Genomic DNA, 57,671 nt, shown 5'->3' on the forward strand with positions numbered 1-57,671 from the left:
ATTTCCTGGCCAATCATAGTTACAAAAAAGCGCTTTAACTTCATCAGAAAAGCCAATGAAATGCTTAGCGTTACTATCGCTTTTCTGTTTTAAGATATACTCAGCCAACAGTAATATATCATTTCCGCGCTCTCTTAAAGGCGGTAGCTTTACGGGGATAACATTTAAACGATAATATAAATCTTCTCTAAAGCGCCCTTCCGCAACCTCTATTATTGGGTTTCTGTTTGTTGCACATACTAAGCGAACATCGCTGTGTAATACTTCACTACTACCAACCTTGTTAAATATGCCTGTCTGTAAAAAGCGTAATAACTTAGCTTGTAAGTTAAGCTCCATTTCACATAACTCATCCAAAAATAACGTTCCACCGTTAGCTACCTCAACAGCGCCTTTTCGATCGCTTAGCGCACCACTAAATGCCCCTTTAACATGACCAAAAAATTCTGATTCAAATAACTCTGCAGGGATCGCAGCACAATTTATAGCGATAAATGGTCCTTTATTTCGGGGACTCGCATCATGAAGGGTCTGCGCACAAACTTCTTTACCTGTTCCACTTTCACCTGTAATAAATACACATGCTTTGCTTCTCGCGGCGCTATCTAGCAACCTAAAGACAGTTTTCATTGAGAGAGATTCACCAACAAAATCTTGGTTTTTATCGCTGCTTTCAACCAAGGGTTGCACTTTGATTTGCTCTTTAGGGGTGAACGCACTTTCAACTGAACTAATAAGTCGTTGACTTGTGAAGGGTTTTTCTAAAAAATCAAAGCCACCTAAACGCATAGCTTCCACAGCAATATCAATAGAGCTATTTGAGGTGATCATGACTACATTGGCTGGATTTTTTTGTTTATTTACAAATTGTAAAACTTCTAGCCCACTTATATCAGGCAAGCATACATCTTGTACTATAACCGCAGGCATTTTTTCTTTAATACCAACCAAAGCAGAATAGCCATCAGCGAAATGCTTACATTCGAAACCTGCTTGCTCAAGCTGACTTGCGTACAAAGCACCACTTGCAATGCTATCCTCAACGATGTAAACGAGGCCTTTATTTATCGTATCTGACACGGCTTTCTCCTAGATAGCTATACTATTACTCATTATTTGATATGCATCCCGGGTTTTATCCAAGTTATGCTTAATAACAAGTGCTGCGTGCAAGTTTTCTTCTGTAGTTGGTGGTGGTGAATCGTGTAACTGTGTTGCCAATGCAGCCAGAGGAGCAGCTCCATATAAAGCAGCCGAGTTTTTTAAAACATGCATCACTTCTTTAATTTTTATAATATCTTCACGAGTAATTGCCGTATCTAATTGGTTCGCCATAGTAACTAATTCATCGATAAATAAGTTTATCAGTCGAGCTAAAACGTTTATTCCAACATCCTTTTCAAGTTGGGTTAATACATTTAGTTCGGTAATACTTTTATCGATAAACTGCTCTGATATAGGCATAGATAACCTTTGTGTAAGTTAAAGCTTCGTACACTAATAACATGTAGGGGTTGTAGTTTAAGAGTAATTTGTTTTTTGCATTTTGCAAATCAAAATGAATATAAACAGTTAAAGAGCCCAGGTATCAATACTTTTGGTTAATGTTTGTGGCTTATCGAGCAAATATCCTTGAGCGATATCACAACCAAGTTGCTCTAATATTTGTAATTGCTCATTCTCTTCAATTCCTTCTGCTACGGTTTGTAAACCCAATCGCTGAGCCATTGCAATTATTGCGCTGCATAGCGTAAAGTCTTCATTATTAGTTGAAATCCCACTAACAAAACTGCGATCAATTTTTAATCCGTCAATATTAAATTGACGAAGCAAACCTAAAGACGCGTACCCGGTGCCAAAATCATCTATCCACACTTTTACGCCTTCTTTATGGAAGTTTTCAAATGCTTTAGCTATTTTTTCAGGGCTATGGATTAGCGCTGTTTCCGTTAATTCAACTTTGATAGCCTGTGGTGGTATTTGATACTTTTCAAGCAAGTACATTACTTTTGAAAAAACATCACCATCTAAAATTTGTACCGGTGAAATATTCAAAGAAACAGAAATGTCTGTCATACCAAAATGTCGCATATGTTTTAAATCGGATAAGCATTGCTCAAAAATCCAGTCACCTAATTCTAAAATCATTCCCGATTGCTCTACATGAGGTATAAACTCATCAGGGCCTACAACTCCAAAACGCGGTGATTGGCATCTTACTAATGACTCAAAGCCGACTAACTTTCCAGTCCCTAACGATACAAGCGGTTGATAAACCATTTTAAAATAATTATTTTGCATTGCATCAGTCATGATTCTTTCTAACTCATGCCATCTTGCGAGGTTAACTGGACTTTCTGATTCTAGGTATTTAAATGCATTCATGATCTGCTCCGATTTTCATCCTTAGTGACTTGTATAGTTAAGAGCAAGTTACAGACCACTTTTCAAAAATAAAACATAAAGTAAAACACAATCAATTCAATTGGTTACATTTTTTAGTTTAGTCTTCAAATTTTTTACTGTTATTTGCATTTTGCAATTCAGTTTGCAATGCAACTAAATTGATAGATGAGCGTTTATTTAAGCCTAACAAGTAAGAAGGTGGAAGTTGGTTATAATTGACTAAGAATTGGAGTTAATCATTGAAGGTATGTACAAGAGAAGATTCAATAAAATAGGCTAGGTTACATACAATCTAAATTTAAAAACATATAGCTAATTTTATAAGTAGGAACGAAAAATTGAAAATGACAGTAAGAAATATAAAAAAACGCAGGCAACAATAAATTGTTACCTGCGCAAAAGTCTCTAGTTTGAAAGAGTGTCGTTATTTTCGTTTTTGGATGCTGTTACATTTTGTGCGTAATTTATATTTTGCGAATCAAATGTATTACTCATAGACTGTGCATTTTCAACATCAGCTTGTGTAAAAGTAATAGGCTGTATATCCGCTAACGGCTCTAAAGAAGCGCTGCCACGTAAAACTGTTATACCGATAACTAAAGTAGCAACAAGCAAAATGGACAAAACCATAATTTCAGGTGTAAGTACCCAGTTGTTACCTTTAGGTTGTTGTTTAGCTTTTGTGTTTGTTTGCATATTGCACCCCTTAAAATTTAACTAATTCATCTCGGTTTGATATCTAACTTGTTGCGAAAGCCATGCCAACCAAACAATAATTTATAAAAAAATAAAATAACCAATAAAATTAATCCTTTAAAATAAATTAATAAGCCATACCCAGAACTTAAAAGCAGTTCGGAACATCTTATTTTTATTTTGAATTGCAATTTGCGAATCAAATTGAAAAACCTAAAAAGAAATCATTAAATACTAATAAAAAATTACAAACTACGCTCAAAATACTAGTTTAACGTCTCTATTTATCAAGTTTTATACTACAAAACCTACTTTTTATATTAAGGCCTGTTGATCTTTGCGAATTAAAACTTGTTTAAACTAGAGGCGGATTAATCGCGACGTGAGGTTTGTAACCTAGTGGGCTCGATAACTACTCCTGCGTTATTCTACGGGCTTACATCCATGTAATAATAAGTAAAACCGAGCAAAGCTTCCGCATCCTGCTCACGCCCCTTATCTACATCCATGTAAGCAACAAGGAGTAAGTAGCCCCTAGGAAGAACCCTTTGGGCAACGCCTGTTTGGCATTAATACTACGTTATCGCACATTTATGGGGAGTACTGCATAGGCTCTGCCTTGCCTAAATACCAAACAGACTGCTGTAAATTCAACCCTAAAAGTTCAACAGACCCTAGCTTTCGATTGCTCAACCCAGCTTTTCCCACACTTGCGCTAAACGAGTTAGCTTTAAATCTTTAGGTTCAACAACGTGCTCTGGTGCATATGTATCAAGTAATAGATAAAGCGTTTCACTTACTATTGGTTTAGCTAAATAATCATCCATCCCCGCTTCTATAAATCGCTCTTTATCACCATGAATCGCATTAGCTGTGAGTGCTATTATAGGAGTTTCTATACCTAATTCCCTGATTGCTTTAGTTGCTGAAATTCCATCAAGTATTGGCATTTGTATGTCCATAAAAATAATATCAATTTTATCGTTTTTCGCCTTAGTTATTGCCTCTTGCCCATCGCTAGCAATGTGTACCCGGCAACCTTTTTGTTCTAAAAACTCCCTTATTACTATTTGATTATTAGTATTATCTTCAGCAACCAGTACATTGACCCCATTCAACTGAGTTAACCCCGAAGGGCTTTCTAAGGCATCTTTTTGTTCACGATTAGTAAATATAATATCTAAATGAAATAACTGCTCTTCCAATAAACTAATTGCTCGCGGTACATGGGAAACTTTAAAAGGGCCATTTAACCTAAGCTCTTTGTCGTTAATATTTTGCGGTAATAAGCTTTCACCTTGTAAATCTATGAGGAGTAAACACGGTGAATTAAGTGAGTTGTATGTGTTTATACGCTCACGTGTTTGGGTTAATATTTGTGGGTTAGTTAATACGATTGCATCTGGGAAGTTATTGTATTCGGGTATTTTGGGACATATTTCATAGTGTTCAAAAGCAATAGAGTACCGTGTGAGCGTGTGCTCCAGCGCTATTTTTAGGACTTGGTTACTACCTACAATCCATACTTTTGGTTTTTTACTTCGTGCTGCAAACCCTTCTCTTAATATTGAATCGGTTGTGTCTATTTGTAATGGATAATTGACGATAAACTCACTCCCTTTATTGAGCTCAGAACTAACTGAAATATCTCCTCCTACTACATCACAGATTTGCTTACATATCGCAAGCCCCAAGCCACTGCCGCCATGTTTTCGAGTAATTGAATTATCGGATTGAATAAAAGGCATAAACATACTTTCAATTTTATTTTTTGCAATCCCCATTCCGGTGTCTTTCACAGATAAATGAAGATTTAAATTATTACCTTTGATGTGAGTGCACCTAACAGTGACCGTTATTACGCCATGCTGAGTAAACTTAATCGCATTGGCTAATAAATTTATAACTATTTGCCTTACACGTGCATGATCACCAATTACTTGAGCGGGGACATCAGGATAAAAATCAAAAATAACCTCAAGCCTTTTTTGCAAAGCGCTTTGGGTAATGATATCGATCGCTTCTTCGATACACGTATCAATACTAAATGGCTGATTATCGAGTGTTATGGCTTGTGCTTCAAAACGCGAATACGTTAATACATCGTCCAATACACTCAGTAGTGCATCAGAGCTTGTTTTAATCATTTGTGTATAACGCATTTGCTCAGAAGTTAAACCGGTATGATGCAAAATATCTGCAGAGCCAATCACAGCATTTAATGGCGTGCGAATTTCATGACTAATATTTGCCATAAATCGGCTTTTTGACTCAGCTAATGTTTCTGCCTGATGTTTAGCTTCAAGTAATATTTGTTCGCTTTCTATACGTTCCTGTATATCAACAAGTGTTGCAGCAATAGATGATAAATCACTTTCATAGCCACCCACAATTGGAGTGAGAGTAATTTCAACCCAATTATTTATACCTTGTGCGTTAATTAAACGTATATCAAAGCGACGTATATCACGCTTACCTTGGTTATAATCAAGCAAAGTACTACTAATTTTTTCTACATCTTCTTTTGCTATAAACTTAATTATAGGCAAGCCAAGGCTCTCATTTACATTGCTTTGCAGGACCCGTTGCCATGCTTGATTTATAAATAGTAAATTGCCAAATGTATCAAGGCGTAAAACAATATCAGGAATATTATCTACGACAGAGTGGTAGTTATATTCTATCTCTGCCATTGCTTGTTCAGCTTTAACTCGTTGCGTAATATTCGTTTCTATAGCGATAAAATGCTTTACTTGGCCTTCATGATCTCGCACCGGGTTTGCATCAATAGCAACCCAATAAACGTTACCATTTTTATCGTAATTTATAGTTTCAACTTGAAAAGGAAGCCCATTTCTTACAGCGTGAGACATAACCTTACGGCTTTTTTCACATGTCTTTGGCCCTTGTAACAATTGGCCTGGGCTAGTGCCTACAACCTCATCACAGGTGAAACCTGTAAGTACTTCAAAACTTTTGTTAACCCACTCAATTACACCAAATTTATCTGTAATAATTACTAAGTTATTTGTATGGCTCGCTACGAGCGATAAACGTTTTACATATTTTTGTTGTTGGGTTAGCAAAAATTGAGAATCTTTATGGCGTTGTATGTCATAGAACGAGCCTATAAAACCGCTTTTCTCATCATAAACTAATCTCAGCTCAAACCAGTTCATGAGTCCAAGACTATTTTTTATTTGTATTTCTACACTGGGAGCCTGCTTGCCTTCAAGCAGACAACAACTGTATGCGACAAAATGCATAATATCTTCACAATTCATTAGTTTAGTAATGTTAGAGCCAATTAATGAATCGTTTGAATAACCTAGTTTCTTCTCCCAAGCTTCATTAATATAAGTGAAATTTAAATGCTTATCGCACTCAAAAATACACTCATCTAAAATAGCTAATAACTTTGCCTGACGTCGATTACTATTGGACAGTTTTTCAACCAGCGCATACTGGATTTGCACTTGTAGTTCATCATTTTTATCCATGCCCTCTCCAATGCTTTATAAAAGTATCACTCTCACAAACACTTGCATAAAGGGGGAAAACCTCTTCACAGTAAAATGTTTGTTCAAAAGGAGTGCGGCTCGATGTGCAGTCGCTTAAAATGGCAACATTAAAACCCAGCTCAACAGCGGTGCGTGCAGTTGAATCAATACAGATAGAAGTCACAGTACCCGCTAAGATTATATTGGTTACGCCATGTTTTTTTAATTTGCTGGCCAAAGCAGTATGTGTAAAAGCATTTAAACCTCTTTTTCCAGGTACAACTTCTATAATATTATTAAAGGGGTCTAGCTGCTCTATTGTTTGAGCGCCATAGGAGCCAGCTTTAAATGCACCTACATCGGCAATTACTTTTAATATACCAATCGGGTTTTTTAGCTCACTGTAATTTTGCGTAAAATGAATAGGTGTATTAACAACTAAAGCAAAATGCTTTGCACAAGAAGTTAATAAAGAGACTGTATTTTCTACAACACCAGTAATTCTTGATGATTCCTCAACCACGTCATATAAAATACCTTTTGGGGAAAAATAGTCATTTTGAAATCCAATTAAAACAAGTGCTGTTGTAGATAAATCATCCATAGCCCTCTCCTTATTAATCAATTTAAGATGCTATCTGCCAAGGTTTAATAAACTTCTCAAGTACTGCTTTTGTCACTGGTTTTTGTAAATAGTGAGTTATTCCTTTTTCAAATAACCCAGCTATTTCATCATCCCCTGTTAGCCCTGTTAAAATAACTTTAGGTGTGTTGTTGTTAGGAGTGTTTTCCCTAACTAATTGCTGCGCAACATCACTACCAAACATTCCTGGCATGCGCTCATCTAAAAGCAGTAAGTCAAATGATTCATTCTGGGCGAGGGTCAAAGCGCTAGCACCATTTTCTGCACATGTTACTAAACAGCCCAGCATTTCAAGCATTACCTTTGTAGCAATTTGGCTCGGTAAGCTGTCATCCGCAACCAATACCGACAAACGTGTTTGCGTGTGAAATGTTGTTAAAATAGTAATTAAATCAGTATCAAAAAATGGCCAACCCAATATTTTTTTAGATAATTTTTGAGCTTGACTTAACTCATTAATGTCGTTAATTGTGCACAACTTTATGTGTGTATTTAAACTGTCACTATTCAACCTATCTATTAACGCGTTACCACTAAGGTGGCGTAAATCTTCTAGCTGTACCGACTCTCTAAAGTTACTATTAAATAATTTAAAATTTAAACCAAAACGGTTATGAGTATTAGCCGACATTTTTAAGCAGCTTTTAAGTAGCGCCTCACAATCAGTTAAAACGTCTACATTCTGGGTAATATCAAGCGCTAAACTAACTGATTCTTTTGTCGCTAAAAGTCCGTGGAAGTCGAATATATTTACTTGTTCAGAATCATCAATTTGGTAATGAAAACTAATCCCTTGGATATTTGCTTCAAGCGTAAGTAAAAAGCTCTCTTTTGTAGAAGCCAGCGCCGGTATAAGAAACTCTTCGCATTGCGCAATCATATGCTCAATCGGAATTTGCAAACAGACGTAGTTACATTGCAGCTTATTGATTAAGGTAATAGAGAAATTTCGATTTTGGGTTTCACAATATTTACTTATTATCCCTTGGATAATTTCTAAAACGTGACTATTAATATTCATAAAGTACTCTTGTTAACCCAATGTATGGCTCTATATCATCAAGTTGTGTGCCACAAATTAATTTTTGTAAACACACTTGCATTCATAGACTTAAGTATTAGACAGGCGCGCTTTAGTTCCTGATTCGCATTTTGCAAATCATATTGCTATGCATAATATGATTTATGATTTTATTAGAATGGTGCAATCGATTTTTTTCGCTTTAAATAATTTTTCAATCATTTAAACTGATATTAATCAAATTGAGGAGAAAACTATGCTAACTGTAATTTTTGGCCGTGAAGGCTGCCCATTTTGTGTTCGTGCGAAAGATGTGGCTGAGCAACTATCAAATGAACGTGATGACTTTAAATTTCGTTACATCGATATAATTAAGGAAGGTATAAGTAAAGCCGATCTTGAAAAGTCAGCGGGTAAGCCTTGCCCAACAGTTCCACAAATTTTTGTAGATCAAACACACGTTGGTGGGTTTACCGAATTTGAAGCTTACGCAAAAGAAAACCTAGGCTTGTATAAGTAAGCTTTGTATTAAATTTGTTAACCAGTTTAATAAAGCTCAAATTAGACTGGTTAAATTTCGACCAACATCAAACACATACAAATTAGTTTCAATTTATACAAGCATTTGCCTCGCGAATCCTATATAATGCGCGCCTCTTTAAATTCGTTGAGGCGTATTAATGTCAGAACCAGTCACGTTTGAATCTCTAAATCTTTCTCCTGCAATTTTGAAGGCAGTTGAAGAGTTGGGTTACAAGACACCATCTGAAATCCAAGCTCAATGTATACCGTTATTGCTAGAAAGAAAGGACGTACTGGGACTAGCTCAAACGGGTACAGGTAAAACCGCAGCATTTGCACTGCCATTACTAAATAATATTGACCCGTCTGTGAAACAGCCACAGATCCTTGTACTCACACCAACACGTGAGCTTGCGATCCAAGTTGCTGAGGCATTCGAACAATATGCTAAACATGTTCGTGGTATTGAAGTATTGGCACTATATGGTGGCCAAAGCTACAGTATCCAATTAAGCGCACTTCGTCGTGGCGCTCAGGTTATTGTTGCAACTCCAGGTCGTTTAATCGATCACATTAACCGTGGCACTATCAAGTTTGATGCTTTACAAGCACTTGTACTTGATGAAGCCGATGAAATGTTACGTATGGGCTTTATCGATGATGTAGAAAGCATCATGGAAAAAACACCGCGCGAAAAGCAAACATGTCTTTTCTCTGCGACTATGCCTAAGCAAATTCAAAACATCAGTAGCAAATATATGAACAATCCTGAACAGGTTCATATTTCTGCGCGTAACTCTACAGTATCATCTGTTGAGCAAGTGTTTTGGAATGCAAGCGTACATAAAAATAAAGCGATTGTTCGCTTCTTAGAAGCTGAACAGTATGAAGGTGCTATTGTTTTCGTACGTACGCGTAACGATACAGTACAACTTGCTGAGTTATTAGAGCGCGAAGGTTTCTCTGCAGCTCCACTTAATGGTGACATGAACCAGCAAGCACGTGAACGCACTGTAGAACGCTTAAAAAGCGGCATGCTAAATGTTGTTATCGCAACAGACGTTGCTGCTCGTGGTCTAGATGTTGACCGCTTAAGCTTAGTTATCAACTACGATATCCCACAAGATTCTGAAGCCTACGTTCACCGTATTGGCCGTACAGGTCGTGCTGGTCGTACCGGTAAAGCAATTTTATTCGTAAAACATAACGAACGTTATTTACTTAAAAATATCATTCGTCATACGAAGTCTGAAATTGCACAAGTTGAATTACCAACTGCAAAAATCGTTGAAGAAAAACGTATCGAAGCGTTACAAGCAAAATTAACTATTGCGCTTGAAAACAAAGACATCACGTTCTTCAATGAAGTAGCTACTAACATGGCTGAAAAGCTTGAACTTCCTCTTGAAAGCTTAGCGGGTGCGTTACTGTGTTTAGCACAGCAACAGTCTCCAATTAAAGTTGAAGAAGTTAAGATTCAACCTCGTGAACGTAACGAGCGTAACGACCGTAACCCACGTAATGACCGCAACGATCGCGGTGACCGTGGACGTCGTAACGAGCGTGGCGGCGAACGTGGTGGTGAGCGCGCTGAGCGTAAACCTCGCGAACGTAACAGCCGTGATGCAGGTCCTATGGATACTTACCGTATCGAAGTAGGTCGTGAACATGGTGTTCAGGTTAAAAATATTGTTGGCGCTATCGCTAACGAAGCTGACATCTCAAGCAAGTTTATTGGTGATATTCGTTTACACGACAATCACAGTACGGTTCAATTACCGCAAAACATGCCTAAAGATGTACTTGATCATTTCCAAAAAGTGTTTATTTGTAAACGTCCTATGGGCTTAACAATTACACAAGATCAAGGTCCTGCTGAACCACGCGGCGAGCGCTCTGAGCGCCCAGCTGGTGACAAAAAACGCAGCTTTAACAAAGATGACAGCGCACGCGGTGATAAGCGTACCGGTCCTCGTAAAGAACGTCGCCCAGTGAGCTTCACAGCTAAATAAGCAACGACTCTTTAATAAAAAAACCTTGCCACGAAAGTGACAAGGTTTTTTTGTTTTTAAGCTGTTGCTACAATGAAAAAAGATAAACTTTCGCGTCAATTCAATAGCAGCTAGGGATAGTTTTTTTAGCCTGAGTTCGGGTTACTTAATGCCTATAAATACATTTCTCTGATTTTAAAATAACAAAAATTCTGTAAACTAGACAAAAGCTATAATTCACGGACGAATTAAAAATTGAAAAAGATTTACGACAGCTTGCTCTTTGTAGCAATAGTACTCCCGATTTTATTATGCATCACTATACCTATTTTAATGGACTTTACAGATCCACCATTCATCTCAAATGAACTATACGACGTTGTTTTCTTTATAACCCTCCCTATTATCTGTTGTGCACTATTTATCTATTTAAATATACTTATATTCAATAAATATAAACGCTGCAGTAAATATAGAGAATCACTCAAATACAATTTCTCAGATACTAAAATGAAATTAGCATCCATTTTCATGTACCCATTATCCCCTTTATTAATCTATGGAATACTCTATATTTTTATCTCTGATCTTATTAAATTATGGGCTTACTACACGCAGGGCGACTATTGGTATAAAGAATACATCCTGACCGATGTACAAGAGTGTGGCACTGAGTATGAAGATAGTTGTACTCGTTTATACTTCAAAGACCCTAAAACGAATAAGATTCATGATTTTAGGTGGTATGACGATAAGTCTACAATAATGAACAAAAAAAATGATTATGTGTATATTGTTGGAGAGGCCAGCTTATTTGGCTATATAGTGAGAGATTTAGAAAGGTAACTTAGACTTACTTTTACATTACAGGACTTTTATTTAAAAACCTCACTCAAGTGAGTGAGGTTCATAAAGGTTTAGGTTAAGGTAATGCTGGATAAATGTAGCTTGCATCTAAACCTAAAGGAATACCAAGTGCCCAATAACCTAATAAAAAGATACTCCAGCCAATCATAAAGGCGATTGAGTACGGTAGCATAATAGCAATTAAAGTACCTATACCTGTGCCTTTGACATACTTTTGACAGTACACCACTACTAATGGGAAGTATGGCATTAACGGTGTAATAATATTAGAACTTGAGTCACCTACACGATAAGCGGCTTGAGTTAAGTCTGGCGAAATGCCAAGTTGCATTAACATCGGTACAAAAATAGGGCCAAGTAACGCCCATTTTGCTGAACTTGAACCTACAAACAAGTTAACAAAGCCTGTTAAAAAGATAATGCCCACAACCGTTACTGCACTTGGCAATTCCATTGCCTTTAATAACTGCGCACCTTCGATTGCGAGTAATGCACCTAAATTTGATTTACTAAATGCAGCAATAAATAGCGAACAGAAAAACGCCATGACGATATAATATGCCATGCCACTCATCGCTTTACTCATAGCATCAATCATGTCTTTTGAAGTTTTAAAGGTACCTACCGTAAAACCATATACAGTGCCTGGAATCCAAAAAAGTAAAAATATTAGTGGGACAATTGATTGCATTAAAGGAGAGCTGAAATTAGTAAGGGATCCGTCACTACTGCGCATTGCAGAATCGTCTGGAGCAGATACAAATGCTAATAACGCAAGTCCTGCAATCATTACTGTACTGGCTATATAAAAAGCACGTTTTTCATCACTACGTGCATCTTCAAATACAGGTAAATCCTCTTTAGCGCCATCAACCGCGGTTTTTTGCAAACGTGGTTCAATAATTTTATCGGTAATGTACCAGCCTAATGCCACAATAAATAAGCTAGATGCTGAAGCAAATGCCCAGTTATTTAACGGGTTAATTGTCATTGCAGGATTAATTATTTGCGCCGCACTTTGGGTAAAACTTTGTAGCAATGGGTCGATACCCGATGGAATAAAGTTAGCCCCAAAACCACCACTGACTCCTGCAAATGCAGCTGCAATACCCGCAAGCGGATGGCGTCCTGCGGCGTAAAAAATCACACCAGCTAATGGAATGACTAATACATAACCTGCGTCAGTAGCGGTATGGCTCACAATGGCCACTAAAATGATTGAAGGCGTTAATAGCTTTTTAGGAGTGACTTTAAGCATTAACTTAAGGCCGGTATTAATAAAGCCCGAATGCTCTGCAACGCCCACACCTAACATAGCCACTAAAACGACACCTAAGGGAGCGAAGCCAGTAAAGGTTTTTACCATAGAGGATAAAAAGGTAGCGAGCGAATCACTTGCCAGCATATTATTAATGATAATCGCTTCACCGGTACGTGGGTCTATTGCATCAAAACTCACGCCTGAAAACCACCACGACAAAAACCAAATTAATAACATTGCAAATAGAAATATTACGGCTGGATCAGGAAGCTTATTTCCTACTCGCTCAACAAAATTTAAAAAACGCGCTACAACCCCTGAAGGTAAAGCGTCTTGATTATTATTCATTCTTATTGTTCCTAAAATTTATTTTAGTAACAATATCGCATAAAAACAAAACAGTAAATTAACATAAAAATCTACTTTTAAAGTTTCGGGCACAAAAAAACACGATAGTGATAAACAAATCGTGTTTTTATATTGTGCTAAAAAAGGTGTTAAACGAGTGCTTTAACTTCTTCCCATAGGCGAGCAACTAATGTTTTATCTTCTTCATTAAGCTCACCGTTGCGATATGCTTTAACTAAGCTTTGCTCTACAGTTTCGTTTAGCTCATCTATACTGATTGTCAGCTTTTCTACTTCGGCATAACCAACTGCAAGATCAAAATGACCTCGTAAATAGCCGCCTGCAAATAACTCATCGTCAGTTGCTTTTATTACTAAATCATCGAAGTACTGCTGGGCTGCATCGATATAGTTCACTAAACTCATTTATTAATCTCCTGGTTTTGCAAAGCACCTGTATTTTCAATGTTGTGGTGCCCTACTGCATACATAATATGGTCGTTAAATCCGGTGGTTACTTTAATATAACCGGTTAATTCATCATCTAATTCGCCATCGCCTGTATCACAAATAAGGGGACGACCATTAAGCGCTTGTAGTTTTGTTTTTGTTGCTACTACAATAATATTTTCTTTGCCAATTGCACGTATAAGCGCAGGGCTCAATTGCTGGTTACCACGGCCAAATATATGCCCTTGCCCGCCAATGAGCGTAATAACTAACTTAGTACTTTGCTCATGAGTAAGCTCAAGTAGTTGCTTAGCCGTTAAATCTTGAGCAACTAAGGTTTGATCTTTTATTAAGTCAACACCAAGTAACGTATTCTCAAGCCCCATTTCTTCCATTATGGCTTCAACAGTTGAGCCGCTACCCATTATATAAAATGTGTCTTCATCCATTTGCGATACAACATGCGCTGCAATGTCGGCAAGTACGAGTTCGTCGGTTTCTTTACCGCCATTTTTAACCGCTTGCATATAACGTACTTCGCTAGGTGTTTGCATTTCGCCGTAGCGTTTGGCCTTTACTGTGCCTTGTCTGAAAGCATCTTCATCTATATCCATTACATCTGCATCGGCTAAGGTAACTAACTCACCCTTAACCAGCATTTCGACTACGCGCCCTGCAGCCTTTGGCGTAATAGCGTAAACACCAGAATGAATTTTACAACCTGCGGGAATACCAAGTACGGGAATAGTATCTTCGATTGCATGGCAAATATTACGCGCTGTACCGTCACCTCCAGCAAATAAAACTAAATCAACACCAAAGTCTTTAAGTACTTTTGCTGCTTGTTCTGTGTCATCTGGGGTTGTTATTACAGCAGAGTTGTATACAACCTCTACCTTAAAGCCCAAAGCTTTTGCTGTTTGCTCACCCATGTTACCGTTAACGGTGTAAATGGTTAAACGTTCTTTATAAGGCAATAGCACTTCAAGCGCTGCTTTTGTGCGGCTATTTGCTTTGGGTTCTGCACCTAATTCGATTGCTTTAGCGGCTGTGTGCGCGCCATCACTACCTTTTAAAGCAACTGTGCCGCCTAAACCCGCTACTGGGTTTACAATTAAACCTAATTTAAACGCCATTACAAAGCTCCTTTGGATGTTGCCAATTAAATTGCTGCGCTGTTAATGGCCACGGTGTATTGTAAAAATCACAGAGTGCTCTTAAAAGTGACTCTGTACGGGAGTTAAAACCATTTTCGATTAGCGATAATACCCGTGCATGTACTCGCTGCTGAAAATCAAACCGACACGTTTGCTCACCGTTTAAATTATCCACCGACACATTAAAATTAAACCCTGCTGCAGTGCTTAATAACCACTCAATAGCTTGGGGCTTTACTTCTACGTTTTCAAACTCAGCTTGTTTTTGTTTGTCGCGCCCATCAGGACAATACCAATAGCCGTAATCTTCTAATAAACGACGTGCATCACCGGCCACCAGCCAGTGTGCAACCTCATGTAATGCACTCGCATAAAAACCATGCGCAAATACAACTTGGTGATATGGCACGTGCTCTGTTGCTGGTAAATACACAGGTTCAAAATCACCTTTTATCAGACGTGTATTATGACTTTGATAAAAAGTGCGTTCGAAAATTGAAATTAGATCAGCTATTTGATGCATAAAATTAGGCTAATTTTTCTCGGTTGCAGCGCTATTTTGCGCAGTAAAAACGAGACGAATTGTACGGGCTTTTACAACTAAAGTAAAAATAAGGCGTGATAGTAAAATATAAGCGGACTAATCTTTCACTTTATTGATATTTTTAATAATACCTAAACAGTAAAGCGTATTGGCAAGTTCTTTACGCTGTGTTTTTTCATTTGAGGTTTTATTGGCTAAGCTAGTTAATATATCGTATCGTTTACGAAGAGTTAGTATATATCTGGCATGCTTACGGCATTCAAAGCAATGAGTACAGTGTGAATCGACCCAAAAACCAAGTACCTCAAACCAATATTGCTGCTCTTGAGCAAAAAAAATAAATGCCTTAGAGCAAGTCCCGCACTTCTCTTCAATATCAACATAAAGTGCCCGAGGATAAATAGCATAGTTTTGCTTTTTTATATCAGCCAATATTACCGTATTAGGGAAGTATTTAAGGCTCGAGTAACGCCAGTGCGCATTCTCAATTGCTTCAATAGTCGAAGATGTATTGGAAACAATTGGTTTATCGCCATACCTAGGATGGTTAAGGTACATCAGCTCGCCTACTTTAAAATTATGGTTTTAATACTAAAAAGTAAATCACATAAAAGCAATAGTTATGCAGGCGTGCCTGCTTCATCACATTCTACAATATCGGTCTCGGTTAATGCCTGAGTAATCCAAGTTTGCAATACGGGGCAACGCATCACAAAATCACAATATTGCTGCGCCTCTGGCGATAACGTAATTTGATAGGTTTTTAAGCGCAGTACAACAGGCACATACATGGCGTCAGCAATACTAAAGTCACCAAAAAACCACTCATTTGGAAACACATTTTGTTGCTGTGCAAATATCTCGTCTATACGGGCTATGTCTTTTAGTGCTTCGCTCGATAGTTCTACTTTACGGGTTGCTCTTATATTCATTGGCATTTCACTGCGCAGTGACATAAAGCCCGAATGCATTTCAGCACTTAGCGCACGCGCTTTAGCTCTTTGGGTAATATATTTTGGCCATGCAGCGCCTGATAAGTAAGCATCGTTAATATATTCACAAATTGCTAGCGAATCCCATACCTGTAAATCGCCATCAATTAACGCTGGGACTTTTTGCAAAGCAAAGGTCTTTTTTAGTTCATTGTAAAAGTCAGGGGTGTCGAGTACTAGCTGGTTTTCACTAAACTCAACATCAAATTTACTCATTAAATACCATGCGCGTAATGACCAGCTAGAGTAGTTTTTATTACCGATAAATAATTGCATATTGTAGATACCAAAGTGAATAGACGCTCCTACCTTACTAGGTGATTAAACAACCAACAACATTTTGTTTAAAGTCTCTTTGCTAACTGTTACTTAAAGCTATAAATTACTCACTTAACTGCTTGTTTAAATGTTTTTTTAATAGTCGAGTATTACGCGTATTGGCTTTAAAAAATGCATCAAATATATCGCCAAAAAATGGCACTAATCCGCCCACAAAGTCAATGAGCATATTGATAATCATCTTAGTCTTTATACGTTTACTCACCCCTAAACGCTGCGCTTCTATAAGCACATAACTTGATAAAATTAGCCCTGCGGCATCACCTATAACGGGAATTAAACCAATTACAGCCTCCAAACCTATATTAAATTTAGTAAAAGGTATGCCAATGCTGCTATCAGTTAACTTACTGAATCGCTCTAAGCGGGCTATTGCAGCTTGGGCTTTTATTTGTGAGTGTTCATTAATATTATCGTTCATGATTACTACCCTCCTTCTTGCAGTATATAGGGCTTACTTGAACAACTCCTGAAAGGCTTCAAACTAAATTACAGACATAAAAAAACGCGGTAGTCCGCGTTTTTTTATAATTATAAATCTTTACACAGAGCCGTTAATTGGCCCGTGTTCGTGATTTACATGTGGATTTTGTCCGCGTTGACGCAGTAAATGGTCCATTAATGTAATAGCCATCATTGCCTCAGCAATCGGGATTGCACGAATGCCCACACACGGATCGTGACGACCTTTGGTGATCATCTCAACCGCTTCGTTGCTTGTATTAATACTTTTACCCGGAATAGTAATGCTCGACGTTGGTTTTAGCGCGATAGAAGCAATAATATCTTGCCCTGTCGAAATACCCGCAAGTACGCCACCCGCATGGTTTGATGTAAAACCTTCAGGGGTTAACTCGTCACGATGCTCAGAGCCTTTTTGCTCAACTACATCAAAGCCATCACCAATTTCCACGCCTTTAACAGCATTAATACTCATTAATGAGTGTGCAAGTTCGGCGTCAAGGCGGTCAAATACTGGCTCACCAAGACCTACAGGTACGTTGCTTGCCACTACTTTTACTTTAGCGCCAACTGAGTCACCTTGCTTTTTAAGGTCACGCATATATTCGTCAAGCGCTTCAAGCTTACTTGCATCAGGAAAGAAAAATAAGTTATTTTCAACTTCATCCCAATCAAACGTTTCCGCCTTAATAGGACCTAGCTGGCTTAAACATGCTTTAACTTCAATACCATGAAATTGCTTTAAGTATTTTTTAGCGATAGCGCCTGCCGCTACGCGTATCGCGGTTTCGCGTGCAGACGAACGACCGCCACCGCGATAGTCGCGCAAGCCGTACTTATGCCAATACGTGTAATCGCCATGACCTGGGCGAAATACATCTTTAATTTTGCCGTAATCTTGCGAGCGTTGATCGGTGTTTTCAATTAATAAACCAATGCTAGTACCTGTGGTTTTACCTTCAAAAACGCCTGCTAATATTTTTATTTGATCGCTTTCGCGGCGCTGCGTTGTATAACGGCTTTGGCCTGGTTTTCGGCGATCTAAATCAATTTGTAAGTCGGCCTCTGTGATTTCAAGACCTGCGGGAGTACCATCAACAACGCCGCCTAATGCAACGCCGTGGCTCTCACCAAAGGTGGACACTTTAAATAACTGTCCAATGCTATTACCTGCCATTAACTTTCCTCATTCCTAATGACTACCGATAGCCAAGCACAAGGCTTGGCTATTCTTTTTTTACTTATTTTGAAAAATACTCATCTAGCTGTTTTTTGCTAATTACAAATACACCTAAGCCGCCTTGTTCAAATTCGATCCATTCAAACGGTGCGCCCGGATACAGTGCATCCATATGTACCATAGAGTTGCCAACTTCTACAAATAACAAACCGTTATCAGTTAGATGCTCACTCGCTTCACTTAAGATAGTACGCGTTACGTCTAAACCATCGTGGCCTGATGCAAGTCCAAGCTCTGGCTCATGATGAAATTCGCGTGGCAAGTCAGCCATATCTTCTGCATCAACATACGGCGGGTTTGCTACTATTAGGTCGTATTTTTGACCTGGTACACCGCTAAATACATCAGACTGAATGGGTAACACACGGTCAGTTAACATGTAATCGTTAATGTTAATATCTGTCACTTCAAGTGCTTCATACGATATATCTACCGCATCAACTTGTGCTTCCTCAAAAGCTTGCGCAAGTGCAATTGCGATACAACCCGACCCCGTACATAAATCTAATATGCGGTTAACCGATTGTGGCTCTCCAAGCCAAGGTGTAAAGCGATTGCTGATAAGCTCAGCAAACGGTGAGCGAGGTATAAGTACACGTTCATCCACATAAAATGGCATACCCGCAAACCATGCAATGTTTGTTAAGTAAGGTACTGGTGTGCAGTCGTTAATACGTTCTGCAATAAGACCCGCAAGTCGGTTTTTTTCTGTGCTTGTTAAACGCGCGTGCATTAATTCTTTTGGCGCATCAACAGGCAAGCTAAGCGCAGGCAGTAATAAGCTTACAGCTTCATCCCATGCGTTATCTGTACCGTGTCCAAAAAATATACTACTACTTGCAAATTGGCTTGTAGTCCAACGTAACCAGTCATGTAAAGTTGACAGTTCTGCAACGGCTTCTTCGAGTGTTGCTTCTTCTATTTGTAAATCGCTCATATATTTTTACCTGTATTAGCTTACTGACTGTTTTGAGTCTTTAAGACGATTGCATTGCCTATCTGCGCTGGGCAAATTACAATTGCCCCTCATTTAAGTATTGTACCGCCTTTTGCGCTGCGTTTTTACGTTTTTTTGTTTAGGTAATAGTTATGAAAAAAGACACTCCATCACATTCGTCCCTAAGCAATGACGACATAAGCTTATTTCGTCAAACGATCACAGGCGCCAAGGTATTTAAACAAGATACTCATCGTTTTGATACAAAACCTAAGGTGTCACAAGCTAAGCAATTTGCCCAGCAAAAAAAGCAGGCTCAGTCTGAATTTTTTTTCTCAGACGTTTATATTCCCGATATAGATACACATGGCACCGTAAAATATGTAAAACCAGGCCAAGACAGCTTTTTAGCTAAACAGCTTCGCCGTGGTGACTTTGCACCCGATTTGACGCTAGATTTACATGGTTTAAATAAAGAACTTGCTAAAGATGAACTCGCTGGACTCATTCACGAATGTAAAAAGCAGCATTACTATTGTGCATGTGTGGTGCACGGTATTGGCGGCGGCGTACTAAAGCACAAAGTGCCTCAATACTTAGTACAGCACCCAGACGTAATAGCAATGCATCAAGCTCCTCTCGAATATGGTGGTAGAGGTGCAGTACTTATACTAATTAACTTACCGCAAAGTGATGAATTTAGACGCTAACTTTAGCTATTACTAGGATGTAACTACGTGCATATTTTTTCAATTATTTTTCCGCTCATTTTCATTGTTGGGCTAGGTTATAGCTGTTGCCGATTAAAATTTTTCGAAAAGCAGCATATTGCAGGCCTGAGTAAGTTTACTTTTTATATTAGTTTGCCTGCTTTTTTATTATTAAATATGTCGCAAATTAACTTACAACAAAGCATTAGCCTTTTTGCATTTTTGAGCTTTTACATACCTGTACTGAGTGTATTTGGGGTGGGTATTTTAATTGACCGCTTTTATTTAAGTAAAAAGCATTTAAAAAATTACCAACAACACGGTGTATTTGGACTTGCTTCTAGCTATTCAAATATGGTGTTAGTGGGTATTCCTATTGTTATTGCATCGCTTGGCAAAGAGATGATAGCAATTGCGTTTATGATTATTACTTTTCATAGCACATTGTTATTTGCACTTACTTTTTTAATAGGGGCTAAAGGCAGTAGCGATAAATTTTCGTGGTCGCACTTTGGGAAAAGTATGGTGTTAAACCCAATAGTACTGAGTATCGGGTGCGGGCTTATATTAAACATATTAGGAGTAACACTGTTCACAGACTTGGCAAATAGTTTAGAGCTATTAGCTAAACCAGCAATTGCCTGTGCGTTATTTGTACTTGGTGCAAATTTAGCTTTTTATAAAATAGCAGCAAATTGGCAACCGGCCTTAATAGCATCAATTTTAAAAATATTTTTATTGCCTGCGCTAGTTTTATTGGTAGGTACTTATATATTCAAACTAGACACGCAAATACTTAACGTATTGGTACTTTTAAGTGCGTCCCCTGTAGGCGTAAATGCTTATCTTATTGCGAGTCAAATAAAGCAGCATGAAGCTACTCTTGCTGGGGCTGTGGTATTGTCTACCATCTTAAGTGTTATTAGCTTTACGTTTTGGCTAGCTTTATTAATTTAGCCTACAAACCGCCGGCTACATCAACAAAACTACCCGTTGTAAAAGAAGCGTGCTCTGAAGCTAAAAAATAAATTGCTGCAGCCACTTCTTCGGGTGTACCGCCTCTACCAAGGGGTAATTTACTTTTAAGCCGATCGACTCGGTCTTTTTCGCCACCATCGCTATGCATATCCGTGTAGATGAGCCCAGGTCTAACCGAGTTAACACGAATACCTGTACTTGCTACTTCTTTTGCTAAGCCAATAGTAAATGTGTCCATTGCACCTTTAGATGCGGCATAATCAATGTACTCATTAGGAGAGCCCGTTTTAGCAGCCGCAGAGGACACATTAACAATACTGCCGCCATTTTCCATTCGCTTTAGTGCCTCACGGCTACATAAAAAAGCACTGGTAATGTTTGTACTCAGAATATAGTTTATACGCTCTGCGTCCATTTCTAGTAAAGTCATTTGACCTTTTAATATACCTGCATTGTTTACCAATACATCGAGTCTTCCAAAGATTTCATCTATAAATAAGAATAAAGCTAACACATCAGGCTCATACGATACGTCAGCTTTAAATATCTCAGTTTTTACGCCAAACATCCTTATTTTTTCTGCCACTAATCGTGCGCTTGATTCATCAGTTTTATAGTTTATACAAACACTATACCCTTGCTTTGCAAAATATAATGCTGTTGCAGCGCCAATACCTCGACTAGAGCCGGTGATAAGTACAACGGGGGAGCGAGTCATTAAAGCTAATATTCTTTTAAAGCTGCAACGACTGAAATTTCAACAAGCAGAGCATCACGTGCCATTTTAGCTTCCACACAAGCACGTGCAGGTGCATACCCCTCGGTTACCCATGTATCCCATACCGCATTCATATCAGCAAAGTATTCCATGCTTTTTACGTAAATAGTTGCGCTAAGCATATGTTCTTTTGAACTCCCTGCTTCATCAAGCAGCGCCTCTACTTTAACAAGCATAGTTTGAGTTTGCTCTTTAATACCTTTTTGCGCGTCGGCGCATACCTGCCCACATAAATACACAGTGCCATTATGTTTTACTATGCGGCTCATGCGCGCACCTGTTTGTAAGCGTTCTATCGTCATAATACTTTTCTCAATTATTTAAAGGTTTTCTGGGGCATTTATACTTATATAACTACTACGCTGGGTTTGCTCATCATAACTAATAACAGCAACAGCACCTGTATTAAAAATTGGCATATTACCAGGGCTTAATTGATCCACTAAATAACTTACAATAGGCATGTGTGCCACTATAAGCCATGTATTGCATTGGGGATGAGTAGCAATAAGCGTTTCAAGATAGTCAGCAGCAATTTGAGGTTTGCCTTCGGGGATAATATCGGACGTGGTTTCGCTAAATTTAAATACGTTATTTTTAGCTACACCTGCAGCTGTTTGCTGTGCACGAATGTAAGGACTAACTAACAGTGCATCAGGGCAATGTGCTTTACTGAGCCAAAGGCCCATTTTTTCAGCTTCATCGTGCCCTGCTTGGGTTAAATTTCTACCTGCATCATCAGCCTGCATGGGTGTTGCTTCGCCGTGGCGCATTATTAGGATTGTTTTCATAAAAAATCAACCGATTAAAGAATATAAAACAGTAGCCAGTTTGCCCATTTGTCAGCTATATTAACAACATAAATCTATTTATTTCTAAATAATTCTTTCATGAGATTCAGGTAAATCTTTAAGCTGTATTTCGCTTTCCTGAAGCCATCATCTGTTGTTAACAAGTAAACGTTTAGTTTCAGGAGCATCATTTGAATATCAGCCGCAATGATAACAGAGCATACCGCGCCTTTACACTGGACAATGGTCTAAAAGTACTATTAGTGCAAGATAAAGATTCTACAAAAGCGGCAGCATCAATGGCAGTTAACGCTGGGCATTTTGACGATCCTCTTGATAGGCAAGGCCTAGCACACTTTTTAGAGCACATGCTTTTTTTAGGCACAGACCAATACCCAGATTCAGGCAGTTTTAATAATTTTGTTTCGCAAGCTGGCGGCAACACTAATGCGTGGACTGGCACTGAGCATACCTGTTACTTTTTTGATATTAATAACCAAGAATTTGAACAGGCGCTTACCCAATTTAGCCGTTTTTTTATTGCGCCACTTTTAAATTCAGCCGAAACAGAAAAAGAACGCAACGCAATTGAAGCCGAGTTTAAACTAAAAATAAAAGACGATGGTCGCCGTATTTATCAAGCCCACAAAGAAACGGTAAATCCAGCTCATCCATTTGCTAAATTTTCTGTAGGAAACCTACAAACCTTAGCTGACAGAGAGCGCTGTATTAGTGATGAGCTTCGCGACTTTTTTAATAGTCAGTACCAAGCTCAGTGGATGACTTTAGTTATTTGCGCAAACGAAACATTAAACACACTACAAAGCTGGGCACAAACTTACTTTGGCGCAATTAAGGGTAATAAAAACCTCAAAAAGCCAGAGATCAGTGAGCCACTCTATCGCAAACAAGACATAGGAAAAATACTTCATATTGAGCCGCATAAGCATATGCAAAAACTTATCATAAGTTTTGCTATGCCTAATATTGACGACTTTTATCGCCACAAAACAGTGAGTTTTATTGCCCATTTACTTGGCTATGAAGGCGCGGGTTCTCTTTATTCTATTTTAAAAGAGCAAGGCTGGATAAACGCGCTTTCTGCTGGCGGTGGTATTAATGGCAGCAACTTTAAAGACTTTAATATTAGTTTAGCGCTTACCGATGAAGGTATTGAATACTTCGAAGACATTATTGAAATGGTGTTTGAATACATTTGCTTAATTAACGATAACACCGAAAAATTGCCGCGCTTATACCAAGATAAAAAAAATCTATTACAAATAGCATTCGATAACCAAGAAAAGTCACGCTTGATTGATTGGGTCAGTAATTTAAGCATTAATATGCAGCATTACGACAAAGCAAATTACGTGCAAGGCGACTATTTAATGGAAGGCTTTAAAAAAGCGACCCACGAAATGGCCATGCAGTGGTTAACGCCACATAATATGCGCATCGTACTTATACATCCAGATGTAGAGCCTGAACATAAAACCGCATGGTACAACACACCATATAAAGTAGAACATATTTCACCTAATTGGCTTGATGCACTTAGCGAGATAAATAAACCGCTGAGCGAAATGCTGCTGCCTACCGCTAATCCTTATTTGACAAAAGAAGTGGTGTTATTTGATGTCATAAAACCACAAACAAAACCCGAGTTATTAGTAAAAGAACCCGGTTTTGACTTTTGGTTTAAACAAGACAACACATTTCGTGTTGCTAAAGGTCATTTTTATTTGGCCATGGATTCTGATTTTGCCGTAAAAGATGTAAAGCATATGGCACTCACCCGCTTATTTACAGATTTATTTATGGATAGCGTAGGCGAGCAATTTTATCCAGCAGAACTTGCAGGACTTAGCTACCACTTAACTTCGCATCAAGGTGGGTTAACTTTACATACTGCGGGGCTTTCATCTAGCCAGTTAGAGCTAGTTGATCAATTAATAGATGCTTTATTTAATGTAGAAATTTGTGCAAAACGCTTTGCTGAATATAAAAAACAACTTGTAAGGCATTGGCGCAATAGTAACCAAAACAAACCTGTGAGTGAGTTGTTTAGCATTTTAGGCGCAAAAATAATGCCTTGGAACCCACAACCAGGGGAGCTTGCATCAGCATTAAAAAACACCTGTTTTCAGCAATTTAATGAGTTTAGAACAGACTTTTTTAAAGCACTACATGTTGAATCATTTTTACATGGTAACTGGCAGCAAAGTGATGCAATAGCCTTTCAAAAAAAGGTCGCAGATCACTTAAAAAACGCAGCCATAATTGAAGATTTAAGACGCCCTCTTTTTGAAATTAAAAAAGTAACTCGCTACGAGTTAGAACTTCCTTGTAGCGACCATGCAATGGTTATTTACTATCAAGCGCAAACGGATTGCGTGGCCGAAAAAGTAAAAATGATGGCGTTAAATCATTTAATTAATCAAGATTACTTTAATGAATTACGAACTACACAGCAGCTAGGCTACTTAGTAGGCGCAGGTTATGCACCATTTAATACGCGTGCTGGGATCGCATTTTATGTGCAGTCACCTAAGTTTGATGCAAAAACTTTATTGCATCGTCATAACAGCTTTATTAAAAACTACCTTGATAACATTGATGCACTTGATGAAAACGATTGGCAACAGCAAAAACACGGCCTTAGTACTCATATTGCAGAAAAAGATAAAAACCTGCGCCTGCGCTCACAAAGGTTATGGCTTGCTATAGGCAATAGAGATCATGAATTTCATATGCAGCAGCGACTTTTAGATGCCTTAAATGCGCTAACCCTAAAAGAACTTAAAGTTTATGCACTAAGCCTATTTGATGATAATAGACCAAGATATGAGCTTTTAAGCTCGGCAAAAGTCAATAAATCTCAAAATATGCCCGTTTACTCTCAATCTCTTTGACACTAGGTTTAGCTTGTTTTAAATTATCATTTGTAAATTAGAAGTAATAAAAAAATGATAAAAATAATAATAAAACTAAGCATGCTTGTAGTACTTGCTTACTCATTTGAGCTTTTTGCCTTTGAGTCATCATTTAATTACAACTCCGACAATATACTTATACTAGCAAGCGCCATTATAGCGCTTGCTTTGCCCTACCTGTTATTTGTGATCCACAAACTTAGACGATCACGTCGCCAGCTCCGCCTTTCTGAAAAACGCCTTAAAAGTACTGTAGAAGGTAGTGGCGATACGCTTTGGGACTGGAACATAAAAACAGGCGAAGTTATTCGTATTAACGATAAGTACTTAATGGATTCAACTACCTTAATGGGGTTTCCGCCAAATAAAGGCCTTATTCACCCTCACGATATTAATAACGTTGAGCACTTATTAAAGGTACACTTTGCGCAGCAGTCTGCTTTTTTTGAAGCTACTTACCGGATCAAAGATACATTTGGACGTTGGCACTGGGTACTCGATCGCGGAAAAATAATTGAAAAAGACGCTAACTTATCACCTCTAAGAATGACAGGTACAGTACGTGATATATCACAGCTAAAATCAACTGAAGAGCGCTTAAACCTGTTTGCTAAATGTGTTGAGTCGCTCACCGACGCCTTAGCAATTTACGATAAAAACTTTAAACTGGTTGATATAAACCCTAGCTTTTTAACCTTGTTTGGTGGCGTACGCGAGCAATACTTAGGAAAAGATTTTAATCTATCTGGGTACGAGCCAAGCTATACAAACAAAATTATTGAAATAGTAAAAGAGCGCGAACATATTCAACAAGAAGTAAAACTTCGTAATAGTGAACGCATTTTATTGCCTATAGAAATATCGATAGATGAAATTAAAAACGATCAAAATCAAATAACCAACTATGTAGTGGTTTATTCCGATTTAACAGAGCGTAAAAAAGCCGAGTCACAGTTACATAATTTATCGAATCGAGATCGCACAACCAGTCTCCCTAACCGAAATTTATTTTTTACCGATTTACATAAACTAGTAAAACTCAACTCGCACCACGCATTGCTTGTGTTCGACTTAGATAACTTTAAAAAAATAAATGATTCGTTAGGACATCAGCTAGGTGACAGCTTATTAGCTAAACTAGCAATGCGCTTAAATAAACTAACCCGCGAGAATGATGTATTTTATCGTTTAGGCGGCGATGAGTTTGCTCTGGTAATGTCTGACACTAACGACATTCATGTAATTACACGCATGGCAAAACAGTTTTTAGCAGCCATTGCTACACCATTTAAAATGGCAGGCCACGAACTGGCAATCACCTCAAGTGTAGGTATTGTATTATTCCCTGAAGACGGTAATACGCCTGAACTGCTTTTAAAAAATGCAGATACCGCCATGTATCATGCTAAAAAGAAAGGTAACAGCTACTTATTTTTTAACGACACGATGAACCGTCAAGCCGTTAAACGACTGCAAATTGAAAACCTCATGCGCTTTGGTTTAAAAGAAGACCATTTTGAAGTGTACTACCAACCAAAAATGAATATTCGCACAGGCAAGCTAACCGGAATGGAAGCGTTAGTGCGCTTTATTACACCCAAAAAAGGCATTATTAGTCCTGGTGTGTTTATACCGATTGCAGAAGAAACAGGACAAATAATAGAAATAGGTGAAGTCGTATTAAATAAAGCCTGTAGAGACGTTAAAGAATGGCTCGATAGCGGTTTATTTAACGGCAGAGTTGCCGTTAATTTATCTGCAAAACAATTTAGCTTACCGGACTTAACATCGCGTATTGATGTTATTTTACAAAAAAACGAATTACCTTCATACTTTTTAGAGCTTGAAATAACCGAAGGTACGGTAATGGATGATCCTAAAGAAGCAATTTCCATTATGCGTTCGTTAAGTGCACGCGGTATTCATTTAGCAATGGACGACTTTGGCACAGGCTATTCATCGTTAGCGTATTTAAAACAATTTCCACTTAACACGCTCAAAGTTGATAAAGCATTTATAGATGATATGAAAAATGAGCGTGGCCGAAATATGGTCGACTCAATAGTAACTATTGCGCATAACCTTGATTTACATGTTGTTGCTGAAGGTGTTGAACAAGCCGATCAAATAGAAATACTTAAAACCCTAAACTGCGAAACAGTCCAAGGGTTTTATTACTCTAAACCTTTATCAAAAGCTGAATTTACTACGTTTTTAAAACAACAACAAAGTAAAGCAGCGCCAAGCTTAATTAGAAAAAATAAAGATGTGGCGTCGATAAATTAAGGGCGCCATATACACGCATTTATTCCTACATTTCTAACTAAAGCACGACGATAATGTAGATTAAACAAGCACCAGGCTACTGGTCCAAATAAACCGCCTAAAATCAGCCATCGTTTAATTGGCATGCCTTTTTTAATGGTTTCTAAATACATTAAAGCTATAAATGCACTGCTTAGTAAAACTATAAACAAAGCTACCCCTTAAAGTTGCTCAAAAATACGGCGCTTATTCTAACGCTAACGTGATTAAATTTAAAGCAACAAATCCCCGCGCACAAAAAAGCCGAACCTGTAAAACACAGATTCGGCTTTTAAAATTATAATTTATACCAATCGCTTATATATGGGGTCTATTTAACGTTAAGAAAATTACGCTAGAACTAGGGCGTGTTGATCTTTGTGGATTGAAATTTGTTCAATCTAGGGGCGATTTAATCGCGGCGCGAGGTTTGTAACCTAGTGGGCTAAGTAAAAACCGAGCAACAAAGAGTTAATCGTCCCTAGAAAGAACCCAAAGGGCAGCGCATGTTTGGTATTTATGCTGCGTTATCGCCTATTCATGGGGAATAACCACACTACATAGGCTCTGCCTTGCCTAAAAACCAAACATACTGCTGCAAATTAACCCACGAAAGGTCAACACGCCCTAGGCAAAAGTTTTTATATCTAGTTGTTCTCGGCAATTGCTCCCTGCATTGCTCTACCTCCTGCATCCATGCAGTCGTAAATAAAAAACTTTTAACGACGTTATAGTGCAATTTAATTCGTTAAATTGATCAAGGATTTATGCAGGTTGGTATTACAAGTTACTTTTCAGCACGACCCATAAATTTGTGTTCAACAGTATTAATACGGATACGGTCACCTGTTGAAATATGCTCTGGCACAGAAATATTTAAGCCAGTAGACATACGTGCAGGTTTTGAACGAGCACTTGCAGATGCACCTTTAATAGATGGGTCTGTTTCTTCAACAACAAGTTCAACACTTGATGGTAAATCAAGTCCTACTGGCGCGCCATCAATAACAATGACGTGTACGCCTTGCGTTTCTTCATTAACAAATAAAATTTCTTCGCTAATAGCATCTTTGTTTAAGTTGTAAGGCGTGTAATCTTCATTATCCATGAACACATACTCGTCGCCATCAATGTACGATAGCATTACTTCACGGCGTGTTAAATCAGCCAGCGTTAGCATGTCACTGTCTTTAAATGTTTCGTCAACTTTACCACCGGTTACCACATCGTATAAACGCATACGGTATAAACTACCACCAGCACGACCTTGCGGCACAGAGCGCACAATATCTTTTACAACTAAAACGCGGCCATTGAAGTCAATAGCAGTACCTTTTTTAACATCACTCGCCTTTGGCATGTGTGAATTCCTATTATTTTTTTGATTGGCAGAAACATACCACGAACTGGATTTTGTTCAACTAAAATTACGTTGGTTTTACGCTACATGTTGTATTAGCTTGTAAAATTTTAATTTATACTAAAATACATATAATCAAATGTGAAAAAAACTGCTATGGTAGCTTTACCGAGTATGACTTCAAGGAATGGATCATGGACCAGAAAAAAGTACATGAGTATTTAGTTAAAAAACCACTTGTTCAGGTTACAAAACCATTTGCGCAAGAGGTTGATGTATATAAAGTGAATCATAAAATGTTTGCGACTCTTGCTATTGGCAATGACGGTCAAACTAATGATGATGGTGAGGTTATTTGGTGGCTTAACTTAAAATGCGATCCTGATGAAGCAATATCATTGCGTGATACTTTCCCGGCAGTGATCCCTGGTTACCATATGAATAAACGCTTATGGAACACAGTAATTTTAGACGGCACAATTGCACAAGGTGAAATTGAGAGAATGATTGATAACTCATTTAATTTAGTCGTAGAAAACATGCCAGAAAAAGACCGCAAAGCTATCGCACTTCACTTGTAGCACTTTTTGGGCTAGGAAACTAGCCCATTAAAACCTTAAACCTTAAGCGTATAAATTAAATCGTCATATAACTTTTCGCCTATTGTATGCACTTTAAAAAGTGTATCTGTATGGGTTAAGCCGCACTTACTAAGCACCTTTTCAGAACCAATATTGCCACGCGTTACGACAGCTTTAAACTGCCTAATACCACATTCTTTCCAAGCCCAATCAATCACAGCTCTTAAAGACTCTGTCGCGTAGCCTTTATTAAAATACTCTGGCAATAATAAATAACCAAGCTCTGCGGTTTCTCCGTCATAGGCAAAGCCTGTAACACCCACTGGTTGTTTTGTTTTATTATTAATAATGAGTAAGCACAGTGGGTGGCGTGATTTAGTATTCCACTTAGGTAAGCGTATCTCAAAGCGGTTTCTTATCAGTGACTCCATTGGCATATCAAAACAATACTTAAGGACTTGAGGATCGCGATGAAGCGCTAGAAAAAGAGGCCAATCAGATTCTTCCATTTGGTACATGCTCAATCTTTGTGTAAATAATGTCATTAAGCTCCTCATTTAAATATTAAAAATCATAAAAAAACCGCATCTAAATGCGGTTTTTATAAACAGTAGAAACTTTATTCTTTTGTTTCAATCTCTTTAGTAACTTCAGGCTCAGTGACACTTTGCTCTTGTGGCTCAGTGCTTTGTACTTCAGGAGCTACAACCTCAACAGTTGCTGCATTATAAAAAGTAGTACCAGAGCTTGCCATTGTTACCAGTGACTCACATGGAGCAAAGTTAGCATCGCTGTTAGCTAATGTAGACATATCAGAGCTTATTTTACTTGCGCCTAATTTATCCATATAGCTAAATGGGCCACCTAAAAATGGTGGGAAACCAATACCGAATATTGCACCAATGTCGCCATCACGTGGGCTGGCAATAATGCCATCATCTAAACAGCGTACTGCTTCGTTAAGCATTTGCGACACACAACGCTTAGCAATTTCGCTCTTGTTTAAACGTGGAGCTGGGGTAACACCCAATAGTTCGTAAACTGACTCATCAACCTTTTTGCCTTTTTTATCGTATTCATAAAAACCACGACCGGACTTACGGCCAAGGCGTTTTGAATCAATCATACGCATAAATGCATCAGGGCCTTTAAAACGCTCACCTAATTCTTTTTCAAGAATTGGAGCAATTTTAGAGCCAATATCAATCCCTACTTCATCAAGTAGAGTCAGCGGTCCTACCGGAAAGCCAAACTCAACTAGGGCTGCATCAATCTTTTCAATTGGCTCACCCGCAAGCATTAAATTAGCAGCTTCGTTTAAGTAAGGCGCTAAAATACGATTTACGTAAAAACCGGCCATGTCTTTTACAACAATTGGCGTTTTACCTTGCTTACGTGCAAAGTTAACAACGCGGGCAATGGTCTCTTGAGATGTACCTTCGTGTGGAATAATTTCCACTAATGGCATTTTTTCTACAGGCGAGAAGTAGTGCAAGCCAATTACATTTTCAGGACGTGCTGCCTGCGCTGCAATTTGCGATATTGGTAATGATGACGTGTTACTTGCAAAAATTGTATTTGCTTGGCATTGCTGCTCTACGTCTGCAACCATACCTTGCTTAAGTGCAAGATCTTCAAACACCGCTTCGATTACTAAATCAATGTGTTTAAAGCCACTGTAGTCAGTTGTGCCTGTAATACGGTTCATTGTTAACTGCACATCAGCTTTAGACATAATACGACGCTTAAGGCGTTTATCTAAAATTTTATAGGTGTAGCTCATTGCATTACTAATGCCCTGCTCTGCTACATCTTTAATACGTACCGGCACTTTAGCTTTAACAGCACTTACGTGCGCAATGCCCGCGCCCATTAGTCCACCACCTAAAACAGCAGTTTTGCTAATTGCTGGTGCGTCATCATTGCGCCACTCTTTTTTCATTTCAGTGGTTGCAAAGAAAATACCGCGAAGCGCTTTAGATTCATCACTCATTACAAGTGTTGCAAAGCTTTCAGCTTCTGTTTTATACGCTTTTAGCTCATCAAGCTCTACCCTAGCTCGCACTGCTTTAATAATAGCTAGTGGTGCTGGGTAATGCCCGCCCGTTTTTTTAAGTACGTTTTCTTTAGCTTTTTTAAAGATAAAGTTACGACCAAACGGGTTAGATTCTAATAATTTACTAATATTGTCGAGCTTTGGCTCTTTTGCTTGTGGCTTTTTCTTCGCGGCAAATTCTTTTGCTACTTTTAAAAGTACACTGTGCGGTACACAATCATCAAGCACGCCTGCTTTTTTAGCTTGCTTAGGACGAATTTGCTTACCTGTTAGCATCCACTCTAGTGCTTTTTGAATGCCTACAATTTTAGTTAAACGCTGCGTACCGCCACCACCTGGTAATAAGCCAAGTTGTACTTCAGGTAAGCCAATTTTTGTTAAATCGCTGTCGGTACCAATACGGTAATCACACGCTAAAGCAAACTCTAAACCACCACCTAATGCAGCGCCATGAATGGCACTTACTGTTGTGTATGGCAGTTTTGTCATATCAAAAAACGCTTGATGACATAGCTCGCTAATCGCTAAAGCATCTTCACGCTTTTGAACGCTATCAAGCATTTTTACATCGGCGCCTGCAATAAAGTTATCGCTTTTTCCGCTTATAAATACCATGCCTTTTACGTTTTGCGATTTAGCGTCTTCTAATAACGCTTTTAAGTCGTCGGCAAAACTACTGCGCAGGGTATTCATTTTCTCACCCGGTACATCAATAGTCACAATGGCGATTTTGTTTTCATCTACCGCTAAATTAAATACTGAATCTGTCATTACGCGCTCTCCAATACAAAGGCTGCACCTAAACCACCAGCAGCACACGCTGTTGTTAATGCTAAACCGCCACCACGACGTTTAAGCTCGTGTAAGCTTTGCGTAATTAAGCGTGCACCTGTTGCTGCAAATGGGTGACCATATGCTAAAGAGCCGCCGTTAACGTTAAACTTATCCATGTTAATTTCGCCAATTGCTTTGCTGCGACCTAAATGCTCTTGTGCAAATTTGTCTGAAGCAAACATTTTCATATTGGCAAGTGTTTGCGATGCAAACGCTTCGTGCATTTCAATTAAATCTAAATCAGCAAGCGTAATACCCGCTCTATCTAGTGCAATAGGCGTTGAATGAGCAGGACCCATTAACATGTCTTTTTCTACACCGATTGCCGAAAATGCAAAGCTACGTACGTAACCTAGTATTTCGTAGCCAAGTGCTTTTGCTTTGCTTTCGCTCATCATAAGTACGGCCGCTGCACCATCAGTTAATGGTGTTGCATTTGCTGCGGTAACAGTACCGTGCTGACGGTCAAACACCGGTTTAAGCTTTGCGTAGCCTTCAACCGTTGAATTTTTACGAATGTTGTTATCTTCTGAAATAAAGCTTTTATATGGCGGTAAATGCGCCGTCATAACTTCATCTTTTAACTTTCCATCAGCCCATGCTTGCGTTGCAAGTGAGTGAGAACGATGCGCTAATGCATCTTGATCTTCACGGCTAATATTATGTGTTTTAGCCATTTGCTCAGCAGTTTGCCCCATCGAAAGGCCTGTTGAGTACTCTGCAACTGCAGGTGGCACTGGTAATAAATCTTTTAAACGTAGTTTTGAAAATATTTTTAAGCGTTGGCCAAGCGTACGCGCTTTATTTAAATCAACTAAGCTGCCTGCTAGCTTTTTACTAACACCAATTGGCAGTACTGATGACGAATCTGCGCCGCCTGCAATACCTACGCTTACAGATCCCGCCATAATAGACTCAGCTACATTGGCAATTGCCTGAAAGCTGGTAGCACATGCGCGCGATACAGAATATGCATCAACCGATACTGGCATACCTGTGCCCAATACAATTTCACGTGCAATATTTGGCGCTTCTGGCATTTGTACTACTTGACCAAATACAAGTTGATCAATTTCTGATTTGTTGAAATTTAATCTCTCAAGCATTTCGTTAACCACCAACTTACCCATATCAAGTGCAGGTACATGGTGAAACGCTGTTGCTTGCTTTGCAAAAGGTGTACGTAAGCCGCTAACTATGGCAATACGGTCGCCCTTTGGTGTTTTTAGTATGTTTTGCTCAGACATTTATGCTCTCCCGCTGACAGGTCTGACCTGTTTGTTTTCCTCGATTCTAAACAACCCGTGTGCTAAAGCCAATAGAAAAACACAAATTTATATAAACAGTGTTTAATTACGACTATCACAATAGGCTTTTTTAGACGCATTTACAAAGTTTTGTGGTACGCTAAAAATCGTTAAAAAATAACGAACTATTTTAAAAAATAAAGTCTAACTCTTGAGTTACCCAATTATAAACCTTATAAATAGGTCTGTATTTATCACCTAACACTATTAGGTACAAACCCAGCTGACGAGGACAGTCCACTTATTATGGCAGCTAACGCATTTTCACAATTAAAAACGTACTTAGATACACAAATTATTGGCCAGCCAGAGCTTACTCAAGCGCTACTTATTGCAATTTTAGCTGATGGTCATTTATTAGTAGAAGGCCCCCCTGGTCTTGCAAAAACACGTGCAGTTAATGCACTTGCAAAAGGCATTGAAGGCTCGTTTCAGCGTGTACAGTTTACGCCAGACTTATTACCTGCTGATGTAACAGGTACCGATATTTACCGCCAACAAACTAGCGAGTTTGTATTTGAAAAAGGCCCTCTTTTTCATAACCTAATTTTAGCTGACGAAATTAACCGCGCACCAGCCAAAGTACAATCAGCATTATTAGAAGCAATGGCTGAACGCCAAGTTACCGTAGGTAAAAACACCTATCCGCTTAGCGAGCTGTTTTTAGTTATGGCTACACAAAACCCGCTAGAGCAAGAAGGGACTTACCCGTTACCAGAAGCACAGCTGGATCGTTTTTTACTGCACCTAAGTATTGGTTACCCTGGCGCAGAGCATGAGCTTGATATACTGCGCTTAACGCGCGGCGAAGCACTTAACGAGCAACAGCCGGTATTGCAAAAAATTAGTCAAAGCGATTTGTTCGCATCGCGAAAAGAAATACTAGGCCTTTATTTAGCAGAGCCGCTTGAGCAATACCTAGTACAACTTATTATTGCCACCCGTGAAGGCGCTAAATTAGATGCGCAACTAGGTAGCTGGATTGAGTTTGGTGCAAGTCCGCGTGCAACAATAGCACTTGATAAATGTGCTCGTGCTCATGCATGGCTTCAAGGTCGCGACTTTGTAGCACCTGACGACATTCAAGCTGTTGTGCATAACGTACTGCGTCATCGCATTATTTTAAGTTACGAAGCCCAAGCCGATGGCATTACTAAAGATCAAGTAATAAGCCGTATAGTTGAACTTGTAGCCGTACCATAAGTTATGCAAAAACAATTAGAATCCCAAGCATGGCTCAAACAGAGCCATAGCCACGGTGTTAATTTAGCACTCAAAGAGCTGATGTATTACAAAGCCAAAGCGCAATTGCTTGAACTTGCCCCTAAGGTAAAAATAAAAAATACCTTAACAGGGCAATACCTTGCACCGCACAAAGGCCGAGGAATGGAATTTGCCGAAGTGCGACATTATCAGCAAGGTGACGATATTCGATCTATTGATTGGCGAGTCACTGCGCGTACCGGCGAGACTCACACAAAGCTCTTTCAAGAAGAAAAAGAGCGCCCTGTGTTTGTATTTACTGATTTTTCAAACTCAATGCTGTTTGGCTCAAAGTTACTATTAAAGTCGGTGCAAGCGGCGCACATAAGCGCCCTTGTTGCATGGTCGGCGTGTCAGCGCGGCGACAGAATTGGCGGTATTGTGTTTAATCAGCACTCGCATTTGGAGCTAAAGCCCAGCGCCCGCGAAAAAGCCGTGCTTAAGCTTTGTCATAATTTATGCGACAACCACCAGCAAGCGCTCAACAATATTGATAAAACAGCCACTAACAACTTTAGCGATAACCTAAAGCGCCTTAATCATTTAGCAAAACCAGGCAGCTTAGTGTATTTGGTGTCTGATTTTAACGCTCTCGATGATGCCAGCTTTAAGCAACTCGAAATATTAAGCCGTCACTGCGAGCTTATTGGTTGCCACATAAGCGATCCGTTTGAGCATCAGTTACCTGCGTTTAAGCAAGCTGTCACCGTTAATGCAAATGGTCAAGACTTTGCCCTACCATTAATGGATAACAACTTTAGAGAACGCTTTGCTAAAAATGCTGAGCAAGCATTTAGTACGCGCTTTAATCGCTTAACTAAATCGGGTCTTAATTTAATATCATTCAATGCAGCAACACCGCTTGAGCTGCAATTAGTGAGAAAATAACCATGCAAACCAATCCACTCGATGGCCTGCACGATATAATAGCGCCAAGCCAAGTTAATTGGTGGCCACTCGCCCCTGCTTGGTGGGTTATTATTACACTGCTGTTTTTAGCACTGTGCGCAGCTATTTATATATTTTACAAAAAACATAAATTTAAAAAGCCTAAACGCTACGCAATACAATTAAGCCAAAGTGAGCAAAGCCCTCAGCAACTGCATATTATTTTAAAACGTTTAGTGATTGAATATTACGACAAGCGCCTTGCTGCGCAATCTACCTCTAAATGGTGCACAACACTTACTACGCTTACCGGTTTAAGCTTTAGCGAACAAGAAATACTAAGCTTGTATAACCCCAGCCAAAAAGATACAACACTGTGCAATAAATTTCGCCAAGGTATTAAGCAGTTTAAAATAAAGGAGTCAGTAAATGTTTGAATTTAGCTGGCCATGGTTATTTTTATTACTACCTTTGCCTTTATTACTTTTACTATTAAAACCCGCTGCAAGTAATGCCAGCACGCGTTTACGTATACCCAGTTTTGCAAAGCACAATTTAACCAGCCAAAGCATTGAGCCACATGCACGACGTTTAAATCCTTTTGAGTGGGTAATTTGGTTATTACTTGTTACTGCCGCTGCTAATCCAACATGGTTAGATGAGCCAATCTCATTGCCAAACGAAGGCCGCGATATAATGTTAGCAGTTGACTTATCAGGCTCGATGACCGAACAAGACATGGCTTACAACGGCCAATATGTTGACCGCCTTACCATGGTAAAAGCCGTACTTAGTGACTTTATAGAGCAGCGCCAAGGTGACAGGCTTGGGCTGATATTATTTGGCGATACCGCGTTTTTACAAACCCCGCTCACGCGCGACGTTAAAACAGTAAGTAAAATGCTCAGTGAAGCGCAAATTGGTTTAGTGGGACGCGCAACAGCCATTGGTGATGCATTGGGTCTTTCGGTAAAACGCTTTGCCAATAAAGATGAAAGTAACCGTATTGTGGTGCTATTAACCGACGGACAAAATACCGCTGGTAATTTAAACCCAGAAGATGCCCTACTGCTAGCTCGCGAAGAAGGGATTAAAGTGTACACCATTGGTGTTGGCTCAGATAATCCGCGCGGCTTTAGTCTCTTTAATATGGGTGGCTCTAGTGGCAGTAATTTAGATGAAAGCTTACTTAAAAAGATTGCCGAGCAAACTGGCGGGTTATACTTTAGAGCTAAAGATGTAGCAGGCCTTCAACAAATTTACGCAGAGCTTGATAAACTTGAACCTATTAGCGCTGATGAACAAACATTTCGCCCACAAAGTTCATTATTTTACTACCCGTTACTTATTGCCATTTTACTTATTAGCTTAAAAGTAATGCTTAGTACACTGCGCGCACTAAAGGAGCCAAACTAATGGATTTTGAATTTATTCGCCCTGCTCTTTTATGGTTACTCATACCTGCTGTGGCATTATTTTTTGTCGCCTTAATTAAGCATAAAAAAACGACTAGTGAGCAGCTAATTGCACCGCATTTAGCACAATTTATAATGAGCGAAGCAAACACTAAAGCCAGCCAGCCACTTTGGTTAGTTGCTTTGTTTTGCAGCCTTGGTATTTTATTTAGTGCAGGGCCTAGCTTTGAGAAAAAACAAGTTCCTGTATTTCAAAGTAAAAGTGCCCGTGTAATTGTTATGGATATGTCGTACTCAATGTACAGCACCGATATTTTACCAAATCGTTTAATGCAATCACGCTTTAAAGCGCTTGATATGATTGAGCTGTTTAAAGAAGGTGATACCGCGCTTGTAGCTTACGCAGGCACGGCCTACATAATATCGCCGCTAACAAATGACGCCACAACACTTAGTAATTTAATTCCAAGCTTAAGCCCTGAAATAATGCCAGACAAAGGCTCAAACGTTTTAGCCGGTCTTGATATGGCCAAAGAGCTATTAACGCAAGCGGGTTATATTGATGGCGACATTATTTTAGTGACCGACGGTATTGACCAACAAGAACAAAGCGACGTAAGTAGCTTTACCAGTAACACCCAATATAGATTAAATATATATGGCGTAGGCACCGCTCAAGGCGCTCCAATTAAGTTACCTGAAGGTGGTTTTTTGAAAGACAGATACGGCCAAATTGTAGTACCTACACTTAATGCCAGTCAGCTTAAAAATTTAGCATCGAGCAGTGGTGGTAAATTTGCTAGTTACCAACCTAGCAATAACGACATAAATACGTTTGCTCCAAATGCACAGAGTGAATTATTGAAAGACGAAAAACAAAGCCATGCGCTTTGGCGAATAGATGCAGGTATATACGGACTCTTGTTATTACTGCCATTTGGCTTGTATTTATTTAGACGCGCTGCCTTGTTAGGCGCATTTTTAGCTTTTGGCTTTTTACCGCAGCAAAATGCGTATGCCGTAGAGCTCCCCACTCTTTTGCAAAATGCAGATCAGCGTGCATTAGAGGCTTACAATAATAAAGAATACGATGCAGCAACACAGGCTCAATCGAGAGAGTTAAAAGGCGCTGCGCTTTACCAGCAAGGTAATTTTGATGCTGCACTTAGTGAGTTTAGTAGTGATAAGTCGGCTAGCGGTTTATACAACTACGGTAATGCTCTCGCCAAAGCTGGCAAGCTTGAGGACGCAATTAAAGCCTACAAACAAGCCCAAACCTTACAAGACGACTTTACACAAGCCGCTGATAACCAAGCTTTAGTTGAACAATTACTAAATCAACAAGAGCAACAAAACCAGCAAGATAAGCAAAGCGACGGCGACGACTCTCAAGACCAAGATGATAGCCAGAAAAAAGATGAGCAAAACCAAGGGCAAAATTCTGATGAGTCAAAACAGGATCAGCAACAAAATGGTGATAAAAGCGATTCTGAAAAAGGCGAAAACGAGAGTCAAAACCAAAGCGATGAAAAATCTGATAAAGAATCAGATAAAGAGTCTGAACAATCAAAAGATCAACAAGGCGAGCAATCAGACAAGCAAAATGAACCTGATATGCAAGCTCAGCCACAAAGTGAGCAAGGGAAAAATAAAGACGCTGACCAGCCTAAAGAAGACGATCAGCAACAAAGTAAGCCACAAGCAATGAATGAGCAACCTGCCACTGATGAGCAAAAACAAAATGCTCAGCAACAAGCCATGCAAGCCCAAGCAAGTGAGCTCACTAATGAAGAAAAAGAAAAAGCACAACAGCTTAATCAACTACTTAGAAAAGTCCCGGACGATCCGGCTATTTTATTACGGAATAAAATGCAATTAGAAGCCCAAAAAAGACAATATAAACGTCGCCCTACAGGAGTCGAAAAATCATGGTAATGCGATTATTTTGCTGTTTATTGCTATTAAGTGCGATGCCTTCGTGGGCTGCCACCAAATTAGAAGCCAGCGTAGATAAAAACCCTGTTTTAGCGGGTGAATTTTTTATGCTTAATATATCGGTGGACGATACAGTTAAAGGCGAGCAACCAGATACCTCATCGCTGTTAAAAGACTTTGTTGTAGGCCCGACGAGCTTAAGCTCTCGTACCAACATTATTAATGGCAGCATTAATAAACAAACCACGTGGTCAGTTAAATTAATGACCCGTGCAGAGGGCAATTACACAATTCCGGCATTTAACGTTGCAGGGTTAACCTCACAGCCTATTAAATTAAAAGTGGCAAAACGCTCAGTTGATGCAGATAAAAATAACGAAATATTTTTAAAAACGTCGCTCTCAAGTAATTCACTATTTGTCCAAGAAGCCGGTGTTTATACTATTAAGCTTTACCTTGCCAAAGAACTGCTTGATGGCAGCTTAAGCACACCAAGTATGGAAGATGCTCAACTAACCCAATTAGGTAAGCAAACTGAGAGCTATGAGCTTGTTGATGGTAAACGCTACCTCGTTATTACTCGCGAGTATTTGATTCAGCCACAAAAAAGTGGTGCGTATACTATTGCAGGCCCCGCTTTTCAAGGACGTGTACAACAAAATTATCGTCAGTTAGAAGTGTCAGCTCTTGGCGACGATCAGCAAATAGAAATAAAACCAATTCCGGGTGATTACAAGGGCGCATGGTTACCAAGCGAGCTGGTTAATCTTGATGAAGAATGGCAACCTAATGACAACACCGTAGAAGTAGGTACACCTATCACACGTACTATTACGCTTACCGCGCTTGGGGTTACAAAAGAGCAATTACCTGAAATCTCTATGCCTACCATTGATGGCATACGCAGCTACCCAGATAAAAAAGAAAATAACAATGCAGTACGTGACGGGCGAGTTGTATCGCAGCAAACTGCATCGTATGCATTACTACCGCAAAAACCAGGTACTTACACTTTACCTGAAATAAAGCTGCCTTGGTTCAACACTAAAATAAACCGTATTAGCCTAGCTACATTACCAAAGCGCACTATAACGGTAACGCCAAGTAGTACCGCACCTAATACCGCTGTGGCAAACCTACAATCAAGCCCAAATAATTTATCTGCTATTGAAAATATTTCGAATCAAGCAACAGGTATACAACCTATTGAAACTAAAAGGGATACTCCCCTTTGGTTAATGGTAGTCGCCGCTTTTGGGTATATTTTATGGATTGGTACTGTAATTTTTTACTTAATGAGCCGTTCTACTAAAAATACGACTGAAAATTTACATCCAAACAACCGTGATATTTCTCAGCCGAGCTTAAACGAGCTTAAAACATTAGCTAAAACGCATGATGTGAAAGCCTTTTACACCGCATTAAATAATTTTTCTGAAAAGGTTACTCGCAAAAATGTAGGCGCTATCGATGAGCTTTGCAGCCGCGTAAATAGCAGCGAGCTTAATGGCCTCATTAGCCAATTACAGGCACAACTTTATAGTAATAGAGGCACAGATACGGATCTTAATGCTATTATTAAAACTCTTGAGAACTATCAAACTCAAGCATCAAAGTCGCAACAAACTGTATTAAAAGACCTTTACGATTAATAACTACGATACTCAGGTCTTTTTTTGCAATAAATAATAATTTTTTATTAAAAAAGTACTTATGCTTGGAAAGAAAAAATCAAACAATCAGGTCTTAATCGATATGGCAGAGAAACAAAAGCGTTATGAAGCCTTGGTCCACGTTTACAATAAAGAGCTTTATCGCTTTGCTTATTGGTTATGCCGTGATCCGCACATAGCAGATGATTTAGTACAGGAAACGTTTTTACGCGCATGGCGTTCACTCGACTCTTTACTTGATCAAAAGGCAGCTAAACCCTGGCTGCTTACTATATTACGAAGAGAAAACGCACGCCGATTTGAACGTAAACAGTTTGATTACAGCGACGTAGAAAACGATACGCTTGTTGATGAAACCAGCCATTCATTAGATGATGAAATGGAGCAAACGGTTATTCAGCGACAGATTGCACTGCTATCTGATGAATACCGAGAGCCATTATTACTGCAAGTTGTAATGGGCTGCTCTGGTGAAGAGATTGCAGGCATACTTAATTTAAATAAAAACACGGTAATGACTCGTTTATACCGTGCCCGAAATCAACTTAAAGAGGCTTTAAGCCGTGATGATGAACAACTTAAAGGGGCATCAAAATAATGGATGAACTTGAGTTTCGTCGCCGCACTATTGCGCAGCCAAACGACATTGACAAGGAGCTTATGGAGTTTGCTGACAATAACCCAGAGCGACAAAGTTTTATTAACGATATGAAAGATTTTGATAAATTTTTACAAGATTCTTTAGATATACCTGTACCTGAAAACCTTGCAGACCGCATTCTTTTAAACACATCGTTAAAAGAAAAAGCACTCCAAGAAGAACAAGCTACAGGTAAAAACGTGGTTGATGCTCGATCGCGTTTTAAGTTTGATCGCGTACACCTTGCGTTAGCAGCGTCTTTTGTAGTGGCGATTAGTGCCTTCTTTTTTAGTACAGAGCAAAATATTGCACACGAAGCAGGTGAGCATGCGCTTGCCCATGTGTACTACGAAATTAATGCGCTTGATAAAAAAGAGCCCATTAGCCTACAAAGCGTTAATGATAAATTAGCTGTTTTAGGTGGTCACATTGATGAACTTCCAGGCGATGTAACGTACGCTATGTTTTGTGATTTTAAAGGCGAAAAAGGACTGCATTTGATATTTGAGTCTGACTTTGGTCCTATGACGGTATTTATAGTACCCTCTGAAAATAAATCATTTGGTTTTGGCGATGATAATTTCAAAGATGAGCGCTTCGAAGGTCATATTAACCGAGGCTCACAAGCAGATACTATTTTAGTGGCAAGTGTTGGAGCACCTCTAAATACTTATAACGAACGCGTTACTGGCGCTATACGCTGGTTATAGCATATATGCCGCTTAGTACTTACTAGGCGGCTTATTTATTATCAATTTTTCTTCACCGAATTTAAAAAACGATTGATTTACCACGCCCTGTAGCTTCAGAGGCGGCATCTAATTGACCCTCTTTATTAATAATAACGTGTAAATCACCAAAGTGATTCTCATCTATGGTGTAACCCATCTTTATAAGTTCTGCTTTTACACCATCGGCTAAGCCTATGTGCGTTCTAATTATATTTTTAGGCCACAGTTGATGATGAAAACGGGGACTATTTACAACCTGCTCTGCAGTCATATCAAACTCTACCGCATTTAAGATAGATTCGTACACAGAGCTAATAATGGTTGTACCACCAGGCGAACCTGTCACCATTTTAACGGTGTTGTCTTTAAGTAGTATTGTAGGCGTCATAGAACTCAACATACGCTTGTGTGGCTGTATTTCATTAGCTTTGCCGCCTATTGCGCCAAACACATTCATAACGCCTGGTTTGGCGCTAAAGTCGTCCATTTCATCATTTAAAATAAATCCCGCACCTTCAACAACTACACCGCTACCAAACCCTAAGTTTATTGTGGTGGTATTTGCTACAGCGTTACCCATTTTATCAACGATTGAAAAGTGCGTAGTTTGCTCACTTTCTTTAAGGCCCGGTTTAATATTTTCGGTAGTAGAGATAGCGTTTAACGAAATGCCATTACTGCGCTCTTTAAGGTAGTTAATATTAGTTAACGCGTTTACTGGTACATCAAAAAAATCAGGATCGCCTAAATACTCTGCTCTATCTGCAAATACACGTTTACCTATTTCAGAAAGTAAGTGCACATATTGAGTAGAGTTATGCGCTAAGCCTGCATCTGGTTTTTGTAACTCATACATTTTGAGCCACTGTAAAATAGCAATACCACCTGAACTCGGCGGTGGCGAAGTAAGTACTTCATAACCATTCCAACTTGCTTTAATGGGGGTACGTGATTTAGCGGTATAATTTTTTAAATCATCTTGATTAATAATACCACCATGCTGGTGCATAAATTTAGCAATAATATTTGCAGTTTCGCCTTTATAAAACCCATCTTGGCCGTTATCACGAATACGCTTTAGCGTGGCCGCTAACTCTGGTTGCTTAAAGACTTTATTGGCTTTTACATCAGCAAAATATTTTTCAAAGTTTACATTTATTTTTTGCTCTTTTAGATGGGCTATATAACGGCTAACACCTTTTGCTAACTTAGGCGGAACAACAAACCCTTGCTCAGCCAACGTTACAGCAGGCTGCACTAGTGCTTCCCACTTTAAAGTCCCGTGCTTTTGATGGGCAAGCCACATACCCGCTACACTGCCAGGTACACCGCTTGCGTGAATGCCATATATTGATTTGTTTGCAATAACATTACCTTGCTCATCTAAATACATATCACGATGAGCCGCTGTAGGCGCTGTTTCACGATAATCTATAAAATCGCCTTTGCCATCTTTTTGAATAAGCATAAACCCCCCGCCGCCAATATTTCCGGCTTCAGGAAGCGTCACTGCAAGTACAAATTGTGCCGTAATAGCCGCATCAACAGCATTACCGCCTTGCTCTAATATACTTTTAGCAGCATCGGCACTGAACGAGTCAGGCATTGCGACCGCGCTTTGCGCTAAAGGCTGCGCCAAAACACTAAAAGTAGTGAACTGTAAAACCAGCACACTTTTGACGATTAATTTACGTGGTGAAAAAAACAATCCCATACAACATCCTTAATTTATTATTTTTGTTGCCCATATTAATGCACGTCACTTAAGGACAGGTCAATCTTTATGCTGTTGATATTTAATCATCTTCAAACGTTTTTTGAATAAAGTACCGCGGGTAAGTCGCCTTGCTCATCTGAATGTGTATAATTTTTTATAAATTGCAGGCCTAACTTTTTCATTATTGTTATAGACGCTGTATTATCTTTTAGTGCCGTTGCGCTTATCGCTTTAACGTCATCTTGCTTAATAAGTTCATCACATAATGCTAAAGCCGCCTCGGTTGCATAACCATGCCCCCAACTCGCTTTTTTAAAGCGCCAACCTATTTCAATATCGCTGTAATTTGGTGCATCACTAAAGAAATCCATAGGTCTTATTAATACCCAGCCAATAAATGTATTGCTTTGCTTTATAGCGATACTCCACAGCCCCCAGCCTTTTAGCTCATTTCGATATGCGAGCATACGAGGCACTCCCTCATTTTTTATTTGCTCTAAAGAGGTAGGCACACCTCGCGTTAAATACTGCATTACGGCGGGGTCTTGGTCGAGTTCAAATAATTGAGGCCAATCGTGCTCACTCATTAATTTAAAATTTAATCGTTTTGTTACGGGGGCGTTCATTTTCATTGTTGTATAGTCTGCCTGGAATTAATTATCAGTCTCTAAAGGAGATAGCACATGAATAAATTAGCAGGTTTAGCTTTATTAGGCACTTTAATTACATTAACTGGTTGTGAAGATGCCAACGAAGTAAAAGAAGATGCAAAAGATAAAAGCGTACAAATGCAAGAAAAGCTTGGTGATGCATGGAACGACGTTAAAGAGACAACTAACGATCTTAAAAATGATGAGTCTTTAAACGAGCTATTAGAGCAAAGTAAAGCAATGGGCTTAGACATGTACGACGACGGCAAAGAGATTGCGGTTGATGCATGGATTAAAAGCAAAGAAACTGCTGGCGAGTTAACTGAAAAAACTAAGCAGAAAGCGCAAGAAATTGCTGACGAAATTGAGCAAGCGCGTAAAGAACATAACGAAGGTTAATTTAACTTTCGATAATAAAAAAGGAAAGCCTCGGCTTTCCTTTTTTGTTTTAAGCTATTTAGCTCTAAATATGTGTTTACATATTTAGGGCTTATAAGCTCAAATTAACCTTTGTACTTACTCATAACTAAAGTCGCGTTTGTGCCACCAAAGCCAAAGCTATTAGACATTACAGTATTTAACTCAACGTCACGACGCTCAGTAATAATATCTAAACCTGTCGCTTGCTCATCTAGCTCATCAATATTAATTGAAGGCGCTACAAAGCTGTGCTCTAGCATCAATAATGAGAAGATAGCTTCGTGAACACCTGCAGCACCTAGGGCATGACCCGTCATTGCTTTAGTTGCGCTGATCATTGGTGACTTACCACCAAACACTTCTTGAATCGCACCTAGCTCTTTAACATCGCCTACAGGCGTTGACGTACCATGCGTATTTAAGTAATCAATACTGTCTACATCTTGCATAGCTTGGCGCATACAACGTGCTGCACCTTCGCCAGATGGAGCAACCATGTCGTAGCCATCTGATGTTGCACCGTAGCCAACAATTTCAGCGTAAATATGCGCGCCACGTGCAAGTGCATGTTCAAGTTCTTCAACTACAACAATACCGCCGCCGCCAGATATAACAAAACCATCGCGATTTGCATCGTATGTACGAGATGCTTTTTCTGGTGTTTCATTATACTTAGTAGAAAGTGCGCCCATAGCGTCAAATTCCATTGCCAATGTCCAGTGCAGTTCTTCACCGCCACCAGCAAAAACAACATCTTGCTTACCTAATTGAATTTGTTCTACTGCATTACCAATACAATGTGCAGATGTTGCACATGCAGAGCTAATTGAATAGTTAACACCTTTAATTTTAAAGGGTGTTGCTAAACAAGCCGATGTAGTGCTCGCCATAGTGCGTGGCACCATATAAGGCCCTACACGTTTTACGCCTTTTTCACGTAAAATATCAGCAGCTTCTACCTGCCATTTCGACGAACCACCACCAGAACCAACAATAATACCCGTGCGCTCATTTGATACTTGGTCGTCAGACAAACCTGAGTCTTCAATTGCTTGAGTCATCGAAATATAAGAATATGCAGCAGCATCGCCCATAAAGCGCATTGCTTTGCGGTCAACATGTGCTTTAACGTCAATATCAATTTTACCCGATACGTTACTACGTAACTTATAATCGGCAAATTCTTGGTTAAAAGCGATACCGCTTTTGCCCGTTTTTAACGATTCTAATACTTCTTCTTTGTTGTTACCAATGCTTGATACAACACCGATACCTGTAATTACAGCTCTTCTCATGGGTAATTCCCTTAGCTTAATACTTAATTGCATTCTATTTTACGCGAATTTAATCACCTAAGTGGTCAGCTTTCTAGCGTACACTTGTACTCTGAACTGCTAGCTTATAAATAACGCCAGACTATTACAAAGAAAACCCGTAAAATAATTAAAAATATATCTATAAATTTAAAAAATATGATTAAAAACGCACATAGTCACATTAATAATTTAGGTACACCTTTGACTAATAACTCCGGTGATATTTATTTTTCTAATGACGATGACTTAGCTCAATCGAATTGTGTGTACTATGAGCAAAATAATATAGATGCACGATTACAAAATCATGACCAATCACATTTTGTTATTGCCGAAACCGATTTTGGCACCGGTTTAAACTTTTTAAATACGTGGCAACGCTTTAAAGACCACCTTGAGCGGATGCAAGTTCAAAATGAATGTGAAAAAAGCGTAAAACGCCTACACTATATTTCGTTTGAAAAGTATCCCTTAACATTAACTGACTTAAAAAAAGCATTAACCGCTTGGCCTACCTTAAGTTATTTTAGTAAGCAATTAACAGTAAACTACCCAATTAATTTAGAAGGATGCCACCGGCTCGAATTTAATAATGGCAGTGTTGTTCTCGATTTATACTTTGGTGATGCGCTTGAATCAATAAAAGCAATGAGCTATCCACAAACAGGTATTGTTGATGCTTGGTATTTAAATGGGCTTGAGCCAAGTAAAAATCCTGATATGTGGCAGCAAAGTTTATTTAACTCCATGGCTGATATATCAAGAGCTAATGCAACCTTATCGACTTTTACTGCCGCTGACTTTGTTCAACGAGGATTAATAGAGGCTGGCTTTAGCACTAAAAAAGCCAAAGATTTTAATCAAAGAGAAGATATGCTTATTGGCCAACTTAAACATGTTAATAACGCTCAATCCCCCCCCGCTTATTTTAATCAAGATAGCAGCACTTTAAAAAACGTAGCGGTCATTGGCGGTGGTATTGCCAGTAGCTGTATTTTATACAGCTTGGCTAAACGAGGCATAACCAGCCACTTATTCTGCCAAGATGAAAAGCCTGCAATGGGGGCATCGCACAATGTGCAAGGCGCTATTTACCCTCACCTACAGGCTAAAAACTCGCCGCACAGTGAATTGTTTGCACATAGCTTTTTATACGCCAAACGCCTATATAACAACTTACTTCGCAGTGGTTTTAGTTTTGATTATGATTGGTGCGGCGTATTACAACACGCAGTGAAAAAACCTCTAGCTGATAAGCACGAAAACTTAGCACAAAAGCAACTGTGGCCAACGCAGCTAATGCGTAACGTAACCGCAGAGCAAGGCGATGAAATAGCCGGCGTAACGACAGGTTATTCAGGTGTGTATTTTGAACAAGGCGGCTGGGTTAACCCGCCGCAATTAGTAAACGCTATGCTAAGCGCTGCAAATAGCATAACCCCATTCAAAAGCGTATTTAACTGCAATATAAAGCAGCTTAAAAAAACTGATAGCGGTTGGTTTTTATTAACGAATGATGAGCAGTTAGGCCCGTTTAGCGATGTAATTATTTGTGCAGGTGAGCACAGCGATGCGTTTGAGCAAACAAAAGCGCTACCTATAGTGGGCGTACGCGGTCAGGTTTCACATATTGAGGCAAGTGAGCAATCACGCAATCTTAAAACAGTGCTATGCCATAAAGGATATTTTACACCGGCTTATCTAGATCATCACTGTATGGGTGCCACGTTTGAAAAAAACACCAAAAGCCGCCAAGTTACAGCGATCGACAACCAATTAAACCAAGAGCAACTACTTAGCTTTTATAAGCAAAGTGAATTTGCCTCCACCCTTGGCAATATAAACTCGGCAAAAGCGGCTGTTCGCTGCACATTTATAGATCACCTGCCAATGGCAGGGCAATGGTGCGAGCAAAGTGATTATATAATAGCTTTTGCTAATCTACGTTTAGGTAAACGCTACCAATATGAGCAACTTAATAAACCACAACAAGGCCTGCATATTTTTACCGGTTTTGGCGCACGCGCGTTGTGTAGCGCACCGTTAAGTGCAGACCACCTCGTAAGCTGTTTAAATAACGAACCCCGCCCATTAAGCGAACGTGTAAGCCAAGCGATTCACCCTGCCCGGTTTATAGTGCGAGATTTAATTCGTAATAAAATTTAAATGACATCGGTGCTTATTGAGGTAAAATAAGTACCAATAAAAGGAATTTATTACTCAAAGGACTCTAATGAAAACTTTAGCATTTTTAATAATATTGCTATGCACTCAATCGTTTAACGCACTCAGCCAAAACGTCACTGAAATCCCACTTCCTGAAGAATTTGTTACAACGATGGACGTAGCAAGCGAATACCCAATGGTACGCACTGGTTATTTAACAGATTCAATTTCTGATATCACTCGCTTTTATCAGCAAAAATTGGGGGAACCTTTAAAAATAAATGGCAATAATACATATCGAACTTTGTTTTATAATTACCAAGAACGTAAAGTACGTATTAGTCTATACCGCCGTAGTTATGTGACCGAGGTGAGTATAATGGTTGAATAAAAAGGTCTAAAAAAACACTCCCAGAGCAGCTAATTTTAATACTCAGTTAAGCATCGCACTTTAATTAAAGTATTTTTTGAAATTAGCTCATTTAAACTCTTTTTTACCCTTTAAAAATAATCCCCTACCCCAAGGTCTGTTTGTAAGCACATTACTTTTACTATTTATTGGAAGGAGTTAATTATGAGTAAGACCCTAATTATTGGCGCAAGCGGACAAATAGGTAAAATGACAACTGAGCTACTTTTAGAAAATGAGCAAAATGTTGTGGCATTAGTGCGCGACAAAAATAAGTTAAGCGATTTAAACAGCTCTTTTTTAACTATTGTTGAGCAAGATCTTGAAGGCGATTTTGGTGATGCAATGAAAGGCTGTGACCAAGTGATTTTTGCTGCTGGTTCTGGTGGAAGTACAGGCGATGATAAAACTGTACTCATTGATTTATGGGCTGCAACAAAAGCAGCTACATTCGCTAAAGAGCACGGCGTTAACCACTTTATTATGGTCAGTTCGATTGGTGCTGACGATCCAGATTCGATTCAAGGTGATTTAAAACCTTACTTAGTTGCTAAGCACATGGCTGACGAGCACCTAATAAACAGTGGTTTAAATTATACCATTGTTCGCCCTGGTACATTGACTGACGATAGTGCTTCAATGCAAGTAACTACGCAGCAACCAAGTGATCGTTCAGAAGCTAAAATTAGCCGTGAAAACGTAGCCAATGCATTATTACATATTGCGACCAACTCATTTATTAGTAACCGCATTTTTAAGTTGTTTGATGGCGACAAGCCAATTAAAGCTGCTGTTAAATAAGCTTTAATACCAATTTAATTAAACGTATGAACAATTATTACAAAGAATATGTAATTCATCGATAAGGCAAAAAATTACAGTATAGTCGCTCTATATCAGTAACTTTTTGGCGCAATGAATTATTTAATCCTCTTAAATAGTTTATGTTTAATAAAATTAAATTTACTCCACTAAACAAATTAGTGGAGTAATATTTTTATACCTTGCCAACCGAGTTGTAGCGTTAATAACGTTAAAACGACTCTAAAAATACGCTTAAATTTATCCCCAGACATACTTTTAAGTACTTTAATTCCGAACCAAGTTCCTACAGCGCCACTTATTACCATAGCGATTACAAGCGGTATCCATTGCCAAAAACTAAAACCAACAGCGCCATAAATTATCGCTTTTAATAAATGCTGCACACTCATAATGCTCGAAAACGTTGCCGTAAATTTTAACTTTTCGTAATTATTTATATATAAACAGCTACCAACTAATGGGCCACTTGCCCCGACAAACATAGAAATAAAAGTAGTTATTCCACCGGCGACCATACGCCACACCTTAGAGGTTAATTTTATAGGTGGCGTTTTACCCCACAGTAAGTAAATAACAAAAATAGCGACCACTAACTTCATGGCATCAAGCGATATATCATCAATTACAAAACTTGATAACCCCGCCCCTACTAAGCCGCCTAACGCAAAATATACAAACATGCTTTTATCAATATGCTTAAAGCTGAGTAAAAACCTATTTGCATTAGAGCCAAGCTGTACTAAACCATGCACAGGCACAACAACTGCCATTGGCATAAACGACGCCATAACAACAAGCAGCATTAACCCGCCACCAGCACCAAATGCAGCAGATACAAAAGAAGTAAAGCCAGCGGTGATCATTAACAATAAAAACAAAAATAAAGACATGCTGTCGGGAAATAAAAAATCCATAAAACTCCATTGCCTATTTAAATACTTTTAAGTCGCAGTATTTAAATAATAAAAAAGGTACTACACACATTTATAGCCACTTTATCAGCCTCTATCTCAGGCTATGTACTATGTTGCGTTGTTTTTGCACTTTGTTTGCACATTTAACAAATATTATACATTCAACTTCATTACCGGATATTTTTGATGAAAAGATTTAACACACCAATTTTAACACCACTTGCAGTGTGTATACTCACACTGAGTTTAGCCGCCTGTAACGGTAGCGATGCTGAAAGTACAGTTGTAACTGAAACAACCACCGATGAGGGAACTACAACAGATACTTCAACCGATTTTGTTGTAGAAGTCGACCCTTTTAACTTTGAAAGCGATGCGCTCATTTCATCAATTACCACTCAAACATGTGCGCTAAGTAACGGCGATGAAGCGTCATGCTATAAAATTGATATAGCAGGTGCGCCTTCAAATTACGAGATTGGTGTATTTTGCCCTCGAAATATCACGTCAACAGCTGACGAAGCTGGTATTTGGTTTGATGGCACCGGTGAGGTTTACGATATAACCGGCGACTTTATTTTAAATCTACCAACATTATATAACGATAGTCATTGGCAGCTATACGACGAAGGTACAGGGCTTGTAAATGTAACCGACACACAAGAATCGTGTGATGGCGCTGCACGCCCAAACGTAGAAGAACAATACCAAAACCACTGCGTAGAATGCTCTATTGATTATGTGGATGGCGGTATATCAGAGTCATTTTTAATTCCAATAACGCCTGTTGCAACCACTCAAAATAACAGTATTGGTAACGCCAATGTGGGTGTTGCTCTCAATGGTGTTGTACTTGCTGCACCCGCCCCTGTTGATGCTATTTTAGGCGCATACACTATTGCCGCCTTTGATGATTGCGCTGGGCATATTAACTTAGTAGCAGGTTATCACTACCACGGTGAAGCAGGTTGTAGCCAAACACAAATTCAATCAGACGGTCATGCCGCCATGATGGGTTATGCACTCGATGGATTTGGTATATTTGGCATGCTTAACGAAGATGGATTAGAACCCACTGATTTAGACGAATGTAGAGGCCACACCGACGATACACGCGGTTACCACTACCACGCAGCCGATGTATCTGAAAACATGTTTATTGGTTGCTTTAAAGGTGCTACCGCAAGATAAGTCGCATTCTGGCTAAATAATTAACTGAGATACTAATGAAAATATTTAACGTAATAAAAGCACTAACCACTGGCTTTTTACTTGCTACCTCATGCTCAGCGCTAAGTCACGCAGGCCACGGTTCAAACGCGCCTTGGGAAGCATGTGAAGCAAAAGCCATTAATGAAGATTGCAGCTACACAAGCCATGATAAAAAAGCGACAGGCACATGCCAAGCAATGAACAAAGTACTTATGTGCGTTCGAAATAAGCCACTTGAAACATTAATAGACAAAGCAACTCAACCAGCAAGTGCTCAAAAGCAATCAGTTAAATCACTCGCTAAACTATAAAGTAAAATAACAGCTACACGCCAAAGCCTTAACGCTGTTTGTTAAGGCTTTTTTAATTACAAATTATTAGAAAGCATCACCTTTATCTGTTAAATTAACTTTGTGTATCAAATAATAAAAATAAAATTCCAAAAATGGAATTACACAAGCAAGGTACCAACGTGAGCGCCACATTTAAAATTGTTTTTAATGGTCAGTTATATCAAAATACTGACCTTACCTCTGCCCAAGAACAACTCAGCCAACTTCTTAATATTCCTCATAATATTGTTGTTCAGTTATTTGATGGAAAAGCTTACGCTTTAAAAAAAGACTTATCGAGTATTGATGCTGTTAAAACAGAATCCTCACTTAAAAAGCTAGGTTTGATTACTAAAGTAGAACCTCAACTAATTACTGTAATCTCTCAATCTCAAAATAATCAAATAGCACTCACTGAGCACAGTAAAAATACAGATAAACACATTAGTGAAAGTACTGAAGGCAAAAGTATCTCAATACAAAGTGAACGCCTAGATACGGGCAAAGCCCCAAATACAGCTGCAGCTATTAAGCAAAGTTATAATAAATATAAACTACTGCGTAACACTTTAAAAAGCACATTGTACTTTTGCTATAGCGCACTTTGTATTATTACCTTAATAGGCGTAGTGATCAGTGTTAATGCACTGAAAAACAACTTTGGCATTCTAAATAACGGAACTACAAATAACACAACTACAAACAACTTAAGTTACCAAAATTATAAACAATATTTGATTGATCAAAATAGCCTAAATCAACCAGCACAAAAAGTAACAAACGAGCAAACAGCTAACCCTACACAGCAAAAAAGTAATGAGTACTTTAGACGCTTTTCATCGCTAATAAATAGCTACGCGCAAAGTACCGGACAAGCTGATATAAAAACGATGGGGGGTGACAAATTACAACAGCACCTGCAAGAAATAGACGACCTAGGCCCTAAAAATGAATTTTGGCAGCAACTGATACAACTTTCAAAAAGCTTAGATAACGATAAGCACGCAATAGGGATGCTAAACAATACTGACCCCGCCAAAGTACAATGGATAAACGCGGTAGATTGGATCAGCCAAAGCTATATTAGGCAACATCAAAACTCGCAAACTATAAACAACTCTCCTGTCGCTACCTATGAGCCAAGTAACCCTATACTTAACCTAACGTTGTTAATAAGTATGCTGTCATTATTTAGCCTGCTTGTAATTGCAATAAAAATGAAGCTACGTGCAATAAGACATTCTTAAACTTTATTTTCACTTTATAAATTCCATAAAAAAACCCGCAAATTTGGATTAACAAATTTGCGGGTTTCTTATGGTTTACGAATAACGAGTTCAAAAACCTTTATTGGTGGAGCTGGGGGGATTTGAACCCCCGTCCGAAAAGCCTCGACCGTCGGTACTACATGTTTAGTATTGTCATTTAATTAACCTTTAAGTCCCGGACAAACACGGTAAATAAAGGCGAGGCCGCTTAGTTTTAGCGCTTCAACCCCGGCCAGGGTTTCCGTCGCGATCAGGTGTTAGGGTGACACTCCAAAATCCAGTCCACAAGAATACATGGAAGGAGCGCTAGCCAGCCTAAGCTGCTAGAGAGTAGTTATCGTCGTTTGCGATTACTTTAGGTTGCGGCTGTTTAACGAGGCAAACCGCACCTCGACATGCACCTTGGGCTTCTTGAATTCCGTCGAATCCTAATCAGCCCCTGAATTAGTAACTCAATTCAGAGCGTACAAACAGTATAACTGAGTAAAGTACTGATACTCAAGGCCTAGTAACGCTTTATTTTAGTTGTATGTGTCAATCGCGCGTTAAGTAAGCAAAATTTAGTTTATGCAAGCCTATATAAACATTTACTTAACAATGTGTTTAACCTGTGTTCAAATGAGGAGTTAAGGTTTTTGCTATTTCTAAACCTTTAGTTGTAAAAAATAAATATAATAACAGGCATAGAGTAGGGAATTAATAAATGTCGGTTTTTTCATTTGATAAAAGTACGGGGTTTGTCTCTTTAGCAAGTCACCCTATTGATAGTGGTTTTCCTGTTACAAGTACTCAGTTAACGCAAATGCTCGAACAATCTGAGTTTAGTGAGTACGAAGCTGTAATTGCCAATATTGGAAAGCTTTTTGCGCCAACTAAAAATTATCAGGAAGTATCGCTTGTCGTTGCTAAAGCTGTAGATGCTTCAATTGTCATTAATATTGATGAAAAAAACATGGTCGCAGAAGCAACATTAACTACCGCTAAAGGTGGCGCACTTTTGTCTATGGAAGGCGCGCAAAAAGCACTTGCTGATGCAGGTGTTAAAAAAGGAATAAGTCCTCGTGCGCTTGATACCTTTTTAGGCCAGCAGTTTGAGCAACCGGCAGGAAGCTCTTACAGTGCCATAATTGCACATGGACGCAACCCTAAAGAGGGCCGCGATGCTAAATTTGTGCGTTTATGCTCAACAGCCCAAGACCGAGTACTCAGCCCACAAGCTAAAGAAGGCGGTAAGGTTGATATGAAAAACCTTGGCGCTATTATCACCGTAAAACCTGGCACTCCCTTAATGCAGCGTATTGCAGCTACCCCTGGAGAAGAAGGCTATACGGTATTTGGCGATTCAATTAGTGCAAAACCAGGTAAAGATCACCAACTCCAGCCTTTCGAAGGTACAAAAGTAGACCCTAATAATCCTAATATGCTTATTGCCGACTGCAAAGGTGTGCCCGTTGCCCTACCACGTGGTATGCGTGTAGATGATGTTTTATGCTTTGATAACGTAGATGTAAGCACAGGCCACGTTGATTTTGATGGTAGTGTAATTATTACTGGCGATATTAAAGACGGCATGCGTGTAAAAGCCAACGGTGATATTACGGTACTTGGTTTTGTAGAATCAGGAACTGTTGAAAGTAAAAGTGCGGTAACCATTATGCTTGGTGCAATTGGCCGAAAACGTGAAGGCGAGGAAGCATTTACATGCTCTATAACCTCTCAGCGAACTATTTCGATTGGTTATGCCCAGTACTGCAATATTAAATCCGAACAAGATTTATTTATTGAACGCCAAGCTCTGCATTGTGATTTAAGTGCTAGGCGATTAATACGTGTAGGCAAAGCAAATGACCCGCGAGGTAAAATTATTGGCGGTAATATTTTAGATGCTATGCGCATTGAAACGGGTGAATTAGGCGCGCCAGCCGGTACTAAAACACGCGTATTTTTAGCGCAACTCTGGTTTGAGCTTCGCCAAAAGCAAACACAAATCACCGATTTTGAAAAAATACTTGCGACTAAAGTAACGGCTTTACAACAGGCTCGTGAAAAAGCGAGTAAAATTGCGAGTGCTGCTCAGCGCCAGCAATTCATGAATAAAATAACTGAAAATGAAAAGCATATAAAAATACGCTCTGCGCATATTCATCGTCAAAAACTACTTATTAAGCAAAAAATAGTGCAATTACTTGCCAGTAGTCGTTTAAAAGTAAATGAATTAATGCACCCTGGTGTGGAACTTAAAATAGCGAAAGATTCTAAACAATTTTCGCGTATTTACCCGCCCCACCTAGTTAAGCTAACTGAGGGTAAAATTACTCAGACGTTTTAGTTTCTTCGTCATTTTTTGTTTCAGTGTCAACTTCGGCATCAGCGTCGCCATCATCTAGCGGCGCTAATGGCCAACCACCTAATTGCTGCCAGCGGTTTACTATTAAACAATAAAGCTCAGCTGTACGTTCTGTGTCGTAAAGCGCTGAGTGCGCTTGGCTGTTATCAAACTCGATACCAGCCGTTCTACATGCTTTTGCTAATACAGTTTGCCCTAACGCTAAACCCGCTAAAGATGTTGTATCAAAGCTTACAAACGGGTGAAATGGCGTACGCTTAATGTTATTACGCTCTATTGCTGCATTTAAAAAGCCATGATCGAATGCGGCATTATGTGCCACAATAACTGAACGTTGGCACCCAGCAGCCTTTTGCGCTTTGCGTACTACTTTACATATTTCTTTAATGACTTCGTCTTCAGGTACTGCGCCACGTAATGGTGAAAACGGGTCTATACCGTTAAAGTCGATGGCTGCTTGCTCTATATTAGCGCCTTCGAATGGCTGAACATGAAAATGAACAGTATGATCTATGCTGAGCAGTCCTTCGTCATCCATTTTTAAAACAGAGGCTGCTATTTCTAACAAGGCATCTGTTTCTTTGTTAAAACCTGCAGTTTCAACATCAATAACAACAGGAAAAAATCCACGAAAGCGTTTTGCGAAAGGTGTTTGCTCAGTATTTGCCATAGTCTTCTTTGTTTATACGTGTAAGCTGACTATTATGTCAAAATTGATGCCCCCTAGGCTAGGGGATTTAAGTATTTATTGCTTTAAAATTGTAGGCACATAACTTGCTTTAACTTATAAGTTAGTTACGTAGAGAACAAACTAATCATTGCAGTCGTAAATTTGCCAAATTATTGGCATTCCCGGATAGCTGGAGAGCACCATGAAGTATAAGTTGTTATTTATTAGCCTTAGTATAAGTGCAGTGCTTTACAGTACTCACTCGCAAGCTGCTATGCGCCAATACACAGCAACCCAAGACAACTCCAACTGGGAAGTAGTTAAAACAACGCGCTTACAATGCCAATTAAATCATGAGGTTCCTTATTACGGTGAAGCTATATTTAAAGCTTCTGCAAGTAAAAATAAAAACTTAACATTTAATTTAGATATGGTTGTACGCCCAGATAACTACGCAATTGCAGGTTTAAAAGCAGTGCCACCTACATGGCGTGCAGGATTGCCCGCTCGCGATATTGCAAATATGAAATTACTTAAAAAGTTTGATGGCGAGCTAGGCAATAAAACCGCATGGGAAATGCTTACCGAGCTTGAAAAAGGCTACTACCCTACTTTTTATTATCAAGACTGGCAAAACAGTGCCGATAAAATTGCCGTTGGTATATCGAGCGTAAACTTTAAACAAGCTTACTGGGCTTTTTTACAATGCCGTGATGAGCTACTCCCTTACAGCTTTGAAGATATTTCGTTTACTGTAATGAACTATCAATCTAACAGCAGTAAATTAACTAAATCCTCGCAACAACGTCTTGATAAGATTGCTGAGTATTTAAAAAATGATGCAAGCATAGAGTCCATTAGTATTGACTC

General features: G+C 39.0%; 53 protein-coding genes and 1 other RNA gene (2 of these 54 running past the window's edge). 24 read left to right on the forward strand and 30 right to left on the reverse strand.

Annotated features, from left to right (window positions below; translation table 11 throughout):
* From WNY98_RS05400 to WNY98_RS05430, 7 genes are all read right to left on the reverse strand, one after another.
* Positions 1-1,080, reverse strand: the 5' portion of a protein-coding gene (locus WNY98_RS05400) for a sigma-54 dependent transcriptional regulator (protein ID WP_024598194.1). 318 nt of this gene lie to the left of the window's left edge; only the first 1,080 of its 1,398 coding nucleotides appear in the window; its start codon is at positions 1,078-1,080; its stop codon lies beyond the left edge, outside the window.
* A 9-nt stretch (positions 1,081-1,089) separates the two neighbouring features.
* The gene (locus WNY98_RS05405; RefSeq protein ID WP_002958476.1) at positions 1,090-1,464 is read right to left on the reverse strand and encodes an Hpt domain-containing protein; all 375 of its coding nucleotides are present in this window, start codon (positions 1,462-1,464) and stop codon (positions 1,090-1,092) included.
* 108 nt (positions 1,465-1,572) lie between these two features.
* A complete protein-coding gene (locus WNY98_RS05410) occupies positions 1,573-2,385 on the reverse strand; it encodes an EAL domain-containing protein (protein WP_231616766.1) in 813 nt (270 codons plus the stop codon).
* Positions 2,386-2,811: 426 nt separating this feature from the next.
* Positions 2,812-3,102 carry a hypothetical protein gene (locus tag WNY98_RS05415; RefSeq protein ID WP_002958474.1) on the reverse strand — a complete coding sequence of 97 codons (291 nt, stop codon included), beginning with the start codon at positions 3,100-3,102 and terminating at the stop codon, positions 2,812-2,814.
* 689 nt (positions 3,103-3,791) lie between these two features.
* The gene (locus WNY98_RS05420) at positions 3,792-6,602 is read right to left on the reverse strand and encodes a PAS domain S-box protein (protein ID WP_342877326.1); all 2,811 of its coding nucleotides are present in this window, start codon (positions 6,600-6,602) and stop codon (positions 3,792-3,794) included.
* Positions 6,595-7,206 (reverse strand): isochorismatase family cysteine hydrolase, encoded by a 612-nt coding sequence (locus WNY98_RS05425; RefSeq protein ID WP_170072122.1) that lies wholly within the window; start codon positions 7,204-7,206, stop codon positions 6,595-6,597. The genes WNY98_RS05420 and WNY98_RS05425 overlap by 8 nt, the downstream gene beginning before the upstream one ends.
* A gap of 22 nt (positions 7,207-7,228) precedes the next feature.
* Entirely contained in the window at positions 7,229-8,266 is a 1,038-nt protein-coding gene (locus WNY98_RS05430) for a response regulator (RefSeq protein ID WP_342877327.1), read from the reverse strand.
* A 256-nt stretch (positions 8,267-8,522) separates the two neighbouring features.
* Here WNY98_RS05430 and WNY98_RS05435 point away from each other — a divergent pair, with 256 nt between their 5' ends.
* Together WNY98_RS05435 and WNY98_RS05440 are read left to right on the forward strand one after the other, a co-directional pair.
* Positions 8,523-8,786, forward strand: coding sequence for a GrxA family glutaredoxin (locus WNY98_RS05435; RefSeq protein WP_002958470.1), 264 nt, complete (start codon positions 8,523-8,525; stop codon positions 8,784-8,786).
* Positions 8,787-8,946: 160 nt separating this feature from the next.
* The gene (locus WNY98_RS05440) at positions 8,947-10,800 is read left to right on the forward strand and encodes a DEAD/DEAH box helicase (protein WP_076924790.1); all 1,854 of its coding nucleotides are present in this window, start codon (positions 8,947-8,949) and stop codon (positions 10,798-10,800) included.
* A gap of 901 nt (positions 10,801-11,701) precedes the next feature.
* Here the strand turns inward: WNY98_RS05440 and WNY98_RS05445 are convergent.
* The 9 genes from WNY98_RS05445 to prmB form a co-directional block, all read right to left on the reverse strand.
* Positions 11,702-13,255: an AbgT family transporter gene (locus WNY98_RS05445; RefSeq protein WP_024598189.1), complete on the reverse strand. Its 1,554-nt coding sequence runs from the start codon at positions 13,253-13,255 to the stop codon at positions 11,702-11,704.
* A 149-nt stretch (positions 13,256-13,404) separates the two neighbouring features.
* Positions 13,405-13,680, reverse strand: a complete 276-nt coding sequence (locus WNY98_RS05450; protein WP_342877328.1) for a YfcL family protein — start codon at positions 13,678-13,680, stop codon at positions 13,405-13,407.
* Positions 13,677-14,840 (reverse strand): ATP-NAD kinase family protein, encoded by a 1,164-nt coding sequence (locus WNY98_RS05455; RefSeq protein ID WP_342877329.1) that lies wholly within the window; start codon positions 14,838-14,840, stop codon positions 13,677-13,679. The genes WNY98_RS05450 and WNY98_RS05455 overlap by 4 nt, the downstream gene beginning before the upstream one ends.
* Positions 14,830-15,384 (reverse strand): elongation factor P hydroxylase, encoded by a 555-nt coding sequence (locus WNY98_RS05460; RefSeq protein ID WP_170072114.1) that lies wholly within the window; start codon positions 15,382-15,384, stop codon positions 14,830-14,832. Before WNY98_RS05460 ends, WNY98_RS05455 begins: the two co-directional genes overlap by 11 nt.
* Before the next feature lie 117 nt (positions 15,385-15,501).
* Positions 15,502-15,963, reverse strand: coding sequence for a zinc-ribbon domain containing protein (locus WNY98_RS05465; protein ID WP_342877330.1), 462 nt, complete (start codon positions 15,961-15,963; stop codon positions 15,502-15,504).
* A 62-nt stretch (positions 15,964-16,025) separates the two neighbouring features.
* Entirely contained in the window at positions 16,026-16,673 is a 648-nt protein-coding gene (locus tag WNY98_RS05470; protein WP_342877331.1) for a glutathione S-transferase family protein, read from the reverse strand.
* 106 nt (positions 16,674-16,779) lie between these two features.
* On the reverse strand, positions 16,780-17,157 hold the full coding sequence (locus WNY98_RS05475; RefSeq protein WP_076925502.1) for a DUF4112 domain-containing protein: 378 nt from the start codon (positions 17,155-17,157) through the stop codon (positions 16,780-16,782).
* 120 nt (positions 17,158-17,277) lie between these two features.
* Positions 17,278-18,375, reverse strand: a complete 1,098-nt coding sequence (gene aroC / locus WNY98_RS05480; protein ID WP_007377744.1) for a chorismate synthase — start codon at positions 18,373-18,375, stop codon at positions 17,278-17,280.
* Between the two features lie 64 nt (positions 18,376-18,439).
* Positions 18,440-19,375 (reverse strand): 50S ribosomal protein L3 N(5)-glutamine methyltransferase, encoded by a 936-nt coding sequence (prmB, locus tag WNY98_RS05485; protein WP_342877332.1) that lies wholly within the window; start codon positions 19,373-19,375, stop codon positions 18,440-18,442.
* A gap of 152 nt (positions 19,376-19,527) precedes the next feature.
* On the opposite strand from prmB, the gene smrB reads away from it, so the two are divergent.
* Both smrB and WNY98_RS05495 read left to right on the forward strand, forming a co-directional pair.
* Positions 19,528-20,085 carry an endonuclease SmrB gene (gene smrB, locus WNY98_RS05490; protein ID WP_024598396.1) on the forward strand — a complete coding sequence of 186 codons (558 nt, stop codon included), beginning with the start codon at positions 19,528-19,530 and terminating at the stop codon, positions 20,083-20,085.
* Between the two features lie 27 nt (positions 20,086-20,112).
* Positions 20,113-21,042: an AEC family transporter gene (locus tag WNY98_RS05495; RefSeq protein ID WP_342877333.1), complete on the forward strand. Its 930-nt coding sequence runs from the start codon at positions 20,113-20,115 to the stop codon at positions 21,040-21,042.
* 1 nt (position 21,043) lies between these two features.
* On the opposite strand, the gene WNY98_RS05500 is transcribed toward WNY98_RS05495, so the two are convergent.
* From WNY98_RS05500 to sixA, 3 genes are read right to left on the reverse strand one after another with little or no spacing between them, the layout of a single operon-like run.
* Positions 21,044-21,781 carry an SDR family oxidoreductase gene (locus tag WNY98_RS05500; RefSeq protein WP_342877334.1) on the reverse strand — a complete coding sequence of 246 codons (738 nt, stop codon included), beginning with the start codon at positions 21,779-21,781 and terminating at the stop codon, positions 21,044-21,046.
* 5 nt (positions 21,782-21,786) lie between these two features.
* Positions 21,787-22,143 (reverse strand): RidA family protein, encoded by a 357-nt coding sequence (locus WNY98_RS05505; RefSeq protein WP_342877335.1) that lies wholly within the window; start codon positions 22,141-22,143, stop codon positions 21,787-21,789.
* An 18-nt stretch (positions 22,144-22,161) separates the two neighbouring features.
* Complete coding sequence (gene sixA / locus WNY98_RS05510; protein WP_024593905.1) at positions 22,162-22,632, reverse strand: phosphohistidine phosphatase SixA; 471 nt, start codon at positions 22,630-22,632, stop codon at positions 22,162-22,164.
* 191 nt (positions 22,633-22,823) lie between these two features.
* Here sixA and WNY98_RS05515 point away from each other — a divergent pair, with 191 nt between their 5' ends.
* Both WNY98_RS05515 and WNY98_RS05520 read left to right on the forward strand, forming a co-directional pair.
* The gene (locus WNY98_RS05515; RefSeq protein WP_342877336.1) at positions 22,824-25,547 is read left to right on the forward strand and encodes an insulinase family protein; all 2,724 of its coding nucleotides are present in this window, start codon (positions 22,824-22,826) and stop codon (positions 25,545-25,547) included.
* Positions 25,548-25,601: 54 nt separating this feature from the next.
* Positions 25,602-27,854, forward strand: coding sequence for an EAL domain-containing protein (locus WNY98_RS05520; protein ID WP_342877337.1), 2,253 nt, complete (start codon positions 25,602-25,604; stop codon positions 27,852-27,854).
* Here the strand turns inward: WNY98_RS05520 and WNY98_RS05525 are convergent.
* Together WNY98_RS05525 and yeiP are read right to left on the reverse strand one after the other, a co-directional pair.
* Positions 27,851-28,045, reverse strand: coding sequence for a hypothetical protein (locus WNY98_RS05525; protein ID WP_182695843.1), 195 nt, complete (start codon positions 28,043-28,045; stop codon positions 27,851-27,853). The genes WNY98_RS05520 and WNY98_RS05525 overlap by 4 nt on opposite strands.
* A 614-nt stretch (positions 28,046-28,659) precedes the next feature.
* On the reverse strand, positions 28,660-29,232 hold the full coding sequence (yeiP, locus tag WNY98_RS05530; protein WP_002962153.1) for an elongation factor P-like protein YeiP: 573 nt from the start codon (positions 29,230-29,232) through the stop codon (positions 28,660-28,662).
* 194 nt (positions 29,233-29,426) lie between these two features.
* On the opposite strand from yeiP, the gene WNY98_RS05535 reads away from it, so the two are divergent.
* Complete coding sequence (locus WNY98_RS05535) at positions 29,427-29,813, forward strand: MmcQ/YjbR family DNA-binding protein (protein ID WP_039489238.1); 387 nt, start codon at positions 29,427-29,429, stop codon at positions 29,811-29,813.
* Between the two features lie 35 nt (positions 29,814-29,848).
* Here the strand turns inward: WNY98_RS05535 and WNY98_RS05540 are convergent, their stop codons facing one another.
* The 3 genes from WNY98_RS05540 to fadI all read right to left on the reverse strand — a co-directional run bounded on the left by WNY98_RS05540 (position 29,849) and on the right by fadI (position 33,950).
* Positions 29,849-30,358 carry a GNAT family N-acetyltransferase gene (locus tag WNY98_RS05540; RefSeq protein ID WP_024596740.1) on the reverse strand — a complete coding sequence of 170 codons (510 nt, stop codon included), beginning with the start codon at positions 30,356-30,358 and terminating at the stop codon, positions 29,849-29,851.
* A 74-nt stretch (positions 30,359-30,432) separates the two neighbouring features.
* Positions 30,433-32,640 (reverse strand): fatty acid oxidation complex subunit alpha FadJ, encoded by a 2,208-nt coding sequence (gene fadJ / locus WNY98_RS05545; protein ID WP_342877338.1) that lies wholly within the window; start codon positions 32,638-32,640, stop codon positions 30,433-30,435.
* On the reverse strand, positions 32,640-33,950 hold the full coding sequence (gene fadI, locus WNY98_RS05550) for an acetyl-CoA C-acyltransferase FadI (RefSeq protein ID WP_004335629.1): 1,311 nt from the start codon (positions 33,948-33,950) through the stop codon (positions 32,640-32,642). The genes fadJ and fadI overlap by 1 nt, the downstream gene beginning before the upstream one ends.
* A 306-nt stretch (positions 33,951-34,256) precedes the next feature.
* Here fadI and WNY98_RS05555 point away from each other — a divergent pair, with 306 nt between their 5' ends.
* From WNY98_RS05555 to WNY98_RS05590, 8 genes are all read left to right on the forward strand, one after another.
* Positions 34,257-35,213 carry a MoxR family ATPase gene (locus WNY98_RS05555; RefSeq protein ID WP_342877339.1) on the forward strand — a complete coding sequence of 319 codons (957 nt, stop codon included), beginning with the start codon at positions 34,257-34,259 and terminating at the stop codon, positions 35,211-35,213.
* 3 nt (positions 35,214-35,216) lie between these two features.
* The gene (locus tag WNY98_RS05560) at positions 35,217-36,161 is read left to right on the forward strand and encodes a DUF58 domain-containing protein (RefSeq protein ID WP_024598408.1); all 945 of its coding nucleotides are present in this window, start codon (positions 35,217-35,219) and stop codon (positions 36,159-36,161) included.
* Between the two features lie 2 nt (positions 36,162-36,163).
* Entirely contained in the window at positions 36,164-36,598 is a 435-nt protein-coding gene (locus tag WNY98_RS05565; protein WP_024598409.1) for a DUF4381 domain-containing protein, read from the forward strand.
* Positions 36,591-37,577 (forward strand): VWA domain-containing protein, encoded by a 987-nt coding sequence (locus WNY98_RS05570; RefSeq protein ID WP_197185457.1) that lies wholly within the window; start codon positions 36,591-36,593, stop codon positions 37,575-37,577. Before WNY98_RS05565 ends, WNY98_RS05570 begins: the two co-directional genes overlap by 8 nt.
* A complete protein-coding gene (locus WNY98_RS05575; RefSeq protein ID WP_342877340.1) occupies positions 37,577-39,511 on the forward strand; it encodes a VWA domain-containing protein in 1,935 nt (644 codons plus the stop codon). Before WNY98_RS05570 ends, WNY98_RS05575 begins: the two co-directional genes overlap by 1 nt.
* Complete coding sequence (locus WNY98_RS05580) at positions 39,505-41,163, forward strand: BatD family protein (RefSeq protein ID WP_342877341.1); 1,659 nt, start codon at positions 39,505-39,507, stop codon at positions 41,161-41,163. Before WNY98_RS05575 ends, WNY98_RS05580 begins: the two co-directional genes overlap by 7 nt.
* Positions 41,164-41,224: 61 nt before the next feature.
* Entirely contained in the window at positions 41,225-41,782 is a 558-nt protein-coding gene (locus WNY98_RS05585) for a sigma-70 family RNA polymerase sigma factor (protein ID WP_032827217.1), read from the forward strand.
* Complete coding sequence (locus WNY98_RS05590) at positions 41,782-42,534, forward strand: DUF3379 family protein (RefSeq protein WP_024598413.1); 753 nt, start codon at positions 41,782-41,784, stop codon at positions 42,532-42,534. The genes WNY98_RS05585 and WNY98_RS05590 overlap by 1 nt, the downstream gene beginning before the upstream one ends.
* A gap of 61 nt (positions 42,535-42,595) precedes the next feature.
* Here WNY98_RS05590 and ggt read toward each other — a convergent pair whose 3' ends face one another.
* Both ggt and WNY98_RS05600 read right to left on the reverse strand, forming a co-directional pair.
* Positions 42,596-44,269, reverse strand: coding sequence for a gamma-glutamyltransferase (gene ggt / locus WNY98_RS05595; protein ID WP_342877342.1), 1,674 nt, complete (start codon positions 44,267-44,269; stop codon positions 42,596-42,598).
* Positions 44,270-44,361: 92 nt separating this feature from the next.
* Entirely contained in the window at positions 44,362-44,904 is a 543-nt protein-coding gene (locus tag WNY98_RS05600; protein ID WP_342877343.1) for a GNAT family N-acetyltransferase, read from the reverse strand.
* A gap of 51 nt (positions 44,905-44,955) precedes the next feature.
* On the opposite strand from WNY98_RS05600, the gene WNY98_RS05605 reads away from it, so the two are divergent.
* Positions 44,956-45,321: a hypothetical protein gene (locus WNY98_RS05605; RefSeq protein ID WP_342877344.1), complete on the forward strand. Its 366-nt coding sequence runs from the start codon at positions 44,956-44,958 to the stop codon at positions 45,319-45,321.
* Between the two features lie 104 nt (positions 45,322-45,425).
* On the opposite strand, the gene fabB is transcribed toward WNY98_RS05605, so the two are convergent.
* Entirely contained in the window at positions 45,426-46,637 is a 1,212-nt protein-coding gene (gene fabB / locus WNY98_RS05610) for a beta-ketoacyl-ACP synthase I (protein ID WP_004335606.1), read from the reverse strand.
* A gap of 177 nt (positions 46,638-46,814) precedes the next feature.
* Here fabB and mnmC point away from each other — a divergent pair, with 177 nt between their 5' ends.
* The 3 genes from mnmC to WNY98_RS05625 all read left to right on the forward strand — a co-directional run bounded on the left by mnmC (position 46,815) and on the right by WNY98_RS05625 (position 50,034).
* Entirely contained in the window at positions 46,815-48,824 is a 2,010-nt protein-coding gene (gene mnmC / locus WNY98_RS05615) for a bifunctional tRNA (5-methylaminomethyl-2-thiouridine)(34)-methyltransferase MnmD/FAD-dependent 5-carboxymethylaminomethyl-2-thiouridine(34) oxidoreductase MnmC (RefSeq protein ID WP_342877345.1), read from the forward strand.
* A gap of 67 nt (positions 48,825-48,891) precedes the next feature.
* Positions 48,892-49,215 carry a hypothetical protein gene (locus tag WNY98_RS05620; RefSeq protein WP_342875424.1) on the forward strand — a complete coding sequence of 108 codons (324 nt, stop codon included), beginning with the start codon at positions 48,892-48,894 and terminating at the stop codon, positions 49,213-49,215.
* A gap of 183 nt (positions 49,216-49,398) precedes the next feature.
* Complete coding sequence (locus WNY98_RS05625; protein WP_007581997.1) at positions 49,399-50,034, forward strand: NAD(P)-binding oxidoreductase; 636 nt, start codon at positions 49,399-49,401, stop codon at positions 50,032-50,034.
* Positions 50,035-50,213: 179 nt separating this feature from the next.
* On the opposite strand, the gene WNY98_RS05630 is transcribed toward WNY98_RS05625, so the two are convergent.
* On the reverse strand, positions 50,214-50,972 hold the full coding sequence (locus WNY98_RS05630; RefSeq protein ID WP_342877346.1) for a sulfite exporter TauE/SafE family protein: 759 nt from the start codon (positions 50,970-50,972) through the stop codon (positions 50,214-50,216).
* 186 nt (positions 50,973-51,158) lie between these two features.
* Between WNY98_RS05630 and WNY98_RS05635 the strand changes: the two genes are divergently transcribed.
* The 3 genes from WNY98_RS05635 to WNY98_RS05645 all read left to right on the forward strand — a co-directional run bounded on the left by WNY98_RS05635 (position 51,159) and on the right by WNY98_RS05645 (position 53,763).
* Positions 51,159-52,163 carry a YHYH protein gene (locus WNY98_RS05635; RefSeq protein WP_342877347.1) on the forward strand — a complete coding sequence of 335 codons (1,005 nt, stop codon included), beginning with the start codon at positions 51,159-51,161 and terminating at the stop codon, positions 52,161-52,163.
* A 35-nt stretch (positions 52,164-52,198) separates the two neighbouring features.
* Positions 52,199-52,495, forward strand: a complete 297-nt coding sequence (locus WNY98_RS05640) for a hypothetical protein (protein ID WP_076925481.1) — start codon at positions 52,199-52,201, stop codon at positions 52,493-52,495.
* 161 nt (positions 52,496-52,656) lie between these two features.
* Positions 52,657-53,763, forward strand: a complete 1,107-nt coding sequence (locus WNY98_RS05645) for a hypothetical protein (protein ID WP_342877348.1) — start codon at positions 52,657-52,659, stop codon at positions 53,761-53,763.
* A 104-nt stretch (positions 53,764-53,867) separates the two neighbouring features.
* Here WNY98_RS05645 and ssrA read toward each other — a convergent pair.
* Positions 53,868-54,224, reverse strand: a transfer-messenger RNA (tmRNA) gene (gene ssrA / locus WNY98_RS05650).
* Between the two features lie 263 nt (positions 54,225-54,487).
* Here ssrA and WNY98_RS05655 point away from each other — a divergent pair.
* Complete coding sequence (locus WNY98_RS05655) at positions 54,488-56,113, forward strand: FapA family protein (protein ID WP_342877349.1); 1,626 nt, start codon at positions 54,488-54,490, stop codon at positions 56,111-56,113.
* Here the strand turns inward: WNY98_RS05655 and rnt are convergent.
* A complete protein-coding gene (gene rnt / locus WNY98_RS05660; RefSeq protein WP_342877350.1) occupies positions 56,097-56,801 on the reverse strand; it encodes a ribonuclease T in 705 nt (234 codons plus the stop codon). The genes WNY98_RS05655 and rnt overlap by 17 nt on opposite strands.
* A gap of 202 nt (positions 56,802-57,003) precedes the next feature.
* Between rnt and WNY98_RS05665 the strand changes: the two genes are divergently transcribed.
* Positions 57,004-57,671 carry the 5' portion of an OmpA family protein gene (locus WNY98_RS05665; protein WP_342877351.1) on the forward strand. 211 nt of this gene lie beyond the right edge of the window, so 668 of the gene's 879 nt are visible here — the first part of the coding sequence; its start codon is at positions 57,004-57,006; the stop codon falls past the right edge of the window.

Source organism: Pseudoalteromonas sp. AS71 (assembly GCF_038900275.1).
Taxonomy (GTDB): Bacteria; Pseudomonadota; Gammaproteobacteria; order Enterobacterales; family Alteromonadaceae; genus Pseudoalteromonas.

Bases quoted from the DNA above. Each gene is read 5' to 3' on its own strand.
- WNY98_RS05405 (WP_002958476.1), bottom strand. From the start codon at position 1,464: ATGCCTATATCAGAGCAGTTTATCGATAAAAGTATTACCGAACTAAAT.
- WNY98_RS05410 (WP_231616766.1), bottom strand. From the start codon at position 2,385: ATGAATGCATTTAAATACCTAGAATCAGAAAGTCCAGTTAACCTCGCA.
- WNY98_RS05415 (WP_002958474.1), bottom strand. From the start codon at position 3,102: ATGCAAACAAACACAAAAGCTAAACAACAACCTAAAGGTAACAACTGG.
- WNY98_RS05420 (WP_342877326.1), bottom strand. From the start codon at position 6,602: ATGGATAAAAATGATGAACTACAAGTGCAAATCCAGTATGCGCTGGTT.
- WNY98_RS05425 (WP_170072122.1), bottom strand. From the start codon at position 7,206: ATGGATGATTTATCTACAACAGCACTTGTTTTAATTGGATTTCAAAAT.
- WNY98_RS05430 (WP_342877327.1), bottom strand. From the start codon at position 8,266: ATGAATATTAATAGTCACGTTTTAGAAATTATCCAAGGGATAATAAGT.
- WNY98_RS05435 (WP_002958470.1), top strand. From the start codon at position 8,523: ATGCTAACTGTAATTTTTGGCCGTGAAGGCTGCCCATTTTGTGTTCGT.
- WNY98_RS05440 (WP_076924790.1), top strand. From the start codon at position 8,947: ATGTCAGAACCAGTCACGTTTGAATCTCTAAATCTTTCTCCTGCAATT.
- WNY98_RS05445 (WP_024598189.1), bottom strand. From the start codon at position 13,255: ATGAATAATAATCAAGACGCTTTACCTTCAGGGGTTGTAGCGCGTTTT.
- WNY98_RS05450 (WP_342877328.1), bottom strand. From the start codon at position 13,680: ATGAGTTTAGTGAACTATATCGATGCAGCCCAGCAGTACTTCGATGAT.
- WNY98_RS05455 (WP_342877329.1), bottom strand. From the start codon at position 14,840: ATGGCGTTTAAATTAGGTTTAATTGTAAACCCAGTAGCGGGTTTAGGC.
- WNY98_RS05460 (WP_170072114.1), bottom strand. From the start codon at position 15,384: ATGCATCAAATAGCTGATCTAATTTCAATTTTCGAACGCACTTTTTAT.
- WNY98_RS05465 (WP_342877330.1), bottom strand. From the start codon at position 15,963: ATGTACCTTAACCATCCTAGGTATGGCGATAAACCAATTGTTTCCAAT.
- WNY98_RS05470 (WP_342877331.1), bottom strand. From the start codon at position 16,673: ATGCAATTATTTATCGGTAATAAAAACTACTCTAGCTGGTCATTACGC.
- WNY98_RS05475 (WP_076925502.1), bottom strand. From the start codon at position 17,157: ATGAACGATAATATTAATGAACACTCACAAATAAAAGCCCAAGCTGCA.
- aroC (WP_007377744.1), bottom strand. From the start codon at position 18,375: ATGGCAGGTAATAGCATTGGACAGTTATTTAAAGTGTCCACCTTTGGT.
- prmB (WP_342877332.1), bottom strand. From the start codon at position 19,375: ATGAGCGATTTACAAATAGAAGAAGCAACACTCGAAGAAGCCGTTGCA.
- smrB (WP_024598396.1), top strand. From the start codon at position 19,528: ATGAAAAAAGACACTCCATCACATTCGTCCCTAAGCAATGACGACATA.
- WNY98_RS05500 (WP_342877334.1), bottom strand. From the start codon at position 21,781: ATGACTCGCTCCCCCGTTGTACTTATCACCGGCTCTAGTCGAGGTATT.
- WNY98_RS05505 (WP_342877335.1), bottom strand. From the start codon at position 22,143: ATGACGATAGAACGCTTACAAACAGGTGCGCGCATGAGCCGCATAGTA.
- sixA (WP_024593905.1), bottom strand. From the start codon at position 22,632: ATGAAAACAATCCTAATAATGCGCCACGGCGAAGCAACACCCATGCAG.
- WNY98_RS05520 (WP_342877337.1), top strand. From the start codon at position 25,602: ATGATAAAAATAATAATAAAACTAAGCATGCTTGTAGTACTTGCTTAC.
- yeiP (WP_002962153.1), bottom strand. From the start codon at position 29,232: ATGCCAAAGGCGAGTGATGTTAAAAAAGGTACTGCTATTGACTTCAAT.
- WNY98_RS05535 (WP_039489238.1), top strand. From the start codon at position 29,427: ATGGACCAGAAAAAAGTACATGAGTATTTAGTTAAAAAACCACTTGTT.
- WNY98_RS05540 (WP_024596740.1), bottom strand. From the start codon at position 30,358: ATGACATTATTTACACAAAGATTGAGCATGTACCAAATGGAAGAATCT.
- fadJ (WP_342877338.1), bottom strand. From the start codon at position 32,640: ATGACAGATTCAGTATTTAATTTAGCGGTAGATGAAAACAAAATCGCC.
- fadI (WP_004335629.1), bottom strand. From the start codon at position 33,950: ATGTCTGAGCAAAACATACTAAAAACACCAAAGGGCGACCGTATTGCC.
- WNY98_RS05555 (WP_342877339.1), top strand. From the start codon at position 34,257: ATGGCAGCTAACGCATTTTCACAATTAAAAACGTACTTAGATACACAA.
- WNY98_RS05560 (WP_024598408.1), top strand. From the start codon at position 35,217: ATGCAAAAACAATTAGAATCCCAAGCATGGCTCAAACAGAGCCATAGC.
- WNY98_RS05565 (WP_024598409.1), top strand. From the start codon at position 36,164: ATGCAAACCAATCCACTCGATGGCCTGCACGATATAATAGCGCCAAGC.
- WNY98_RS05570 (WP_197185457.1), top strand. From the start codon at position 36,591: ATGTTTGAATTTAGCTGGCCATGGTTATTTTTATTACTACCTTTGCCT.
- WNY98_RS05575 (WP_342877340.1), top strand. From the start codon at position 37,577: ATGGATTTTGAATTTATTCGCCCTGCTCTTTTATGGTTACTCATACCT.
- WNY98_RS05580 (WP_342877341.1), top strand. From the start codon at position 39,505: ATGGTAATGCGATTATTTTGCTGTTTATTGCTATTAAGTGCGATGCCT.
- WNY98_RS05585 (WP_032827217.1), top strand. From the start codon at position 41,225: ATGCTTGGAAAGAAAAAATCAAACAATCAGGTCTTAATCGATATGGCA.
- WNY98_RS05590 (WP_024598413.1), top strand. From the start codon at position 41,782: ATGGATGAACTTGAGTTTCGTCGCCGCACTATTGCGCAGCCAAACGAC.
- ggt (WP_342877342.1), bottom strand. From the start codon at position 44,269: ATGGGATTGTTTTTTTCACCACGTAAATTAATCGTCAAAAGTGTGCTG.
- WNY98_RS05600 (WP_342877343.1), bottom strand. From the start codon at position 44,904: ATGAAAATGAACGCCCCCGTAACAAAACGATTAAATTTTAAATTAATG.
- WNY98_RS05605 (WP_342877344.1), top strand. From the start codon at position 44,956: ATGAATAAATTAGCAGGTTTAGCTTTATTAGGCACTTTAATTACATTA.
- fabB (WP_004335606.1), bottom strand. From the start codon at position 46,637: ATGAGAAGAGCTGTAATTACAGGTATCGGTGTTGTATCAAGCATTGGT.
- mnmC (WP_342877345.1), top strand. From the start codon at position 46,815: ATGATTAAAAACGCACATAGTCACATTAATAATTTAGGTACACCTTTG.
- WNY98_RS05620 (WP_342875424.1), top strand. From the start codon at position 48,892: ATGAAAACTTTAGCATTTTTAATAATATTGCTATGCACTCAATCGTTT.
- WNY98_RS05625 (WP_007581997.1), top strand. From the start codon at position 49,399: ATGAGTAAGACCCTAATTATTGGCGCAAGCGGACAAATAGGTAAAATG.
- WNY98_RS05630 (WP_342877346.1), bottom strand. From the start codon at position 50,972: ATGGATTTTTTATTTCCCGACAGCATGTCTTTATTTTTGTTTTTATTG.
- WNY98_RS05635 (WP_342877347.1), top strand. From the start codon at position 51,159: ATGAAAAGATTTAACACACCAATTTTAACACCACTTGCAGTGTGTATA.
- WNY98_RS05640 (WP_076925481.1), top strand. From the start codon at position 52,199: ATGAAAATATTTAACGTAATAAAAGCACTAACCACTGGCTTTTTACTT.
- WNY98_RS05655 (WP_342877349.1), top strand. From the start codon at position 54,488: ATGTCGGTTTTTTCATTTGATAAAAGTACGGGGTTTGTCTCTTTAGCA.
- rnt (WP_342877350.1), bottom strand. From the start codon at position 56,801: ATGGCAAATACTGAGCAAACACCTTTCGCAAAACGCTTTCGTGGATTT.